The sequence below is a fragment of the Methylophaga marina genome, from assembly GCF_030296755.1.
GTDB lineage: Bacteria > Pseudomonadota > Gammaproteobacteria > Nitrosococcales > Methylophagaceae > Methylophaga > Methylophaga marina.
On sequence record NZ_AP027741.1, the window covers coordinates 1,857,672 to 1,914,546 of the forward strand.

A 56,875-nucleotide genomic window follows, 5' to 3' on the forward strand; every position below is an offset into this window, starting at 1 on the left:
TGATGATGATGAGAAAGCCTTTATTTCCCGTTATGCCCTGGGGCGTGATTATCATAAATTGATGCGAAAACGCCTGGCCAAACTTGCCCAGCACATTCAAAAAGAAGTCGGCGAGTTTGGTTATCGTGTTTTTACAGATAGTGCACCGGTGATGGAAAAAGCAATCGCGGAAAAAGCGGGACTTGGGTGGATAGGCAAACACAGCAATGTGCTAAATCGTGATCATGGCTCATACTTTTTCCTGGGTGAAATTTATACCGACCTACCATTGCCACCAACACCGTCAGTAACCGCTCACTGCGGTAGCTGTACCGCCTGTATCGATATTTGCCCAACACAAGCCATTGTAGCGCCCTATGAAGTCGATGCACGTCGATGTATTTCTTACTTAACCATTGAATTGCGCGGTTCGATTCCGGAAGAGTTCAGACCCTTAATGGGGAACCGGATTTATGGCTGTGATGATTGCCAGTTGGTCTGTCCATGGAACAAGTATGCTCAGGCGACCACGGAGTCAGACTATTCACCCCGAGAGGGCTTAGATGCGCCGCAACTCGTTGATTTGTTTATGTGGTCTGAGCAAACCTTTTTGTCACGCCTGGAAGGAAGTCCTATCCGGCGAATTGGCTATGACTGCTGGTTGCGGAATATTGCTGTTGCTCTGGGTAATGCCCAAACCAGTCCGTCAGTCATTGAGGCATTAATGGCTCGTTCAAATCAGGTGTCAGATATGGTCCAAGAGCATATTGATTGGGCGCTACAACGTCATCAGCTGTCATAAACCTGTCATTGATACACTTTACACTCAGCGTGTTTTTGACTGCTGAGAAGTTAAGTGAAGTTATCGTTTGTATCCCGCCTGATTAGTTTTGTTATTGTTTTTGCACTCATGTTATCCGCTGTCGTTGCTGTCTGGGGTTGGTATCAACTCGATAAGCCTTATCAAATCACTCAGGAATTTAAGCAATATCGAAATGTGTTTGATATTGATACACGTATTTTGCTGGAACGTTATTTAGCCTCGGGGCAGGCCAATTTACTTCAGGATGCAGAAAATCAGCTCGATGCAATGAAAACAAAAACGTTTGACTGGCTGAGTGAGTCAGATAATACAGCCATACAGAGTGGTATCGATGCATTGCAGTCAGAAGTTCAACAAGTGCGCTCTGCAGGCAAACTTTCAGCTAATCCTCAAACCTTGTTAATGAATAACGAGCGGGAACGTAACGGTGACTTACTGAGCTTGAATCGTTACGCAGAAAAAGCACAATCTACCCCAGCATGGCAGATTGCGGATTTTCTGCAGAAGCTGGTGGAGCTTGAGCATAGCCTGAATCAAATCTCTTTATATCGACAGCGATATCTTGAGACCCAGGATAAAGCGATTGAGAAAACCTTATTGGACGAAAATCAGTATTTCGCAGAGTTGGTTAAGCAACTGGAAGCCATGCCGCGATTTGGTATCTACACAGAGGTAGATGAAGAGGCATTAATCCCACAAGAGCCCGATGAGATCGGCGATCTCAGTATTGCTTCTTTACATAGCCTGACTCAGCGTTACGAAAAAGAACTCCGCAATACCCAGACTATGCAGCAACAAGTCACGGCAAGTAGGGAAGCTTTGAATCAAGAAATGCTGGCTTTTCAAGCGATGCTGGCTGAATATGAGAGCAAAATTAGCCAGATTAAGGCGGATATTACGCAACGCTTGCAGTGGCTAGTATTGCTGGCTCTTGTCTTTATTATCCCCGCGCTTTCTCTACAGTTTGTGATGCAAAACCGTTTGATGCGCTTTTTGCTCAAACTTGATGGCTTTTTTAAAGCCATGCTTGCTGGTCATTATCAGCAGAGTTTGACTTCTGAACTGGCTTTTAGTGAGACCAACTCCGTCGTCGAGGCAGCACTTCACTTGCAGCAGTATCTCGGCGATTTGATTGATAAATTAGACCATCAGGCGCAAACGTTGATTAACGCCAGTCGAACCTTGCAAGAGGAGTCCGAAGCTACTTCGACACTGACACAACAGCAACAACATACGACTGATCAGGTGGCTACTGCTGTTATGCAGTTGTCATATTCATTTAAGGAGGTCGCGAATAACGCGACAGATGCATCAGAGTTTGCTGGGCAAGCAAACGAAGCCACATATTCTGCTCGGCATAAGCTCAGCCTGGCATCAACGGCAACACAACAACTTGCTATGGATTTACTTGATGCAGAAACGGTTATTCATCGCCTTGAGCAAAATAGTCAAAATATTCAGTCTGTACTGGAAGTCATTCAGGGTGTGGCAGAACAAACCAATTTATTAGCATTAAATGCGGCTATTGAGGCCGCCAGAGCCGGTGAACATGGCAGAGGTTTCGCCGTTGTGGCAGACGAAGTTCGATTGCTGGCATCGAGAACCACTGAATCAACGGAAGAAATTAAAGCGATTATTGAGCAACTCGCTACTTCCGGCGCGGAGGCGACCAGTATTGTTGGTCGCCAAAGTGCTGCCGCAAAACGTTGCGCAGCGCAGACCGATGACGCGAATCTCGCCATGGCACCCGTTGTTTCGGCAATGGATAATATTACGCAAATGAATTCATCGATTGCTACGGCTACCCAACAGCAAACGGCGACCGTTGATGAAATTGCCCGTGCGGCAGAGCAGATTAAATCAAGTTCAATTGATGTGAATCAACATATTGTGGGTATTGGTCAGTCTGGAAGAGGCTTAACGACTATCAGTGAAGAGCTGAAACTATTAGTGCTGGCCTTAAAGCAGTGATCAGGATACAGGCTGAGCAGCCAATGGCAGTTCAAACCAAAAGGTTGAACCAAGCTGTTCTTTACTTTGATAACCAATTCGTCCACCCATTGCTTCAATGAGTTTTTTGGTGATAACCAGGCCTACACCACTGCCTTCTGTTGTCGAATTTTCTTGCCCTAATCGAGAAAAACTAGAAAACAATAATTGCTGATTTTCATGAGAAATACCTGACCCGGTATCGATCACCAGCACACGAAGTGAATCTGTCTGCTTTTTATACTCCAGCATTAAACTGCCTTCCGGTCGGTTATATTTGATGGCATTACTCAACAAATTAATCAGGATTTGTTTTAAGCGCATAGGATCAGCATTGACATAAACCTTGGGATCGTCGGCGATAAAGAGTTTGATTTGTTTCTGCCTGGCTAAGCTATCTACCAGCGACAGGCAATCTGTGACGGTGTTGCCCATATGGGTGGGCTTTAATTTTAAATCCAGATGACCACTTTCCACTTTTGCCAGATCAAGCACCTGATTAACTAATGTTAGTAGGTGCTTACTTGCTTTCATTATGTGGTCAAGGCTCTCGGCCTGTTGCGAATGTGGGGGCGATTTTGGGTCAGTTCTGAGTAATTGTGTAAAACCCAATATGGCATTGAGAGGGGTTCTTAACTCATGGCTCATACTGGATAAAAACTCTGTCTTGGCTCGATTGGCCGTTTCAGCGAGTTCTTTTGCTTGTTGAAGCGCAGAGGTCTGTTGTTGAAGTATTTTGGTTAAATAGAGTGACTGCCAATACTCTGCGTTAGCACGAGATGCTTGTATCAGCAAAAAAATCATATACGAAATCAGTCCAAATAAGATGCTCACTGTACTCAGGTTCCATTTGAGCATGGTCGATACGATGATGGGCAGAAAAATCATGCATAAATACATTCGAGCCAGCTTTTTCCATATAAACAGGCTAGTCAATGCACCTGCACCGATACCAATGGTAAACATCAGTACGACCATATTAGTAAATAAGGTTTGATACAGGTAGAGGCAAACCGCGACGTAAATACCCCAAGTCAGAGCTGAGAAAAAGAACACCACAAAAAGCTGTTTTAGTTTCATGTCTACAGCATGTGGTGTGTTCAGGATGGAGAAGACAACGTACAGACGGCATAAAAAGAGGAGGCCCATCAACCCAAATAAAAAATAGGTAAAAAAGGGGGCATCATTCATGATCGGTGAATAATAGGCGGAAATAAGCAGAGCTAAAAACACGATCAGGCCGCCGGATATAGTGCGTTTGGCCAGATCTTTTGCCGCTTGTTGCTTAACTTGGTTTGAGGCATCTGAGTCCAGCTCTGGCAGAGCGGGATCTACATAACCGTGTGATTCGCCATAGAACATCAGCGAATCATATGTCAATTTCGACGAATTTCAAATACTTAAAATGCATCTCCGCTATCTACTTCAATGAGTCGAATGCCGAGATCGCCTCTTGTCTGGCTTTTTTGTAATCTATGATTGGTTCAGGGTAATCACATTCTTTTCGTTGTGCCGAGCTTGGTGCATGTATCTGTTTTGCAGAAAGAGACTTTAACTCTGGTACAAAGCGTCGAATAAATTCACCGTCAGGATCAAACTTTTCAGATTGCCGCTGAGGATTAAATACTCTGAAATACGGGGCAGCATCACAACCTGTGGAGGCACTCCATTGCCAGCCACCATTATTTGCCGCAAACTCACCATCAATCAGAGTTTGCATGAAATATTTTTCCCCTTTACGCCAGTCGATAAACAAAAGTTTGGTTAAAAAACTGGCCGCAACCATGCGTAAGCGGTTATGCATCCAGCCGGTTTGATTTAATTGGCGCATGGCGGCATCCACAATCGGAAAGCCCGTTTTTCCTTCACACCAGGCCTCAAATGCCGATTCGTTGTCATTCCAGACCAGATTTTCCGTTTCTGGTTTGAAGGGCTTTTCTTTATTAAGATTGGGGAAATGCGTGAGTAATTGTCGGTAAAAGTCACGCCAAGCTAATTCTCTTAGCCAGTCATTATCCTGCCAGTGCAGATTCTGCTCCGCGCAATAATATTGAATAGTATGTAGAAGGCGTCTCGGACCCAAACGACCCATCGCTAGATACGGCGACAGTGTGCTGGTCGCCGGTGTGGCTGGCATGTCTCGTTTATCTGGGTAAGCTTTGAGTTTTTTCTGACAAAACTGCTGTAGCTTTTTCAGGATGTCTGATTCTTCAGCCAGCCAGAGATCTTCGCGATAGTCGCCCGCCCAGTCAGGCTTTATATCGTTGACTTTTATCGCTTTACCTTGCTTTTCTGGTTCATCAAATGGAGGGCGTGCCCGGTCTTCAAGAATCGTACGCCAACGACGATAGTAGGGAGTAAATACCTTATAAGGTTCGTCCTGTTGAGTCAGTACTGGAATCGGTACAAGCAGATCAGACTCAAGGGCATGACATTCAATATGGTTGCCTAATAAAGTCTGTCCAACCTGTTCATCACGTCTGCACTCATCCAAGGCGGTTTCTTGCTGAAACCAGACAGACTCAATCTTATTTTCTTCACAAAACTGACTTAAAGCAGTGGGAACATCAACAAAATAATCCACCTCTAACAGCGTGAATTGAATGCCTTTCTTGGCGAGGCTTTTATTTAAATCATTCAGTGAAGCTGCTTTCAAACCAAGTTTGGCGTCAGATTCATTATGTTGCAGCCATTGTTTGGGTGTCGCAATAAACAAAACCTGAATATCGCCACGCTGCTGTGCTAAAGCGAAGGCAGGATTATCATCTAAACGTAGATCATTTCTTAACCAGACTAAATGTGATGCTGACATTAGGTGTCCTTATGCTTTTTGTCGATATGCTGAAATAACCATGTGGCTCGTTCACGGATGACGTGTTGTTCTGTGTGTGATTTTTTTCCCAGTTTTTTGCTTGCATCGCCAGACGTGGGTTGTGACTAATGAGGTCATTATGCTGATCGATAAAATACCAATACAAGGTAGTAAAAGGGCAAGCTTTATCACCAGAAGCCTGTTTTGGGTCGAATGGACAATGCTGACAGTAGTTTGACATGCGGTTGATATAAGCACCGCTGGCAATATACGGTTTACTGCCGACAATACCGCCATCAGCGTATTGACTCATACCTAGCGTATTCGGCACTTCTACCCAACTGACGGCATCAACGTACATGCCCAGATACCATTGATGAATGTGTTTGGGGTCGACTTGCCACAACAGAGCAAATAAGCCCGTTACCATAAGCCGCTGAATGTGATGCCCGTAACCATAATCAATGACTTGTTTTAAGGCTTGATGCAAACAATGCATATCTGTATCTGCTGTCCAGTAAAACGCAGGTAAATCACGTTTGGCGTTCAGCGCATTAAACTGAAGCCAATCTTTTCGATATGCCCAATATAAGCCCCTGACATATTCTCGCCAGCCCAATATTTGTCGAATAAAACCCTCTACAGCATTGAGAGGTGCTTTGTTTTTTTGATAAGCCTCTTCTGCAGCAGCAATCACTTCCAGCGGATCTAACAGTTTAAGGTTTAAGCTTGACGATAAGCGCGCGTGATATAAAAAAGGCTGGTCCGTCCACATGGCATCTTGGTAATCGCCGAATGAAGGCAGATAGTGGTCGATAAAGTGGCGTAATTGAATCAACGCCTGGCGACGCGTAACTGGCCAGTTAAACGTATCGAGCTTGCCTGGCAGTTGTGAGAAGTGTTTCTCTACGATGTCGATAACATCCTGTGTGATGTCATCGACAGAATAGTTTGGATTCTCTTTGATTGGGTCTGGACCATGTTTCGAAAAGCTTTGCCGATTCGATTTATCAAAATTCCATTGGCCGCCAGCGGGTTTGTCCTGTTCCATCAGAATGTGGCGTGACTCACGTAAATGGCGATACCAGTATTCCATGGTGGGTTTTTTACGTTGTTTTAACCACTGACCGAACTCGCCACGTTTGGCGATGAAATGTTTGTCTTCTAACCAGTCTATCTTTAAACGATGTTGTTTTACGACGTGTTCAATTTCCTGCATAACCAGATAATCGCCAGGTAATACGCAACGTATTTCCGTAATGTCGTGCTGATGAAATGTATGAGTTAAAACCTCGGAAAACGAGTTGAAGCCATCCGTGATGCGATAATAGATGACATCAAACGCTTTTTTCTATCTCTTTAGCAAAGTGCCGCATGGCAGAGAGGAAGATAACGGTTCTGTTTTTATTTGATGCTGGCTGCAGAGAGGCTTGAGCGACTTCTGCCATCCAGAAAATATCAGTGGCTTTATCAACATCCTGCCAGAGAAGGCTATTCCAATTGAGTTGATCGCCTAGAATGATATTCAGCCTCACCCGTGTTACCCCCAACTATTCATGGAAACACTGGCTGAATTTTCCAGAGGATGAATCCTGAGATAGGGAAAGTGACTCAGTTTCGTAGGGGCCAGGAAACGTAATAAAATTTTATAGGTATCAATATCAAAGAAGATCGAATCCTGCGGCTGCTTCAACAACCGGGTGTTTGGCGTGGTATGGCCGTCTACCTGGCCCAGATAACACCATTGATCGATAAGATGAAAATGACTATCGCCGCCGTTGTTCGTTGGAGATTGTTCTTCCACAATAATTGGCGTTGACCATGGCCATTGCTGATTTTTGATGTGGGTCAAGGCCATATCGACACGCAGATTATAAAGCTTTGCTTGCTCTTTACCACAACAGGCACCGAGACATTTTTTTAGCTGATAACTAAAACAAGGGCCGGATGCTTTCTTTTCTATGTGGCAGAGACGTTGGCATAGTTTGTATTGAGAGATGAGGTCTAATAACTTGGTTTGTGCTTGTTTTTTGCTGCGAAACAGCCCGTATTTGCTAGTAATATCAGAAGCATCCGTCATATCAGCCACCATAATATCTAATTCAGCATAACCGTCTTTATTAAGCGTTTTGTTGATTTGATAGAGTTTTTTTATTTTGGTTTGGCGACGGTTGTAACGTGGCGAAGTTTGTTTGATGTAACTGTTTTCCAATAACTGAGCGCCAAAATCAGAGGGTGTTTCAATCCAATCGATATGATGTAACTGCTGGCTGATATCAAGTTCTTTGTGATGCCGGTGATCTGCTGAAAAATGGCTGAGTACACGCTCCTTAATATTGACAGATTTACCGATGTAGAGCAGTGTGCCGCCTTCATCATAGAACTGATAAATACCCGGCTTTTCGGGTAATTTCTGTATAAGCGTATTATCAAGATGGCTCGGTAGGCTGGGTCGTTTTAATATATCGGCAATTGTCTGCTGGATGACTGCTGCATCGATTTGTTGTTGGATGAGAGTGAAATACGTCAGAATAACTTCCGTATCAGCCATTGCTCGATGCCGATCTTTCACGGCAATCTGATGGCGCTGGATGATTTTATCCAGGCTATGCCCTTGATGTTGAGGGAAAAGTCGTCGGCTGAGTTTTACCGAGCACAGTGTTTTGGCTGAATAATCATAGCCTGCGCGTTTAAATTCCTGCTTGAGGAAACTGTAGTCAAAACGGGCATTGTGAGCAACCAGAATAACGTTTTGCAGACGTTGATATAAGGATTCAGCTATATCCTCAAAGGCGGGAGCATCAGCCACCATCTCATCATTAATGCCTGTGATTTTGTGAATCCATGGTGGGATGGGGCGCCCAGGATTAATTAAGCTTTGCCAGCGCGACTGAACTTCACCGTCTTTAATCTCAATCAGTCCTATTTCAGTAATGCGATCCCGACTGGCCCGACCACCGGTGGTTTCACAGTCCAATAAAATCATGTGTTCTGGGAAACAAGTCAGCTTAATCATGATGCGAGACGGATGAACGAGTATGTCGACGACAGCGCTGTGAACAATAGACGACATTATCCCAATCTCGCTGCCATTTTTTACGCCATGTAAACGGCCTTTGACAGATAGGACAAATTTTGACGGGGAGTGTGGCTTTGGAGTGTGTCACAACTATTCACTAAATAATTTCACAGATAGCTTGTCGTGCTATCTGTGAAATCAATGTGAACAGCTTATTCTGCTTCAGGAAGCTTAATAAAGAGCTCGCGGTAATGCTCTAATTCGCGAATAGAGTCTTTGATGTCATCCATAGCAAGATGTGATGAACGTTTTTTAAAACTTTTTTCGACCTTAGGAGCCCAGCGTCGAGCCAGTTCTTTAAGGCTGCTGACATCAAGATTGCGGTAATGAAAATAGGCTTCTAGATCAGGCATGCATCGAGCCAGGAAACGACGATCCTGACAGATGCTGTTTCCGCACATTGGCGAGACACCAGCAGGAACGTATTTTTTCAGAAATTCAATGGTCTGTTGTTCAGCCTCCGCTTCATTAAGTGTGCTGTTACGAACACGCTCAACCAAACCGGATTTGCCATGCTGGCGGGTATTCCACTCATCCATGCCATCAAGAATAGCATCGTCTTGATGAATGGCTAATATCGGGCCTTCTGCTAACACATTGAGATGTGCATCTGTCACAATGGTGGCTATTTCAATGATATAGTCATTATTAGTATCAAGACCGGTCATTTCCAGATCGATCCAGATGAGATTGTTTTTACTTTTGGCCATGGGCTCCGTCTTTTTTTGAGTTGGACTTAGACTGGTTGAACTTACTTGCCTGTGATTGTATCAAAGGCTACTCTGCATGACATTTTATAAAGATTCAAATTGGATAGATATTTATGAACGAATTTAGCTGGATATTTTTAGCGGCTTTGTTTTTGATGACAGCAACTGAACTCTGGTTATCAATGCGTCAAGGCAAACATGTTCAGGCGCATCGTAATAAAGTGCCAAAAGCATTTGAAGAACAGATTAGTCTTAGCGCTCACCAAAAAGCGGCAGATTATACTGTGGCAAAAGGTCGCTTTGGCCGCAAAGAAAATGTCTATGGCGTGATTATCCTGCTGGCATGGACATTTGGCGGTGGTCTGTCCTTACTCTCGACAGCTTGGGATGGACTGGGTCTATCGCCCATGCTGACCGGTATATTATTTCTATTGAGCTTTATTGTCATTGGTTCATTATTAGACTTACCATTTTCTTATTACAGAACATTTGTTTTAGAGGATAAGTTTGGTTTCAACCGTAATACCCCGGCTCTGTTCTTCTCTGACTTTATTAAACAAACATTGTTGACCCTTATCATGGGTGCCTTATTGATTTGGGTCGCCTTGTGGATGATGCAAAGCACAGGTGAATTCTGGTGGCTCTACCTTTGGGCGGCTTGGATTGGCTTTGCCTTGTTTATGATGTGGGCTTATCCTGCCTTTATTGCCCCTTTGTTCAATAAATTTTCGCCACTGGAGGATGCCAATTTACAGCAACGTGTGGAAAATTTATTAGCCCGGTGTGGTTTCAAAAGCCAAGGTATTTTTGTGATGGATGGTTCACGTCGCAGCGGTCATGGCAACGCTTACTTCACAGGACTGGGAAGTAATAAACGCATTGTTTTCTTCGATACTTTACTCAACACCTTAAATGAAGACCAAATTGAAGCTGTATTAGCGCACGAGTTGGGCCATTTCCGTCGCAAGCATGTGGTCAAAAATATGGTGGTGATGGCTGTGATTAGTTTGATTGGTCTGGCATTGCTGGGCTGGGCATCAAATCAGACCTGGTTCTATGAAGGCTTGGGGGTTAGCCAGCAGTCGAATGCTATGGCACTTGCCTTGTTCATGTTAGTCATCCCCGTATTTATGTTCTTTTTACATCCACTGATGACATCCTTGTCTCGTAAATATGAGTATGAAGCGGATGCCTATGCTGCCTCGGTATCCAGTGCTGATGATCTGATCGCGGCATTGGTGGCGTTGTATAAAGAAAATGCCAGTACCTTAACTCCGGATCCACTGGTGTCTGCTGTTTATGATTCGCATCCTCCGGCGGCTATGCGGATTGCTCACTTACAAACGAACTCTGCCTGATATGTTGCAAAAAACAGTGACCTTTTTTGGCGGACTGGTGTTATGCGCTATCGTGCATGCCAATGGTAAACAGTTGCATGATGCTGCTTGCTTGCAGTGTCATGCATCACTGAGCGGTGGTGATGCATACCAGTTATACAGCGGAGATGAGAAAAATATTAAAAGTTTAGCCGCGCTTGAGAAGCGTGTTTCGTATTGTGCTAAAGCAGCTGATGTTAGCTGGAATGAGCAACAAAAACGCGCGGTGGTTGATTATTTAAATTCGACTTTTTATCACCTTAAATAAAATTCACTTGATTACGGCCGTCTGCTTTTGAACGATAAAGCGCCTGATCAGCACGTTCAATCAAACTAATCGGTGTATCGTTGTTTTGATAAGTGCTGATGCCTGCAGACACTGTCACTTGTCCAATAGACTCATGGCTGCCTTTTTTCTTCAGGCGGCTTGCCGCAAATTTCTCACGAATCTTTTCCGTGATCATAAAGGTCTCTTCGAGACGGCAATGAACAAATAGCATAGCCAATTCTTCACCGCCAAAACGAGCCGCAATATGAATGTCATTAGAGTGACTTTTTAATAGTGAGGCAAAAAACTGCAGGACTTTATCACCCAGTAAATGTCCAAAACTGTCATTCAGTCGTTTGAACTTATCGATATCGAATAAAACAAGACTAAACGCATGACCTTTGCTACATAGCTTTTGAAGCTCATTATCAAAAGCTCCCCGATTAAGCAGCCCCGTTAGACTATCTGTTCTTGCCATTTCTTTAACAGCTTCCAACTCTTGTCTGAGTTTCATTATCTCTTCTGTTGAGCGCGTCAATTCAGTCTTTAGCTCACCACTGCTATTGGTAATTTGTTGGGTATTGGTCAAGATCTGGCTGACCAGCGTTTTTAGTTCATCAATATCATTACAGCTTTCTAGTTTTACCTGGCTTTGAGTGAGGCCTTCATTACATTCTGAGGCTGCAGCTTCAACTCTACTGATATTTTCCAGCGTATTATCAACAACCAGCTTCAGCCCATTATTTGTATTACTGAGACGTTCAGGCATGCCCATCAGCACATATTTCTCATAAAGATATTGTGTCACTTCCGGGGTGATGGGGTCATTTTTCTTTAAACGGGTATCAATGCTGTTCACCAAATCCTGATTGTCACCTGACACATATTCGTACCAGACGGCATAGTTCACGGGGGTGACCGGCGTCTGGTAACGATTAGCCAGTAATAAGCTCTGACGAAGATTTTCTGAGGCTTGTAGAAACGCGTGTTGATAAACAGGGGGAACGATAAAGTTTTGCTCACTTGCTATATTCCATGTTGGCAACTCTTTAGAAGAATTCACTAATTTGTTAATTAAATCAAGTATCTCGTGGTCGTTTACTGCACCACCAGACAAGGCACGCCAGTAGAACGGTGATGAAGGGTAAAACAGTTAAGATCGTTTTGCTGGATAACATTAGCTGAGCTGCGATAAACGTCACAATCAGACAAGCTATCATCACGAGATTTTGGATCCAGTTATTACCTGCCAATACAGTGCCGAGTATTCGCTCAGGAGAATGTGACTGTATAAGCGCATTGAGCGGAATAATAAATAGGCCACCAAATAAACCAAAGCAGAAAATTGAGACTGCAAATGCCGAGACGGAACTCAGTGTAGGGATAATAAAAAGAATAATACTCATACCTATCGCACCCAAAGGTATGAGAGAGGTTTTTATCAGGCCATGCTTGCCTGTACCTGCCAATAACGAACCGACGACAATGCCAATGCCTGAGCAAGCCAATAAGCCTTGAATTATCATCGTATTATTTTCAGCCAATACCATTTTTGCAAAGGCAGGAAATACGGCGAGAAATGTTTGCGAAATTCCCCAAAAGAATGACAGCCCCAATACGGAGTACCAAATAACCGGATTGGTATATAAGTTTTTCACATTTGTTTTTAGCAAATAACCTTTGATGTAATCTTTCCAGGGAAACCGTGTGAAATCAGTCGACTTCTTTGTATCAGTCAATCGGCAAGCGAGGCGCCACTCTACAATAGATAGAATCACCAACAACCAACCTGCCGGGGCGATATGACGCAGTAACGAAACCTCATCATGATATGGCTGGTCTATCAACAACCATTCAAACAACACGGTAAAAACAATAATTCCACCCAAGATGGCAACAATCGTCGTCGCTTGAATAAAGCCATTGGCTGCGGATAAATGCTTGTCACCACCAAGTTGCCGTATATAACCATACTTGGCGGGAGAATAGAGCGCACTTTGAATGGCCAGTATTAACGTCATGAAAAAGGCAAATAAAAACCAGCCCTGATAGTAAGCTAGCGTAATCAACAAGGTAATGATGATGGCTGAGAAAGCCGATGCTTTCATGATGAAAGGTTTGGAAAAACGATCAGAAAGATAGCCGGCCGGGCTGAATAAGAAAATAAAGGGTAAGAGAATGAGTCCATTCACAATCGCCGTCAACGCCACCTGCGTTTGATCATCATATATCTTAAAAATCGTGTTCTGAATGATGATTTTATGGCCCAAATCCACCATGGCATTAATAAAAGCGACGGCAATAAAGCTCATAAAGCCCGGTAATTTTACCGTGCTTAATAAGGAAGAATGTTTCAAATGGTTAGTCGTCCTTTAACCTGACGGCAAGGACATCACAATGAGCATGATGTAATACGGCATTAGCTGTTGACCCCAAGAGACGCTTAAAACCATGTCTGCCATGTGAGCCAACAATAATCAGATCAACATTATTCTCATCAGCCACACGGACAATATCATGTCCCGGTGTTCCCAATTCAACCCACTGTTGTGAAGCCGGAATGGATAATTTTTCAGCCAATGTCGCCAGTTGTTTTTTCCTGACTCTAACAAAGCATCACGCATATCAATATCAACACTGATCATCGGTTCATAAGCAAAATCAGTTAAAGGGAAATCTTCGATAATGTGGCAAATACTCAGCTTTGCCTGATGTTGTTCAGCAAGTTCTTGTGCTTTTGCGCTAATCAGATCTTTTTGTTTTGAAAAGTCAGTTGCAATCAAAATATGCTGATATTTCATGTCTATTCCCTCATGAAAAAGGGGCTGGTCAGCCCCCTCATCGTATTATTTAATCATTATCCAAAAAACGTTCGGCATCTAATGCCGCCATACATCCAGCTCCCGCCGAAGTAATCGCTTGACGGTAAATAGGATCGGATACATCACCTGCTGCAAACACGCCTGGCACGCTGGTTTGTGTTCCTTTTTTAAGGATGATGTAGTCATGTTCCATTTCTAACTGGCCTTTGAATATACCGGTGTTAGGCTGATGACCAATCGCAATAAAGACACCAAGTACAGGAACCTCCTGTGTTGAGCCATCTTCCGTGCTTTTCACACGAATACCGGTGACACCAGACTCATTACCAATGACTTCGTCCAACGTGTGATTCCACAAGATTTCTACATTACCTTCTTCTGCTTTTTTCAGCAGTTTATTGGACAAAATCTTTTCAGAACGGAACGAGTCACGGCGGTGAATGACGGTGACTTTCGAAGCAATATTGGACAGGTATAAAGCTTCTTCAACAGCGGTATTACCACCACCGACAACAGCGACGTGTTGACCTTTATAAAAGAAACCATCACAGGTTGCACAGGCAGACACACCACGACCTTTAAAGGCCTCTTCCGATTCCATACCTAAATATTTGGCTGAGGCACCTGTCGCAATAATCAAGGCATCTGCCGTATATTCACCTGCATCACCGATCAAACGGAAAGGACGCTGAGTTAAATCGGTGGTGTGGATATGATCAAAGATAATATCTGTACCAAAACGTTCCGCATGGCGCTGCATACGTTGCATCAATTCTGGGCCCTGTACACCTTCATCATCACCTGGCCAATTGTCGACATCGGTAGTGGTGGTTAGCTGTCCACCTTGTTCGATACCGGTAATTAATACAGGCTCTAATGCTGCTCTAGCAGCATAAACCGCGGCAGTATATCCCGCTGGACCTGAGCCTAAAATCAGTAAACGACAGTGTTTGCTGTCTGCCATAAGTGGAGCCTCCAAGAGAGTTATCAGATATGTATAGTTAGAGTAACCATTGCGATGATTTTGGACAAGCATCTAACTTCAAAAGCTGTGTTAAAATCAAGCGTTAATTTATTGGCAGGGTTGGAAATATCACAGTGGCACAGTCGACACGTGTAAATGACAAGCAGAAACAAGAACTCAACTCTGGCGCAGTCGGCTTCCGTCTGCGTGAGGCAGCACTGATTTTGTCAGTCGCATTAGCGGCATACTTACTCTTGTCTTTATGGTCATATCAGCCTACCGATCCTGGTTGGTCAACGACCGGAACCGATGACATCATTGCCAATAGCGGTGGCATAGTCGGCGCTTGGTTAGCTGATGCTTTGCTCTATGGCTTTGGTTTTCCCGCCTATCTATCACCATTAATGATTGGTTTCAGTGGCTGGTTATTGTTTAGCTGGGGAAAACGCGCTGATACAGAAGATGCTCTGCATTTCTGGGTATTAAAAATGGTCGGCTTATTGATGGCTCTGGCTGCAGCCAGTGGTCTGTCTACTCTTAGTCTGAGCGACTATGCCTCGCTATTGCCTCTCGGCGCTGGTGGTGTGTTAGGCGAAGTGGTAGGGCATGGTTTTGAGTCGGTATTTGGCGCCTCTGGCACTAGTTTGCTATTGCTGGCGGTCCTACTCACTGGGGTCACGCTTTTCACCGGACTATCCTGGTTGATGGTGATTGATAAGTTAGGAGCGATGGCCATGATCGTCGCCATTCATGTGGCCCGCTGGGTGCGTGAAATCAAGGAAGAGTTGGAAGCCAAGCGTACTCGTCAAAAACGGGAAGAGACTTTTCATCAGGAAAAAGAAAAGTTACAGCACAAGGCAAAAGTGCGCATTGAGCCAGTCTTAGAGAAAAAAGAGCCAAGCAAGCGCGAAGAAAAAGAAAAACAAGTGCCATTGTTTGAAACACCAGATGCGCCAGGTATGCCAGCCTTAGCTTTATTAGATATGGCTCAGCCGAGTAAGCAGGCCTATAGCGAAGAAGTCTTGCAAGCCATGTCTCGACAAGTCGAGCTGAAACTAAAAGACTTTGGCGTAGATGTTCAGGTTGTAGAAGTTCAGCCGGGTCCTGTAGTCACGCGGTTTGAATTGCAACCGGCTCCTGGGATTAAAGTCAGTCGTATCAGTGGCCTTGCTAAAGACTTAGCAAGAGCGCTATCCATCAGCAGTGTTCGTATCGTTGAAGTCATTCCGGGTAAACCTGTTGTGGGTCTAGAAATCCCTAATGAGAGTCGTGAAATTGTTCGTCTTCGTGAAATTCTGGCCTGTGATGAATACGAGAATAGCAAATCATTGCTAATGATGGCGCTGGGTAAAGATATTGCTGGCCGTCCAGTGGTCGCTAACTTAGAAAAAATGCCTCACTTACTGGTGGCAGGGACGACTGGCTCAGGTAAATCGGTGGCTGTAAATGCGATGATTCTGAGTTTGCTGTACAAGGCAACACCAGAAGATGTGCGTATGATCATGGTCGATCCAAAAATGCTGGAGCTGTCGGTTTATGAAGATATTCCACATTTATTAGCGCCAGTTGTAACGGATATGAAAGAAGCCGCTAATGCTCTGCGTTGGTGTGTTGCTGAGATGGAGCGTCGTTATCCATTAATGGCTGCTTTAGGCGTGCGTAATATCGCTGGTTATAACAAAAAAGTCAGAGAGGCGATTGAACGCGGTGAGCCAATTAAAGATCCAACAATTGAGGTGGAGCCGGGTGAAGTTGGGCCCACTTTAGAGCCACTCCCTTTTATCGTTGTGATTATCGATGAGCTTGCTGACATGATGATGGTGGTCGGTAAACAAGTTGAAGAGCTGATTGCACGTTTGGCGCAAAAAGCACGGGCATCAGGGATTCATCTTATCTTGGCGACACAACGACCTTCTGTTGACGTTATCACCGGGTTAATTAAAGCCAATATTCCGACACGTATGGCTTTCCAAGTGTCTTCGCGAATTGATTCTCGAACCATTCTTGATCAAATGGGGGCTGAGCAGCTGCTAGGGCAGGGCGATATGCTCTATTTACCTCCGGGGAGTGGACTGCCTGAACGTGTCCATGGTGCATTTGTGGATGACCATGAAGTCCATAATGTTGTTGAGCATTTAAAGAAAAATTCACAGCCTAACTATCTTGAAGAAATTACCCAAGATCAGAGCAGTGATGACGGCGATGGTGGTATCGGTGACCCAAGTGATGCAGAGTCAGATCCGCTCTATGATCAGGCTGTGCAAATCGTCGTCGAAAGTCGCCGGGCATCGGTTTCAGGTATCCAGCGCAGACTGAAAATCGGTTATAACCGGGCTGCACGTATCGTAGAGGCTATGGAAGCAGCTGGCGTTGTTTCTGCCATGCAGGGTAATGGTAGCCGTGAAGTTCTGGCACCACCGCCACGCGATTAAATCAGGAACCAGGCTGGTAAACCGGAGTCAGTAGAACATGCAATTTATCTTTCGGAGTCATTGAATGACCATAAAAAAATTAGCACAAGGCTTTTTGCTATTGTTGCTTCCTATTGTTGCCATGGCAGATATGAGCGGCACGGAAAAGCTCAATCATTTTGTTAAACAGGTAAATACATTCCAGGCCCACTTTGAACAAACCGTTCTGGATCCTGATGGCAATTTAGTTGAACAGGCCCAAGGTCAGTTTCAATTGGCAAGACCTGGCAAGTTTCGTTGGGATTACAACGACCCATACCCTCAGCATATCGTGGCTGATGGTATGAATGTTTGGTTTTATGATGTGGACTTAGAACAAGTTACCGTGAAGGCGCAAAACGAAGCGTTAGAAGATACGCCTGCAACTTTATTATCGGGACAGGCTTTACCTGAAGATAGCTACAATGTTCGTAACTTAACATCTAGTGATGGTTTAACCTGGGTAGAGTTAACACCCAAACAGAGCGGCAGTAACTTTCAGTCTGTGATGCTAGCCTTTAATAAAGATGAATTACAGCAAATGATCATGCGTGATAGCTTTGATCAAAGAACTCGCTTAATGTTCAGCCAGATCAAAATTAACCCGACATTTAAAAAAGATACGTTTAAATTTAGTGCGCCTGAAGGCATAGATATCGTAGGTGAACCGCAGCAGTGAGTTTGTTTGATCAAGTTGATGACCTGGCTGGACGTCCTTTAGCGGATCGTATGCGTCCAAAGACGCTTGACCAGTATATCGGGCAGACACATTTGTTGGGAGCGGGTAAGCCGCTGCGACAAGCTATTGCCTCAGGTCATCCTCATTCCATGATTTTCTGGGGCCCACCCGGAACAGGGAAAACCACTTTAGCCAAACTTATTGCCGGTTACTGCGATGCTGAATTTATTACCATTTCAGCTGTATTAGCCGGGGTGAAAGAAGTAAGAGCTGCTGTTGCACGAGCTCAACAGTTACTGCAGGAACGTGGTCGCAGAACCATGCTGTTTGTGGATGAAGTGCACCGTTTTAATAAATCTCAGCAAGATGCATTTTTACCTTATGTTGAAGATGGTACTTTTACCTTTATTGGCGCTACTACAGAAAATCCTTCCTTTGAATTAAATAATGCCTTGCTCTCACGAGCCAGGGTCTATGTGCTCAAATCCTTAGAGGCTGAAGATTTACGCCAAATCATTGATAGAGCCATGTCAGATGAGGAGTTAGGGTTGGCCGACAGAGGCATTGAGGTGGGCGAGACTTTGCGAGATCAATTAGCACAAACTGCTGATGGTGATGGCCGCAGAGTGTTAAATCTGCTTGAAATAGCCGTCGATTTGGCCGATAGCAAAGGTCAGAAAGCCGTCGACGAGCATGATCTTGCTGAAGTGTTATCCGGTACGATTCGACGCTTTGATAAAGGCGGTGAAGCTTTCTACGATCAAATTTCAGCACTACATAAATCCGTGCGAGGTTCAGCGCCTGATGCTGCACTCTATTGGCTGTGTCGAATGCTGGATGGCGGTTGCGATCCTGTTTACCTGATGCGAAGAGTGGTGAGAATGGCGGCTGAAGATATCGGTAATGCTGATCCCAGAGGTTTACGTATCGCTCTCGATGCTTGGGAAAGCTTTGACAAACTCGGTAGTCCGGAAGGCGAACTGGCGATAGCTCAAGCAGTTGTTTATCTAGCCTGTGCCCCCAAAAGTAATGCGGTGTATACCGCCTTTAAAGCGGCCATGAATGATGCCAAAGCACATGGTTCGGCTGAAGTACCGGTACATCTAAGAAATGCGCCCACCAAATTGATGAAAGAATTAGGGTATGGCAGAGAATACCGTTATGCTCATGATGAACCCGATGCTTATGCCGTGGGTGAAACCTACTTCCCAGAATCAATGCGCGAACGTGAATACTATCAACCAGTAAATCGTGGTCTTGAAATAAAAATAGCTGAAAAACTAGACAGGTTAAGAGCCATGGATAAGCAGGCCCGTCAAAAATAATCTAGCTGTTAACGTAAAGGTCATAGCGAGTATTTTTACTCTGAATACTGGCACTTGGCTTCTGATTACCAACAAACTCAGCACCTTTGGGACGTTTCACTACGACTCGTCGTAGAGCTACGTGTCTGGCCACAGTGAGTAATTCTGCACTATGTGTATCCGGTCCAATTAGTTGGTGTAGTGCCTGCATCTCTTTTTTAACTAATGCCGATTTATCCCGACTGGGATACATAGGATCCATATAAATGACATCCGGCTGCTCCTGCACTGACGATAAAAAATCAATAGCATTGGCATAATGAATGGTCATTCGTTGTGTAATAACTTTTACTTCGGGATCCATTTCCTGCTGTTGTAAGGCATCTTCGATGAGCAAACTTATCACCTGGCTTTGCTCAAGCATAGTGACCGTGCTGCCTAGGGAAGCTAGGACAAAAGCATCTCTGGCAAAGCCTGCGGTAGCATCAATAATGCTTGGGATATGGCCTTGTTTCATGCCAACAGCTTTGGCTAGTGGCTGACCTTTACCACCACCAAATTTACGCCGGTGATCATACTTGCCTGACGTGAAATCGATAAAAACAGGATTACCGATATTAGGCATCTGAAGACTCAAACGGTGCTCTTCAACTAATAATTGTACTAGTGACTTATCAAGAGTCTTGATTGGAACGGAGAGTCTTTTTTCGAGGGACTGTGCTCGTGGCAGTGACTGTGAGTTTACTGCCACGAGACTATCTAATGCGTTATTCAACGGTCGTAATAAATTGTCCAAAGGAGCGAGGGCCTTTGCCTGTTTTGATTGAATTGATAACTTTTTCTGTTTTAGTGTCAATGACAGAAACGGTGTTATCACCCCAGTTGACAGCATAAAGCTGTGAACCATCGGCACTAATATCAATGCCTTCAGGTGTGTCTTCAATGTCGATTGTGTTGCTGACGTCAAAAGAGGTCGTGTCAACGACAGAGATGGTGGCCTCATCTTGGTTAATAACGTAGAGTTTTTTATTATCTTTGCTGACAACAGCGCAGTATGGCCAGTCACCGACTTGAATTGTCTCAATAACTTTTGCTGTGTTGGTATCGATGGCTGTGACATTGCTACTTTTGACATTCACACTATAAACGCGTGAGCCATCTGGTGAAATCGCCAGCCCGAATGGTGATTCTCCAACCTCAATTGTATGCGTCACTTGATCATTGCTCAGGTCAATAAATGACACTGTGTTATCGTCACGATTGGAAACGTAAAGACGCTGGTTTTCTTCATCAATAACCAGGCCGGCAGGGGATTTGCCTACTGCAATCGTATCTATCAACTCGCCAGAATCAGGATTAATGATACGAATATTATTTTCATACCAGTCTGCTACATAAACGCGTGTACCACTTTTAGAGGCGGTTACACCGACTGGCCCAGGTCCGACTTTGATTTGACGTATTTCCGTTAATGACTTTAGGTCAAGCACTGAAATCGTTTGTCCATCGGGATTGGTAACAAAAGCCATATCATGGTGCGGGCTCACACTGATGCCGGCAGGGTGCTCACCTACTGCAATCGTTTTGATAACGGTCTGAGTACTTAAATCTATGACGCTGACATTACTGGAGAGCTGATTAGTGATGAGAGCATATTCAGCCTTATCATCAGCACAGGCAGATAAAGTGAAAACGGCTGTAAGAAAAAAGGCGACTCTAAGAGCCGCCTTTTGAATATTTTTGAAACACATGATGGAATTATTTTTCCAGCATTGTTTTCAGGTTGTTCAGACCAGATGTGTAAACACCTTTAATAGCGTTAACCGCATCTTCATCACTTTGGCCTTCTGGAACAGGTGGGTTATCCATGAAAGAACGGTAAAACTTACCTTTCCATGTGACTTCTGAACCACCATCTTTTGCTTTAACTGATAACCAAGATTTGTAGTTGTTTACTGGTAGTGTGTAGTAAGGTGTATCTTTACTATTGTATGTAATTGTTTTGATAACGCTCATATCTTCGATCTTGTAGATCATCATCATTTTTTCGTTATCAAGTTTTTGCAACTCTTCAGTGATGGTTGGGTGACCTTCACCTTTTAAAGTCAGCTTACGTTGCTTATCACTTAACATTTCAACGCTCGCAACAGCTGGATGCCACTTGTCAATTGCTGTGAAATCACCCAGAACAGCCCAAACTTTTTCAGGAGAGGCATTAATAAGTACCGTTTCTTTAACTGACTGTCGTGTTGGACCATGAGCGCTGGCTACCATTGGTAACAGTGCAACTGCTATGGCAAAAAACTGCAATAATTTTTTCATTATTTCTATCTCCGTTTTTTAATAAATCCGACAGTGACGTTAACAAAGCCATCCTGAACACAGTCTGAACAAATGTCATCGAACACATATCACCATAAGTTGGACTGCACACTCTAGCGGAAGTATCTAATATTTTCCACATGGATATTTGACTTAGTCATACATATTAATGAAAATTAACCCCCTTTATGTCTAACTCAACAAGCGGAGAAGCCTGTGCCACTGATAAAAATCAGGGACTTGCACTTTTATCGTGGTGATCGAACCATCTTTGATGGCGTGAATATCGATATCGAACGCGGTAAAGTGACTGCGATTATGGGCCCGAGTGGTACCGGCAAGACAACGTTACTTAAGCTGATTGGTGGCCAACTTCGACCAGATAAAGGCACGATAGAAGTCGATGGTCAGAATGTTCACAAGTTGTCACATTCTGAACTCTACGAACTCCGAAAACGAATGGGAATGCTGTTTCAAAGCGGTGCGCTACTAACAGATATCAATGTATTTGATAATGTCGCTTTCCCACTCCGTGAGCACACCAACCTGCCAGAGTCCATGATTCGCGATCTTGTTCTGATGAAGTTGCAAGCTGTAGGGCTTCGTAATGCACGTCATCTTTCGCCTAATGAATTATCAGGCGGTATGGCAAGACGCGTTGCCCTTGCTCGTGCAATCGCTCTCGAGCCGATGATGATTATGTATGACGAACCTTTTACCGGTCAGGACCCTATCTCAATGGGGACGCTGGTGAATTTGATTCATCGTATGAATGACGCTATGAAGTTGACGAGTATTGTCGTCTCTCACGATGTAGCCGAAACGGCTGAAATTGCTGATTACATCTATCTTATGTCGGCAGGCAAAATTATCGAACATGGTTCACCGGCACAACTGGAACACTCAGGTTCAGAATGGGTTAAGCAGTTTATGCAGGGCTTACCAGATGGGCCCGTACCCTTCCATTACGGCGGCCCGGACTTTGCTGAGGACTTACTCAACCCTGAGGACAATGCATGATAAATTATATTCGAGGCCTTGGTCGTTGGGGACTGGGTCTGTTCGAGCGGCTGGGACGTGCCCACATTTTATTGGCTTCAATGATCGCTGGCATTCCTGGTTTGTTCTTGCGGTTTTCCCTTGTTATCCAGCAACTGTTTTCGATTGGCGTACTCTCTGTCATGCTCATCGTCATTTCTGGCTTGTTTGTTGGTATGGTTTTGGGGCTGCAAGGGTATAATACGCTTGTTGATTTCGGTGCCGAAGAGTCACTCGGTGTCATGGTTTCTCTGTCTCTAGTGCGTGAACTCGGTCCTGTGGTGACAGCATTACTTTTTGCCGGACGTGCAGGCTCAGCCTTGACTGCAGAAATAGGCTTAATGAAAAGTACAGAACAGTTATCAGGCATGGAAATGATGGCTGTTGATCCTGTGAAACGAATTATTGCTCCCCGTTTTTTTGCCGGGGTCATTTCAATGCCTTTACTGGCTGCCATCTTCAGTGCCGTCGGTGTACTAGGTGGTTTTCTGGTTGGGCATGGTCTGTTAGGCGTTGATGACGGCGCTTTTTGGTCACAGATGCAGGCAAAAACAGATTTATACGAAGATATTTTTAATGGCGTTATCAAAAGTATTGTTTTTGGTTTCGTTGTGACATGGATTGCCTTATTTGAAGGGTATGATGCTATGCCCACATCAGAAGGTGTGGGGAGAGCGACAACTCGTACAGTAGTACATTCAGCCTTTGCCATTTTGGGGCTGGACTTTGTACTGACTGCGTTGATGTTTGGAGATTAGAGAGAATGATGCAGAGTAAAAGTACTGAAATTACTGTTGGAATGTTTGTCGCGGCGGGTATTGCAGCATTGTTTATGTTGGCAATGAAAGTCAGCAATTTGGGAGATTTAACAGAAGAAAGTGGGTATGAACTCATCGCTGAGTTTGAAAATATTGGTGGTTTGAAAGTGCGTTCCCCTGTCACTATGGCGGGAGTCAGAGTGGGGCGTGTGACCAACATTACGCTTGACCCACAAACGTTTGATGCCAAAGTGACGCTCAATATGTATCCACAGTTTGATAATATTCCACTTGATACCTCTGCCAGTATCTATACGTCTGGACTATTAGGTGAGCAGTATATTGGTCTCGTTGCTGGTGCTGAAGATGAATCTTTAAAAAATGGTGATGTCATAACCCTGACTCAACCGGCACTTGTGTTAGAACAGGTTATCGGCCAATTTTTGTACAGTAAAGCTGAAGGCGAATAAATGAACATTTACAGAATCATGAGCAAATCACTGTTATCTCTGATCACGTGTTTTTTCTTGGCGACAAGTTTGCTTGTTTCAGCGGAGAATATGTCTGAACCTCAAACGCTAGTAAAAAATGCATCTGATAAAATGCTCAAAGCGTTAGAAGATAACCAAGCTGAGCTTGAGAAAAGTCCTGAGAAAATCTATTCATTGGTTGAGGATATTCTCATGCCATATTTTGACTTTGAAAAAATGTCTAAATTAGCTCTAGGAAAAAACTGGCGTCAACTGGATAAAGAACAACGCGTTCAATTTGTTGAAGAGTTTCGCCTGCTATTGATTAGAACTTACTCGACAGCCATGCTTGAATATACAAACGAAGAGATTCGTTTATTACCTTTCCGTGATGATGTATCCAGGAAACGTGTTACTGTTCCTATGGAAGTCATTCAGCCTGCCGGTCCATCCATTCCAATGGCGCTATCACTTTTTCAAAATGATAGTAGTGAGTGGAAAGTTTACGATGTGAAGATTGATGGCATCAGTTTAGTGACCAATTATCGTTCGAGCTTTGCTACAGAGATTCGTAACAAAGGCGTTGACAGCCTTATCAGCGATTTAGCTGAACGTAATGCAAAATTGAAATCATGAGTAAACCGTTCGCTATCAAATATGATGATGCCAGCAAGGCTTTCATGGTCTCTGGTCCAGTCACACTGGACTCAGCAAAAGAAGCCTTAATAAAAACAAAAGGTGTTTTTGATTCGGTGTCAGATATCGAAGTTGACTTGCAGGGAGTCACCGAGTCAGACAGTGCAGGATTGGCCCTTCTTCTTGATTGGATGAGAGCCGCGAAAAATGCCAACAAGCCCATCACATTTAAGCACTTGCCTGAACAGATGGACGCGATTGCCAAGGCCTCAGGCCTGGATGAATTGTTGCCCCTAAAATAAAGTTGAAAGTTATAACTCATGAAAGCATCTGATATTAAAGAAATGATTGAAGCGGGTTTACCTGATGCTGATGTACAGGTATTCGGTGACGATGGACAGCATTTTGATGCGCGCGTTGTGTGCCCGTCATTTGCTGGAAAGACCTTAGTACAACAGCACAAAATGGTGAAAGAAACACTGGGTGATAAATTTACCAGTGGTGAAATTCACGCCTTATCACTAAAAACTTCTGCAGCCTAGCAGTAGACAACACAAAGACTGTTATGGACAAATTGATTATTAGTGGCGGTGTAGCGCTTGATGGTGAAATACGAATATCAGGTGCAAAAAATGCTGCGCTTCCAATTCTAATGGGCGCGTTACTGGCCGATTCTCCGGTACGTATCGGGAATGTGCCACATCTGCATGATATCACCACCACCCTAGAGTTATTAGGTCGCATGGGGGTCACACTTACTGTCGATGAACGCTCAGGTGTCGTGATTGATCCCACGACACTAACCGATACCGAAGCCGCTTATGATCTTGTGAAAACTATGCGTGCTTCCATCCTTGTTTTAGGTCCTTTATTAGCAAAATACGGTAAAGCGGATGTATCACTCCCTGGCGGTTGTGCGATTGGTTCACGTCCGGTTGATTTACATTTGCGTGGCTTACAGCAAATGGGTGCAGATATACGCGTAGAAAATGGTTATATCCGTGCTACCAGTGGTAAGGGGTTGAAGGGCGCTCATATTTTCATGGATCAGGTGACCGTTACCGGTACAGAGAACCTGATGATGGCGGCTACCTTGGCACAAGGTACGACCACGATTGAGAATGCTGCCAGAGAGCCTGAAGTTGTTGATCTAGCAAATTATCTCAATCAGATGGGAGCGAAAATATCTGGTATTGGCACCGCTACACTGGTGATTGAAGGTGTTAAATCGCTTTCAGGTACTAAGTATCAGATATTGCCTGACCGTATTGAAACTGGCACTTATCTCGTGGCTGCGGCCATCACGCGCGGACGTGTCAAATTAAAAGATACAGACGCCAACCAACTGGAATCTGTTCTGTTGAAGCTTGAAGAGGCGGGTGCTTCTGTCAGTGTCGGTGATGATTGGATTTCTCTGGATATGCATGGCAATAGACCTAAAGCAGTCAATATCAGAACTGCTCCATATCCTGCTTTCCCAACAGATATGCAAGCACAATTTACTGCGCTAAACAGTATTGCTGAAGGGCAGGCTACTATCGTTGAAACCGTTTTTGAAAATCGCTTTATGCATGTTCAGGAAATGCAACGGATGGGTGCCAACCTTCAGATCGAGGGTAATACGGTGGTGTGTAAAGGTCGTGATTATCTAACAGCTGCTCCCGTCATGGCGACGGATTTACGTGCTTCAGCCTGTTTAGTCTTGGCAGCTTTAGTGGCTGAAGGCGAAACAGTCGTTGAACGTATCTATCATATTGATCGTGGTTATGAATGTATTGAAGAAAAACTGCAACAATTAGGTGCGAAAATTCGTCGAATTCCGAGCTCAGCGAGGTCTGCTGATGTCTGATACCTTAACGCTAGCTTTGTCCAAGGGGCGTATTTTCAAGGAAACCTTACCTTTGCTCGCCGCTGCCGGAATCGTTCCCGTGGATGATCCGGAAACCAGTCGTAAACTTATCCTGGATACTAACCTGCCAGATGTAAAATTGATTATTGTCAGAGCTTCTGATGTCCCAACCTATGTGGAATATGGTGGTGCTGATATTGGTGTCGCGGGTAAGGATGTATTGATGGAGCACCCTCATGCAGAGTTATATGAACCTGTTGACCTAAACATAGCTTGTTGTAAATTGATGACCGCTGGTAAGCCTGATGATGAAATACGTTCCGGCAGATTACGAGTTGCTACAAAATTTGTTGAGAGTACCCGTCGCTTTTATGCTGAAAAGGGTGAGCAGGTCGAAATCATCAAGCTTTATGGCTCTATGGAGTTAGCTCCATTGGTTGGGCTGGCAGATCGCATCGTTGATGTAGTCGATACCGGTAACACCTTACGTGCGAATGGGCTGATTCCGATGGAACATATTGCGGATATAAGCTCAAGATTAGTGGTCAATAAAGCATCAATGAAAATGAAACATAAACGAATGCAATCTTTTATTGAACACATTAGAGACGCAGTTAGAGAACAAAATAATGATTGAAATAAAACAGCTCAGTGCCTCACAAGCTGATTTTTGGACCGCTTTGGAAGATATCCTCGCCTGGGAAGGTGTGTCAGATGACAAAGTGACGGACATTGTCAAAGAAATTCTTGCTGAAGTGAAGTCTCGTGGTGATGAGGCAGTGCTTGAGTATAGTCGCCGTTTTGACCGCGTCACTGCTGAAACGATGTCTGATCTTGAGATTAGTTTGGATCGTGCTAAAGCCGCATTAGAAAATATTCCGTCAGAACAAAGACAAGCCCTTGAAGCCGCTGCTCAGCGCGTACGTCAGTATCACGATCATCAAAAACAGAGCTCATGGAGCTATACCGAAGAAGATGGCACCTTACTTGGTCAACAAGTGACGCCTTTAGATCGGGCAGGACTCTATGTACCTGGTGGTAAAGCGGCTTATCCATCATCCGTATTGATGAATGCGATTCCAGCAAAAGTGGCTGGCGTCCAAGAGTTGATTATGGTGGTCCCGACGCCTAATGGCGAAGTGAATGAGTTAGTACTTGCCGCGGCGGCAGTTGCCGGCGTTGACCGTATTTTTGCTGTAGGTGGTGCCCAGGCTGTAGCTGCGCTGGCCTATGGTACAGAAACGATTCCACAAGTCGATAAGATAGTCGGCCCAGGTAATATCTTTGTCGCCACAGCAAAAGGCATGGTTTTCGGTACCGTGGGTATTGATATGATTGCTGGACCTTCTGAGATTTTAGTTATTTGTGATGGTAAAACCGATCCAGACTGGATTGCTATGGACCTGTTTTCGCAAGCCGAGCACGATGAAGATGCACAATCGATACTTATCTCACCTGATGCAGATTTCCTGGAAAAAGTGAACGCCTCCATTGCTAAGCTTTTGCCGACAATGGAACGCAAAGATATCATCACGACATCATTGCAGAACCGTGCTGCGATGATTCATGTTGAAGATATGGATACCGCTATCGAAGTCGCCAACTTTATTGCTGCTGAGCATTTAGAGTTGTCTGTTGATGATCCGATGGAGATGGCTAAAAAAATCCGCCATGCTGGTGCTATCTTCTTGGGTCGTTATACGCCTGAAGCTTTGGGAGACTATTGTGCCGGGCCGAACCATGTTCTTCCTACATCAAGAACAGCAAGATTCAGTTCACCATTGGGTGTTTATGACTTTCAGAAACGTTCTAGTCTGATTCAGGTATCGGAGCAGGGTGCACAGAGCTTAGGTAAGGTGGCATCGGTATTAGCTCGCGGTGAAAGTCTCACAGCACATGCTAGATCAGCAGAATATCGTCTTAAGGATTAATCATGAGTCGCTTTTGGAGCGGTTTTGTTAAAGAGTTAGACCCTTATGTGCCAGGTGAACAACCCAAGCTGGCCAATTTAACGAAGCTCAATACCAATGAAAATCCGTACGGCCCATCACCAAAAGTGATTGAGGCCATTCGTATGGCGGCAAGTGATCGCTTGCGTTTATACCCGGACCCGACATCAGCCGAGCTACGGCAAGCAATCGCTGATTTTTATCAGATTGATAGTGCGTATGTGTTTGTCGGAAATGGCTCTGACGAAGTTCTTGGACATGTGTTTAATGCGCTGTTCAGGCATGAAGCGCCTATCTTATTTCCAGACATCAGCTATAGCTTTTATCCGGTCTATTGTCAGCTTTATCAGATAAGCTTTGACAAAGTACCGTTAAATGATGCATTTGAGATTGATGTGGATAACTATAGCAATACCAACGGTGGGATTATTTTTCCTAATCCCAACGCGCCTACAGGCTGTTTATTAGCGCTTTCTGACATCGAAAAATTACTACGAAAGAATACCGATTCAGTTGTAGTGATTGATGAAGCATATATTGATTTTGGTGGTGAGTCTGCCGTCAGTCTGGTCAAAGATTATCCTAATCTTTTGGTTGTACAGACAATGTCAAAGTCGCGGTCCCTAGCTGGTCTCAGGATAGGTTATGCGATTGGTCAACCTGAACTGATTGAAGCATTGGTTCGGGTTAAAGACAGTTTTAATTCTTATCCCGTTGACAGTTTGGCCTCTGCTGCTGGGATTGCAGCGATGAAAGATAAAGCCTATTTCAAAGACACCTGTCAGGCAGTCATTGATGAACGAAATAAAGTGGTAACAGGGCTTCAAGAGTTAGGGTTTGATGTGCTGCCTTCAGCTGCCAATTTTGTTTTTGCTTCGCATAAGCAGGCCAAGGCCGCTGATATTGCGGCTGGACTTAGAAAAGAAGGCATTATCGTTAGACACTTTAACAAACCGCGAATTGAACAGTTTTTACGGATTTCTATTGGCACTGCAACTGAAAACCAGCAATTATTATCGGTTATGGATACGTTAGTTTAACTATTGTTTGTTAGGTTTAAACAGGTATTTCAATCGTTTGAGATCATGATCATATTTACTTTCTAACTGTGTGATCTCGGCTTTCAGATCATTAATAGCTTGCTGTCTTACTTGAATTTCTTCTTTTGCTGCATCTAAGCGTTTTTGCATATTAGCAGTGATTTTGGCGCCACTTAGCTCACGTTGAGCAGCTTCATTTTGTAGTTGATAGAGATACTGTTTGAGATCAGGTAGCTTTTGTTGATGCATCTCAATCTGTTCTTGTCGATAAGCTATATCACTATCACGTGCGCGAATAAGATCAGCTTCCGAGCGGTACGTAATCAGTAATGTTTTATCATAAGCCTGTTGTGCCTGACGGGCTTCCTCTGCCTGTTTGGCTTGTGCTTCGGCTTGCAGACGCGCTTCTTCTTCGACTTTTTGCTGTGCAGCCTGCTCGAGCAATTCTTGCTCTGTTAGGGCCGCTGGTACACGCTCAATAAGACGCATGGTTTCAGCATCAATGATGTCGTAGCCTTTCTGTGCTGCAGCAGATGGCAGCGAGGTACTTAATGTCATCACACCATTCTCGTCAGGGAAGCGGTATAGCTGACCTGCTGAGACGGAAAGGCTGAATAAGCAGAGGAATAAGAACAGGAATAATTTACGTATCATGATAATGTCTGTGTGATTGGAGTCATCTTTGAGTTTTCTCGATCAATTTATCTTGTTTTTGGTTTCATTGGTAGCCAATACTTTTTCTGCCTTCTCAGGTGGTGGTGCCGGGCTTATCCAATTTCCCGTATTAATCTTTCTCGGATTAAGTTTTTCTATTGCATTAGCGACTCATAAAGTCGCGAGTGTGGCTCTAGGAATTGGCGCTGTTTTGCGCTATTTGAAAACAAGCCGATTAGAACGCCAATTTGTTTTATTAATGTTACTAACAGGACTGCCGGGAGTCGTACTGGGTGGAAATATTATTTTGCTGGTCCCTGATCGTTGGGCAGAAATAGCATTGGGCATGTTAACCGGTGGATTGGGTATTTACTCCATTCTCAAACCACAGTTAGGTCAACATTACGTGCCTGTACACAGAGATTGGAGCGGCTGCATCATGGGGGGATTGGTTTTATTTCTGATAGGCTTCTTAAATGGCTCTCTGACCTCAGGTACCGGGCTTTTTGTGACATTATGGCTGGTAGGTTGGTTTGGTATGGATTATCAGCGTGCAGTCGCTTACACGCTGATAATGGTCGGGTTGTTTTGGAATGGTACAGGTGCTATCACTCTGGGGCTGCTAGGTGATATTCGTTGGGATTGGTTGCCAGCATTGCTACTTGGCTCATTACTGGGCGGTTATCTGGGATCTCATCTGGCAATAAAACATGGTAATCGTTGGATTAAACGTGCATTTGAAATCGTGACTTTGTGTATATCTGTGAAATTAATCTACGGCTAATGTTTAAGCCACACCAAATTGTTCTCGATAAGCCGCCACGGCTGGCAAAAACTCACCAAAATCAGGATTGTCTTTCAAATAACCCAGAAGATCGTTGAGAGAAATGATATTCAATACAGGAATATTATGTTCGGCTTGAACTTCTTGTATGGCTGATAATTCACCCTGACCGCGTTCCTGTCTATCTAAAGCGATAATCACGCCGGCGGGTTCTGCACCTGCGGCACGGATGATCTCAACAGACTCTCTTACGGAGGTTCCGGCAGAAATGACATCATCGATGATAAGTACTTTGCCTTTGAGTTCTGCACCAACCAATTGACCACCTTCACCGTGATCTTTGATTTCTTTTCGGTTAAACACATATGGCATATCTTGATTATGCTGATCGGCCAGCGCAACAACGGTGGTAGAGGCGAGAGGTATGCCTTTATAGGCGGGGCCGAATAACACATCAAATTTCAGTTCATAATCAGCAATAGTTTGAGCGTAGAATCGGCCGAGTTTAGCCAGGCTGGCACCACTGTTAAATAAGCCGCTATTGAAAAAATAGGGACTTTGACGGCCTGATTTGAGCGTAAATGAGCCAAATCGTAAAACACCTGTGGCTAAGGCAAACTCGATAAATTCTTTTTGATACTGTTTAATCATGTTGTTTTTGAACTCGGTAAATCGCGACCTGACCAAATAAGTTAGGCAGACAACGTATTCCTAGACTATCTTTATTGTTGTGATTAACAATGCTTCTGTTAAGCACGTTAAGGTGATAGTCATCACAAAGATTTTCAAAATCTTTAATCGTACATAAATGGATATTCGGTGTTTCAAACCAGGCATTCGGCAGTGTCTTTGAGACCGGCATTTTGCCACCCAGCGCTAATTGCATTCGACATTGCCAGTGTCCAAAGTTTGGGAAACCAATAATGCCATTCTTGCCAACACGGACGATTTCCTGCAGTAAGAAGTCTGGGCGTTGAATCGCTTGTAAGGTTTGCGACAAGATAACAAAGTCAAAACTCTGATCGGCAAATTGCGCTAAACCTTGATCCAAGTCTGCCTGGATAACGTTGATGCCGGCCTGAATACATTCTGCAAACTTACTGTTATCGATTTCCAGACCGTAGCCAGTGATATCTCGTTGTTGCAAATGCTTGAGCAGGCTGCCATTACCACACCCTAAGTCCAGAACTTTGGCACCATTAGGAATCCAGTCACTGATAATTTGCTGGTCAACACGTAAGGCCATCACTTCGCCCCCTCAGCAGCAATTTGTTGCATATAGGTACCAAAGATTTCTAAGTAACGAGGTATTGGCATCAAAAACGCATCATGACCCTGGTGAGCCTCGATTTCGGCATAACAGACGGATTTACCGGCAGCCAGCATCGCATTAACAATTTCTTTTGAGCGCTCTGGTGAAAAGCGCCAATCACTTGTGAACGAGATAATGAGCGATTTCGCCTGAATCATATCGACAGTCGCGACAAGATCATCGTTAAAGTCCTGTGCCGGGTCAAAATAATCCAGTGCTTTGGTCATTAATAAATAGGTGTTGGCATCAAAGCGTTCAACGAAACTGGTACTTTGATAACGTAGGTAACTTTCAATTTGAAACTCGACGTCGTAGCCATATTGAATGGCACCATTACGTAATTCGCGACCAAACTTTTCACCCATGGCCTCATCTGACAGATAGGTAATATGGCCTAACATACGTGCCAATCCCAAGCCATGGCGTGGCAGGGTGTTATGTTTGATGTAATAACCATCATGGAAATCAGGATCAGATTTTATCGCCGTTCTAGCCACTTCATTAAACGCAATATTTTGTGCTGAAAGTTTAGGTGCAGCCGCGATGACGATAGCATGACGAACACGTTCTGGCAGGCTGATTGACCACTGCAAAGCCTGCATGCCACCTAAACTGCCACCAATGACAGCTGCCCATTGCTGAATGCCTAAACGATCAGCCAGCATTGCTTGACTGCGAACCCAATCAGGCACGGTCAGAATAGGAAAGTCAGGGCCGAAGAGTTCACCTGTTTCCGGGTTGATGGTGTTGGGGCCTGTGGAACCTTTACAGCCACCCAAATTATTCAGACACACAACATAAAAATGGTTGGTATCGATCGCCTTACCCGGACCAATAGCCGTATCCCACCAACCGGGTTTGCGGTCTTCCATCGTATGGTAACCGGCGGCATGATGATCACCCGAAAGAGCGTGACAAATCAGTACAGCATTGCTGCCATCTTCATTTAATGAGCCATAGGTTTCATAGACTAAGTCATAACTTGACAACGTCTTACCACAGTCCAATTGAAGTGGTATATCGATATGAATTGTCGATGGTTTCACCAGACCAACAGAGTCAGCTGGTATAGATTCCGGCATATATGGTTGATTCCCGTAAAAAGCGTTAAGTCTAATCAGACTGCCGTTGTAGCGCAATCTGGATCATATATAGCGACCTGCTAATAATGGCATGACTAACATTGATAAAACTTGTAACCCCAGTAATACAAACAGCGGAGATAAGTCTACTCCTGCAATAGGAGGGATGGTCCTTCTGACAGGTCTAAGTAATGGAGCATTCATCTTACTGACTAATGGCGCGACAGGGTTGTACGTGCCTGCCGGGGTTACCCAGCTTAAAATCACTTCGATGATGATACTGACAGTAAAAATATTGATGAATAGTTGAAATAATTCTGCCAGGAGAATGGTGAGCCATAAAAGACCTTGAGGCATTATGCCAGCGAGTAAACCCACAGCGATCATTTTTATTAATGTCACACTGATGAGTAATACCAGCGTGGCTGTATCCCAGCGACCTGCAGCAGGGATAAAGCGGCGAAGAAACTTCACCGGTACCTGAGTGAGTTTGATAATAAACTGCACCATCGGGTTGTGATATTCCCAATGTGCCCATTGCATTATCAAACGCAGAGCAACCACCACCATGTATAGATAGATGAGTGTATCAATCAGGAAAATCAGAGGGTTGCTTATATAACCACTAGTCATAGTCTTGTCCTAATTGTTCAGCGAGTTCATCAGCGCGTTGAGCTGCTGCTGTGAGTGCTTTGCTAAATAATCCGCGTAGATCGCCTTCTTCAAACACATCGAGCGCTCGCTCTGTTGTGCCGCCGGGCGATGTCACACGTTGACGAAGTACGCAGGCTGACTCATCACTTTCCAATGCCATTTTGGCTGCACCAAAGCTGGTTTCCAGCGCGAGTAAACGTGCCGTTTCTTCAGGTAGACCTAATTCCATACCTGCTGTTTGCAGCGCTTCCAGTACCAGGAAAAAATAAGCAGGGCCACTGCCAGATAGAGCTGTTACGGCATCCATCTGTTTCTCATCACTAATCCACAAAGCAAGGCCAACCGCTCTTAACATGGATTCCGCTAATTCATGTTGAGCGGATGTCACATAATTATTGGCACAGAGAGCGGTAGCGCCCGCCTGAACCAAAGAGGGTGTATTTGGCATGGCTCTGACAATCGCAGCCTGTTCAAAGTCTAACCAGCGAGTAATATCATCCAATCGAATACCTGCCGCAATAGAAATGAGTAATTTATCTTGTTGCCAAGCCGGTGAGATTTGGCGAATGACGGATTGCAACTGCTGCGGTTTTACCGCCAGAATCACTACATCAGCATCAGCAATCGCAGCCAGATTGTCAGTGAATGTTTTGACACTGTAGCGTGAGGTTAAATTATCCAGTGCTTCAGTGTTTGCATCAGAAACATGAATGTAATCAGCGGCAAAGTCATTACTAATCAGCCCGCCTATCAGGCTGCGCGCCATATTGCCGCCACCAATAAATGCGATTGTGCATTGCTTCATTTGTTCACCTTTGTATCTGTATTCGTTGGAATTTGATGCATTAAATGCTTAACGTTTATCACGCTGTCCAAATAATGCTGTCCCGATGCGTACCATTGTACTGCCACAAGCGATGGCTGTAGACATATCTGCACTCATTCCCATAGATAGAGTATCAACCTGCGGGTATGTCTGACGTAATTGCTGAAACAATTCATAAGCACGTGAGAAGCTGTCTTTTTCTTCGTCGGTGGATTGTTTGGGAGAGGGAATAACCATCAATCCTCTTAGGCAAAGCTTATCGAGAGTGGCGATATAGTCAGCTAATGTCTGTAGCTTTTCCGGACTGGTGCCTGATTTGGTGTCTTCTTCATCAATATTGATTTGTATGCAGACATTGAGAGGCGCAAGTGAATCCGGTCTGTGCTCATCTAAACGGCGGGCAATTTTTTCTCTATCAACGCTCTGAACCCAATCAAAATGCCCGGCGATATCACGGGTTTTATTCGATTGGATAGGACCAATGAAATGCCATTCCAGATCAAGATCAGCCAAAGCATCAATCTTATCCAAGGCTTCCTGCAAATAGTTTTCACCAAACTGGCGCTGACCGAGTAACGCCACTTCACGCAATGCCTCTGCAGGCCATGTTTTGCTGACGGCCAATAATTGTATGCTTTTCGGATCACGTTGTGCGGAAGATGCCGATGTCGATATTTCGTGATGAATTTGTTGGAAACGTTTTTTTACATCTGTCATGTTGCAAGCCTCATAAGGGCGCGATACCTTTATACACATTGCTTAAATTTTCAATTAACTAGACTACACCAAACCGCATAGGAATCGTTGATGGATATTACTGAATTGCTTGCGTTCAGCGCAAAAAACAATGCCTCGGATTTACATGTTTCATCAGGTGAGCCGCCAATGATCCGTGTCGATGGTGATATCAAGCGCATTAACCTGCCAGCGATGGAACATAAAGATGTTCACGCGATGATTTATGACATTATGAATGACAAACAGCGCAAGGACTTTGAAGAGTTCCTGGAAGCTGATTTCTCATTTGAGGTGCCGGGCTTGGCACGTTTTCGTGTCAATGCTTTCAATCAGAACCGCGGTGCGGCGGCTGTTTTTAGAACGATTCCATCCAAAGTATTGAGTCTTGAAGATCTTGGCGCTCCCGATATTTTTAAAACCATAGCGGATAATCATCGCGGAATTGTATTGGTGACTGGGCCAACCGGTTCGGGTAAATCCACGACGCTGGCAGGCATGATTAATTATCGAAATGAAAAAGATAATGAACATATTTTAACCATTGAAGACCCGATCGAATTCGTACATCAAAGTAAAAAATGTTTGATCAATCAGCGTGAAGTGCATCGTGATACTCATGGTTTTAGTGAAGCGCTTAGAAGTGCTTTGCGTGAAGATCCAGATATCATTCTGGTAGGTGAGTTACGTGATCTGGAGACAATTAGATTGGCGTTGACAGCCGCTGAAACCGGGCATTTAGTCTTTGGTACCTTACATACCTCGTCTGCAGCAAAAACCATTGACCGCATCATTGACGTGTTCCCTGCTGCGGAAAAAGATATGGTGCGTTCCATGTTATCTGAATCATTGCGCGCGGTTATTTCGCAAACATTAATGAAAAAAGTCGGCGGTGGTCGAATTGCTGCGCATGAAATCATGATTGGCACGCCTGCCATCAGAAATCTAATACGCGAAGATAAAGTACCGCAGATGTACTCTGCTATTCAGACGGGCGGCGCTATTGGTATGCAAACGTTAGATCAGTGTTTACAAGATTTGGTCAGAAGACAAAAAGTGACAAAACAGGAAGCATTACCACGTGCTGTTAATAAAGACTTATTCCGTTAAAGAGGTGTGATATGGAAATTGTCACAATTTTAAAAGCCGCTGTGAAACATGATGCTTCAGATGTGTTCATCACCGCTGGTCGGCCCGTCACCTTAAAGGTCAATGGACGTATGGCGACACTCTCACAAGATGCACTGCAGGATGATGAGGCCAGAGATTTAGTATTAAGCACGATGTCTGATTCTCAGAAAAAAACATTTGAGCGTGAAAAAGAGTGTAACTACGCACTGGAGACTAAGGGCGCAGGTCGTTTTCGTATTAGTGCTCTTTATCAACGCAATAAAATTGCCATGGTGATGCGTCGAATTAAAGACGAGATTCCTACTATTGAAGACATCCATGTGCCTCAAGTCATCAAAGAATTATCGATGACAAAACGTGGTTTAGTCATTTTTGTCGGTGCAACAGGCAGTGGTAAGTCAACGACATTGGCTGCCATGATCGGTTACCGTAATCAGAATAGTACGGGTCACATTTTGACGATTGAAGATCCTATTGAGTTTGACCATAAACACGCTGGCTGTGTTGTTACACAACGAGAAGTTGGAATAGACACTGACTCGTATGAAATCGCGCTTCGTAACTCTTTGCGGCAGGCGCCGGATGTGATCATGATTGGTGAGATACGTACCCGTGAGACGATGGATTACGGTGTCGCATTTGCCGAAACCGGTCATCTTTGTTTATCCACCTTACATGCAAATAACGCGAACCAGGCTATGGACAGGATTATCAACTTTTTTCCTGAAGAGCGTCATCAACAGTTATTTTTAGATCTTTCCTTAAATCTGAAAGCCGTTATCGCTCAGCGACTAATCCCTAAAAAAGATGGCTCGGGCAGGGCTGTTGCGGTTGAGGTGCTTCTGAATACGCCGCTGATTGCTGATTTGATCGAGAAGGGCAAGGTTTATGAAATTAAAGAAGTGATGAAACGCTCTAAAGAGCTGGGTATGCAGACATTTGATCAGGCCGTCTATGACTTGTACAAAGCCGGTGAAATCAGCTACGAGGAAGCCTTACGTAACGCTGATTCAGCTAATGAAGTACGGCTAATGATTAAATTGGGTATGGAGTCGGGGGAACTGGCTAAAGACAGTGCTGTTTCCAGTTTATCCTTACAAGCTGAACCTGAGGATGTAATAGGGCGTATATAGCTGTTGTTTTTTTGACACAGCATTCACGCAATCACTAATAAGATCTATTAGACGTCAAGCAAATACTGGTTTAATATGTAGCGAAAGTACCACACTCGGTATTGAGCAAATCAAAATTTAAGACGTGTTCATTTATTTTTCTACGGAAAAGGAAGGCAATATGAAATTATCAAAACTCCTGTCAGCAGCGTTTGCAATAGCTTTGCTGGCTGGTTGTGCGGGTAATCCGAAAACAACTAACCAAAACATTATGTGTGCAGTAGGTGGTGCTCTAGTTGGTGGTGCCGCAGGCGCTGCCGCAGGTGATTCTGATGCTGCAGCTGGAAGTGCTGTAGTAGGTTCAATGCTCGCACTATTACTTTGCCCTAACGGTGAAGAAGAACAAGAAGCAGCAGTAGAAAAACCAGTATGTGCTGTAGAGCCACCTCCAGGTGCCTTAGTTGATCAAAATGGTTGTGCATATGACACAGATAAAGATGGTGTGTACGACGGTATCGACATGTGCCAACAAACACCTCCTGGTGTGACTGTTGACCGCGTAGGTTGTGCGCTTGACTCTGATGGTGATGCAGTGCCTGACTACAAAGATCTGTGCCCTAACACACCTAAAGGCGTCATTGTTGACCAAGATGGTTGCCCATTAGCAGGTGAAAAAGTGCTGTCTTTAGAAGGCGTTAATTTCGCATTTGATAAAGCGACGTTGACTGACGATGCGAAACAAATTCTTGAAGAAGCTGTTTCTGTTCTGAAAGATACTGATAGCGTTGTTGAAGTACGTGTTGAAGGTCACACTGATAGCATCGGTAGTGAAGCATACAACCAAAAACTGTCACAAGAACGTGCGCAGTCTGTTGTTGACTACCTGACTTCTCGTGGTATCAATGGTAGCTACCTGATCCCAGTAGGTATGGGTGAAAAATTCCCAGTTGCTACAAATGATACAGACGCTGGAAGAGCGAAAAACCGTCGTGTTGATTTCGTTGTTAACGAATAAAACAAGACAACATCACAAGTGATGATAAAAGGCCCTGCTTGCAGGGCCTTTTTTTATCCTTATCCAGGAGAATGATTAAATCGTTATAGTAGCCATCAGCCACTGCAGAGTAGTTAAGCACTCATGCAGACTTGGTTTGCAATGGGTATGGAGAACACTAGGCGAGTTATATCTGTTTGCTTTGAGCTGTAAGCCCTCTCTCAGTGGTCGATTCTTGACTACAAGTACTCCTCTAAGGTTTGAGTGGAACAATTCTATTATCTAAGAGGAGAGAAAAAACTGACTTGAGCTGAGAGATAAAAGGAGTTTTTCCTATATTAGAATAAGCCGTGTTTATCTATTATTAAATTCAGCTTTACGGCTTTCATTGGTTTTCCCTTCGCCCTCTCAGTTTTCTGATGAGGGCTTTTTTTTGCCTGTAGAAAATCCATTTAAAAAGATTGAGGATTAATAAGGTCACCTCAACGTGCAAGCTGTTTTCTTTGGAAGCAGAGAAAATAAATTGATCCCCGATAAAAAAAGACTCCGATGATATGTCTATCACCGGAGTCTTATGCACTGTGTCAATCTATAGTATTAGAATGATCTTATAGGCTGAACACGCTCAGAACGCCACCTAAAGAAGTCCAGCTTGATAACGATTTGTAGGCACCAACAGCACCTAAGCCATCGGTGTCATTTTCCAGGTTGTTGGTCATGCCGATACCAGCCCAGCCACCAATGCCTGACAAGATAGCAATATATTGTTTGCCATCGTGTTTATAGGTGTTCACATTGCCCACGATGCCTGATGGGGTTTTGAAACGCCATAGCTCACGTCCAGTTTGAGCATCAACTGCTTTTAAATATCCTTCTAAAGTACCGTAGAAGACGACATCACCGGCTGTCGCTAAAGCACCTGACCATACTGAGAATCTTTCTTTATCAGACCAGACGATTTTACCTTCACGTGCATCCCAGGCAATAAAGTTGCCCATATTGTCTTTTTCAGCAGCAAACATATTGACTGAGGCGCCTACATAAGGTTGACCCGCTAAATATTCCACCTCAAATGGTTCCAGGTCCATACAAATATGATTTGTTGGCACATAGAACAGGCCCGTTTTTGGTGAGTATGCAGCAGGTTGTTGATCCTTAGCACCATGTGCTGCCGGGCAGATTCCAGTCGTGTTTGTATCTTCACCATTATGTTCAGGAGAGAACTGTTTATTACGGTCGGGTAAGCCTGTTTTCAGATTAACGCTATTCGCCCAGTTAACCGAAGGATCAAACTTGTTGGCGACTAATAATTCACCTGATGCACGATCCATGGTGTAGCCAAAACCATTACGGTCAAAATGGACTGCTGTTTTGCGCATTTTGCCTTTGACTTTTTGATCGGCAAGAATGACTTCGTTGACACCGTCGTAATCCCATTCATCATGTGGCGTCATTTGATAAATCCATTTCGCCATGCCTGTATCTAAATCACGGGCAAACAATGACATAGTCCATTTGTTATCACCAGGACGTTGCAGTGGATTCCATGTCGATGGGTTACCCGTACCATAGTAAAACAGGTTCAGATCCGGATCGTATGAATACCATCCCCAAGTCGTACCACCACCAATTTTCCATTGATCACCTTTCCAGGTGTTTAATGATGAATTTTCACCAACAGGTTTCAGCATCGATGTTGTTTTTTCAGGATCTACCAACATCTCTGCATCAGGACCTGTGCTGTAGGCTTTATATAAAGACTTACCATTTAAATCGTAAGTCTGAACATAACCACGAACACCAAATTCACCACCAGAGATACCAACGACGATTTTATCTTTAAATACATGAGCAACCCCCGTGTTAGTTGCACCGACTCTGGGATCATCGCGTTTATCAGACCAAACCATTTTGCCGGTTTCCGCGTCTAAAGCTACCAATGTAGTATCGGCCTGGTTTAGGAAGATTTTGCCATCACCATAAGCTAAACCACGATTGATGACGTCACAGCACATAACAGGTACGGTGTCATCATAGTTTTGTTTGGGTTCATATTTCCATTTGATGGCACCGTCATTGTTTAGGTCTAATGCATACACAATGTTTGGAAATGGCGTATGAATGTATAAGGTATCGCCAATAACAAGTGAATTACCTTCATGACCCTTTAATACACCTGTTGAAAATGACCAGGCCATATTCAGATCTTTAACGTTCTCTTTATTGATATCCGTTAATTCACTATAGCGATGATTTTCATAGTTACCTGCTGACATCACCCACTCATTCGGGTCTTTTTGCATAGAAAGCAATTCATCTGCATAACTTGTCATGGGTAGAGCAACTGACATTAAAGCCAGAGATATTGTTGTTTTTTTCATCATTTTTCCCTTCAAACTTAAGATATAGAAGTAAGCGGAAGCTGAAGTCGCCACTTCTTTACCAAACGCTGACGTATAAAAAAACAGAAGGCTTTTCTATAAGTCATCATTTACCAAACACAAAATCATGTTTGATAATCCCCAAGGGGTAGGGAAAGACTAACAGTCAAAAAAAGGAACTAATTGCACTAGTTTCCAAAAATAATGGCCGATTGGAATCTCAGACAAGTAACGATGGTAGGGGGAGTATCTTAGAGCAAACTATTTATAAAGAGAGCGTATGGGGAGTTGCTCCCAGTTAACAATCATTGGACTTGTGGATGTAAAAGGTTGAGTGGCATTGCTTGGGGGCGTAACTAAATAAGCGTCCATTATTTCTATTGTGGATGAGATAAAGACTGCGAGCTGATATTGCTCAGATGTGAATGAAGATAAAGTACAGTTAGGAGACTGGCTCAACCTCCCAGTATCAATAGTATGGAAAGGTGTTTTGAATTGTGTTGATCTCGGCAGAGATTTATAAAACGCTTCTTTTATGCACCAGCATTGGTAAAAATAATCTTGAGATGTGTTTGAGGAGTAAAGTTCATATTCTCTCTCAGACATAAAACTTTTGGCCATGCCAATCATATTGTTACGTGGTTTCTTAATTTCTATATCAACACCACATGGTAAGTCTGCAAACACAATAGCTACCCAGTCATGGCTATGGGACAGGCTACAAAAGAAGGGGCTGGTTAATTGGGGGAGTTTGGGGCAGGTATCCGTGTTGTCATCAATAACCACATCCTCAAAGTGAATACCAAACAGATGATTAACGGCGTATTTAATTAACCATCGGCTTAATAAAAATTGTTGTCGCTTTTTGGGGGAGGATAGTCGGTGATATCTTTGAGTACTCGATTCGTCTAAAAAATCTGAATTAAGAGAATCTGAACTGCCCTCAAGGTTGGCTAACCAGAGTTGAGGGCAGTGTAGGTGTTTATTCAGCAAGTTTAACGACATCACCCTTCAAAGCGACGCCAGCGATAATAGCGCCTGCATGGCACTCATACTCGCTTGTGCTGATAAAAGCGTTCTTTTTGTAATAGCTCTCTATATTTATAACGGCATTACCACCTTCAGATCGGACTCTATCTTGGAATGAGAGTAGTGCACTGAGGAGAACCCATTCACACGCCTCTTTGTCGGTTTTATTAAAGGCGTTCGTTTTTTTATTGCTTACGAAGTTACCTTTGTCTTCAAGGACTTTTGTATCTGCTGGTTGACCAAAAATAAAGCGAATGGTGGGGTCCAGCTTTTCTTTGAAGTCAGCCGATTCCATTGCCTCTTTGATTGAAAAAAGGTGTTTTGTATCTCGAGCAAATGCTTGGCTAGATAACACCATAGTGGCAAGAATCAATATCGAAAAGACTTTTTTCATGAGATAACGTCCATGTGTAAAAAGCGGGCAGTATAGTTCATCGGCTGTTTTACTACAATTTCCATGTTTTTTCTTGCATATATCAATGATGAAAGTAGAATTCTTCCAATACTTGATTACTTTATGACAAACGTTAGACACAAACGCTAACCGAACGGACTCGCATGACATCACAGAGGTTGACTCATTGATTAAGCTGAAGTTGGAGTCATGGTCCGCCTTGGCACCTGGCATGGAAGATACAGACGCATGGATGAAGTGGTTTGATGATATTGATAGCAAACCATCCGAAAATACACCTATCCAGATAAAACAAGTACCGGCTTTGTTGCGTCGTCGTTTTACGACGCTGGGTAAAATTGCTGCGAAAGCCACGTTTAACCTGATGGAGAGTAAACAGGGGATTTCTACGATCTTCGCTTCCCGTCATGGTGATACGCCGCTGACATTATCATTATTAAAAGATATTGGTAACAGTGAGCCTTTATCACCAACCAGTTTCAGTCTGGCTGTGCATAATGCGGTAGGCGGATTGTTGTCGATCGCTCGTCAGGATGTTGCTCCTATTACAGCGATAGCCAGTACTGAAAATTTAGTACTGAGCACATTGCATGAGGCTGCTGCACAGCTAGAAGTCTATGGCAAGGTGTTATGTGTTATCTATGACGTACCATTACCCGATATTTATCAACGGTTTTCTCAAAGTTTACCTTTTCCTGTGGCCGTTGCCTTGATTGTCAGTCATGATGAAACCCTTGATTCAGCCATAGAGTTTGCACGTGAACCCAGATTTGATTCTTCATTCAGTTCTGAGCAAGGACTGTTTGATTTTATTTCGCTGTTAATGAGCTATCAGCAAGAGATTAAGCTCACCACATCAGCAAGTTGTTGGCGTGTTAGAAGGTGAGAACGGTGAGAAATGTGCAGCGACTTTGGCGATTATTAGCAACAGCTGTTAGTTTCTTACTCTTTGGCTTGGGCGGAATTATCATTCCGTTGGTCGTCATTCCTGTTATTTATCTGTTGCCTGGAGATGTACAGCGCAGAGAAAGACGAGGCAAAGCCTTTATTCATCATAGCTTTCGGGTTTATATTCGATTAATGAAAAGCATGGGCATCCTTTCATATGAGCTTGAAGATATTGATCGATTAAAGGAAGCCAAGCTTGTTTTAGCCAATCACCCAACTTTGATAGATGTCGTTTTTCTGATCTCTCTGATCCCACAAGCAAACTGCGTGGTAAAAAGTGCGTTGATGCGTAATCCGTTCACGCGAGGCCCACTGAAAGCCGCTGGCTACATTGTTAATGATGATAGCGTGGACGATGTGATAGCGGCGGCTGAAGCTGCGTTTAAACATGGTGATGTGCTGATTATTTTTCCTGAGGGGACACGTTCAATTCCTGGAAAAGTATTAACCTTAAAGCGTGGTGCAGCCAATGTTGCAGTTAGGACTCAAGTTGACGTCACCCCGGTTTTAATTGATTGTCAGCCTGTCACGTTGACCAAAGGACAACCTTGGTACCAAATCCCTGATAGCAAGCCACATTTCAAGATTACAGTGGCAGAGCCGATAGCTATTACCGATTTTATAAAACAGGATAAACCTTCTGTTGCCGCAAGAAACTTAACCTCTGCGTTAAGTCAGTATTTTAATGAGGAGATAGGATTGCGTGAACGCACTGCATAATGAAATAAAATTAATGATTATCAACAGCCTCGATCTGGAAGATATCGATGTTGAGGATATCGACAGTGACGACCCCTTATTTGTAGATGGACTTGGACTCGACTCGATTGATGCACTGGAGATTGGTTTAGCGCTACAAAAGCAATATGGCATTAAACTTAAGTCAGACTCGGAAGAGACAAGGCAACATTTTGCCAGTGTGAGTGCTTTAGCTGCTCTGGTTGAAGAACATAGAACAAAATAGAACAACATCATGAAAAGTCAGCAAGAAATATATGAAAAAGTAGTGGCGGTTTTTGAAGAGCTGTTTGAAATCGATCCAGCAGATATCAGCCCTGAATCGAATTTATATGAAGACTTGGATATCGATAGTATTGATGCGGTTGATCTTGTTATCGAGTTAAGAAAAATGACCAAGAAAAAATTCAGCCAGACGATTTTAAAATGGTTCGTACCGTTCAGGATATTGTTGAGCAAGTAGATAAGTTATTGAATAACGAGCAATGATGACTGCTATCAGGCTGTTTTCTGTCCTGTTATCTATCGCCTATCCGTTTATTGTCTTTTGGGGCTTACACAGTAATCACTATCAAACATTAATTGTTTTTTTGGGGCTCTTATTAGTGAGTCGGTTCTGGCTCGCCACTTTGTGGCAGGAGCGACTCATGCTTACGCTGATGGTGGCTTTGCTAGTGAGTCTTGTCTTATTCAGTGAAACGAGTACCGCATTAAAACTATATCCGGTCATGATCAACCTGAGCTTATTTACCGTATTTGTGATGAGCTTATATGCCAAGGAGTCAGTGGTTGAAAAACTGGCGAAACTCAGAGAACCTGATTTACCGGCAGAAGGGATAGCCTATACTCGGAAGGTCACTATCGCCTGGAGTGTCTTTTTCTTTTAAATGCGACAATCGCTTTTATCACCGTCTTTTTTATGTCATCGCAAGCCTGGATGTTATATAACGGCGTGATTGCCTATGTGCTTATCGCTGTCATGTTCAGTCTTGAATGGCTTATTCGACAAAGAGTAAGGCGACAATGACGATTCCTTATAGTTTGTTTAGCTGGTGGCAAGGTAATGATGATGTCGTGATCGCTATCGATGGTGACAGAATGCGGGATCGTGCAGATTTAAATCGACGTGTTACCGCCTGGATAGCAAGTATTAAAGAACATGAAGGACAATACTGGGCCGTCTATCATTCAGATGCGTTTGAGTGCCTGGCTATCATGCTAGCGCTATGGCAATTAGAACGGACGGTATGCCTTTCTGCTGACAAGCTTCCTGCAACGGTTGCCAGACTTCAACATCATGTCGATGGCTTTGTTGGGGAGTTTGAGCAAAATACGTTTCCCCAGCCAAGCGATGAGGAGCAGGAGGTATGGCAGTGGCAGAAAGCCAGTACTGACTTGATTGCCTTACAGGTATTTACTTCTGGTTCGCAGGGGCATCCGAAACGTATTGATAAGTCTCTACAGGCGCTGGATAGAGAAATAGCCGCATTGGATTGTCTTTCATGTGAAGACGTTGAAGTGGTGCTTGCTACAGTCACACATCAGCATATGTATGGAGTGATATTTCGTTTATTAAGACCTTTTTGCTATCAGCAGGCATTTAGCGCGAAGTTACATGAGTATCCTGAGGAATTGATCCGTTCTGCTTCGTTGTACGGACGATTCTGTTTGATTTCCAGCCCGGCGCATCTAGCAAGAATGAATGCCGAGCAGGACTGGAATTTAGTAAAAAATAATTGTGTTGAGGTTTATTCATCAGCCGCACCATTAACCCGAACCGAGAGTATGAATGTGTCTGTTTATCTCGATGTGCGAGTTAAGGAGATATATGGCAGTACTGAAACCGGGGCCATCGCTTGGCGCTGTCAACAAGATACTGAGCACGATGCTTTGTGGCATAAACTGTCTCATGTTCAGTTAAAGACAGTGGAGACGGGTGGGCTTGAAGTAAGATTTGTTCAGGGTGGAAATTCATATGTATTAGCTGATCATATTGAATTTGATCCTCAGGGTGATTTTGCTTTGCTAGGCAGGCATGACCCTATCGTGAAAGTCGAGGGAAAACGCCTCTCATTGACTGAATTAGCCAATGCAGTAATAGAGCACCCATGGATTGCTGAAGCAAGAGCCATACTCTTGAGCAGAAAGCGTACAGAAACAGCCGTGGTGGCCGTGTTATCTGAGAGCGGTCAGCAGCAGCTCATCACTCAGGGAAGAAAAGCACTTATAAAAAGCATGAAACACTCATTAGCCGATCAGTTTGAGCCTGTTTTATTGCCGAGACGCTGGCGTTTTATTGAGGCGATGCCAGTGAATACACAAGGAAAATTAACCATGAATGCGCTCACAGCATTGTTTGATAAGCCCGATACAGTTTGGCCTATCATTGAAGCTGAAACTGTGAGTGAACAGGCGGCGGATTTCAGCTGTCGCATACCTGAAGAGCTTCTGTATTTTGATGGGCACTTTCAACAGCAGGCTATTTTACCTGGCGTTGTGCAATTGCACTGGGCAGCCAAGCTCGGACAAAAATATCTTAATATTTCTGGTCATTTCCATCGACTGGAAGCGATTAAGTTTCAACAACTGATCCTGCCCGGAAGTGTAGTCAGCTTATCGTTAAGTTATGACCACTGCAAGCAGAAATTGAGTTTCAGTTTTTCCTCTGAGAAGGGCGTTCACTCAAGCGGAAAGGTTTGTTATGCCTGAAAATATCTTTAATCCTGCCATTGTGATCCCAGTGTATAACCATGAACATGCGATTGGGACGATTGTGGCCCAAGTCATGGCCTCTGGATTGCCTATTCTATTGGTGGATGATGGCAGTGATATACCCTGTCAGCAAACATTGATTGCTCTTGCTGAACAGTTTCCGCATCAGTTAAGTTTGCTTCGCCTAGAAGTGAACGGCGGTAAAGGCGCCGCGGTGAAGGCGGGTCTGCGATGGTTGTTGGATAATGGCTATTCACATGGATTGCAAATCGATGCGGATGGTCAACACGATGTGGCAGATATTACCCGCTTTATTCAAGCAGCAGAAAGTGAGCCAGACTCGCTTATCACTGGCTACCCTCAGTATGATGAATCAGTGCCTAAAATACGTTTATACAGTCGTTATCTGACTCATATATGGATCTGGATTAATACCTTATCCTTTAGCATTAAAGATAGTATGTGTGGGTTTCGGGTTTATCCGCTGCAACAGACTGTAACGCTGCTTTCTCACTGTGGTAACCGTATGGACTTTGATCCGGAAGTCATCGTCAGATGGCTATGGCGTTATCAGAAAGTCACTAATTTACCGACGAAAGTGCATTATCCGCTGGATGGTGTTTCTCACTTTCTTTTATGGAAGGATAATGGTTTGATTACGCTCATGCATACACGGCTGTTTTTTGGCATGTTGTGGCGTATGCCGTGTTTATTATGGCGTAAACGTGATGGTCAATAATTCGCATTGGTCGCGTGTGGCCGAGTCCGGGACGGTCATCGGCATGCAGATTCTATTATTTTGTTATCGGGTCTTTGGTCGATGGGCTTTTCGTCTCTGCTTATTTCCGGTGATGACTTACTATTATTTAACCCGTCGAGAAGCTAGAAAAGCTTCACAACATTATTTATCACGACTAACCGAGACCTATCCTGACTTAGGTAGGTTATCGTCATTTAAACACTTTCTTATGTTTGCTGACATTCTGCTGGATAAATTACTGGCATGGATGGGACGTATTCAACTCAAAGATGTACGCTTTCATAGTGACGGTCAGTTTGATGCGGCTATTGAACAAAAGCAGGGCGGTATTATTGTGGTATCCCATCTGGGTAATACCGAAGTCTGTAATGCATTGGCACATCAACAGCCGAATTTGAAATTGACCTTGCTGGTCTACACCCAACATGCTGAAAAATTTAATGCCTTAATGAAAAAGGTAGGCAATACGACACAGGTTAAGATGTATCAAGTGACTGATATGAGCCCGGCCTTTGCCATGATGATGGCTGAACGTGTTGAAGCTGGAGAGTTTCTTGTTATTGCTGGTGATAGAACACCGGTCACTGGGCAGCAACGAGTCTCTGAAGTCACCTTTTTAGGTGAACAAGCGGCTTTGCCTCAAGGCGCCTTTCTATTAGCGAGTTTATTAAAGTGTCCGGTCTATCTGATGTTTTGCCTTAAGCAAGACAAGATGTATCACATCTACACAGAGTTATTTTCTGAAAAGTTATCTTTCACTCGACAGCAACGGCAGGCTTTATTAACAAATACTGTCCAACAATATGCTGATAGATTGGCTCATTATTGCCATATTGCCCCTCTGCAATGGTTTAATTTTTATCCGTTTTGGCAAAAAATGACACCACAAACTCAGCAAACTGAGGAGAAACAGTGATTCAGGTAGAAACGATTATTGAAGTCCCTTTTCACGATGTTGATGTGATGCGCGTTGCCTGGCACGGTCATTATGTGAAATATTTTGAAATTGCTCGCTGTGCCTTATTGGATAAAATTGAATATAACTATCCGGAAATGGAACAGTCAGGGTATGCCTGGCCTGTGATTGATTTACGTATTCGTTATGCACACCCACTAAAGTTTCAACAAAAAGTGAAGGTGATAGCAACGCTGGTGGAGTGGGAGAATCGTCTGAAAATAAACTATCAGATTGATGACTTGGTTACAGGGCAAAGACTGACCAAAGGCTATACCGTACAAGTCGCCGTGGATATGTCAAATAATGAAATGTTATTTGTCTCACCCGCTATTTTATTTGAAAAAATTGGGGTGACAGCATGATCAGACTCTCTATGCTCATGATGCTGTTCATTAGTTTTTCCGCACAGGCAGAATTATCTTACGACTTACTTGCCAAACTCACAGATTCTCCAGCCTCTCTTCAGGGGCGGTTCGAGCAACAGAAGCAGATTGTCGAGTTTGATACTACCTTAACGTCCCAAGGGAGATTTGAATACCAACGTCATCAGTTCATCCATTGGATGACTGAAACACCGATAGAAAATGAACTGACAATGACACCTGATGATATTGTCAGCCGTCAGGGAAATAATGAAATTTTGCATATCAAAACGGATAAAAATCCCTCAGTTCAGATCCTGAGTAACATCTTTTTTGCTGTGTTAACCGCGCAATGGCACGACTTAGCCGAGTTTTTCTATGCCAATGGTGAACAGCATGGTGAGCAGTGGCATGTCACCTTAACGCCCAAGAAACAGACCTTAAAACAAGTTGTCAGCAGTGTGGAGTTATCAGGAGATAAATGGCTTAGAGAAGTCACATTGAACGAACATAATGGTGATAAAACACATATTACATTTAGTGAATTATCGCAGTCGCACTGATGAACAATTTCTTTAAACTCTTGGCATGGGTTTGGCTACTTGTTGTCCTACTGCTAATAGGTATTACAGCCGTTAATCGGCCAGTATTAGATACCAGTATGATGAGTCTGTTGCCACAATCTGAGCAGCAGCCTCTCGTTAAAGCCGCTTCTGAGCAGATGGGACGGCAGTTTTCTCAGCGACTACTTATTCTGGTGACAGCATCGGATAAAGAAATCAGACAAGCGTCTTCGACAGCTCTGGCGGATTCTCTTCGTGCATTGCCACAAGTCAGTTCTGTGCTGTCACAATTTGAAGCTTCCACGCTCACACAGTATCAACAGACGCTTTACCCTTATCGTTATGGTTTGCTGACAGATGAGTTAGTCACACTTATTGATACTGACAAAAGCGATATCGTTAAACAACGAGCATTGTCACGCATTTTGAATCCCGTGAGTCTTGGTGGACATTCGCTGGTTGATGACCCTTTTGGTCTGATGTCATCGTGGTTAGAGCAGTTGGAATCACCCATTAATGTCACTTCAGAAGATGATTATCTAAAGCTCAGAGGAAAAAATGATACCTATCTCGTGATAGTGAATTTAGCGGATGATGCTTTTTCAATGGCAACGCAGAAAGCGGTTTTAGGTGTTTATCAGCAGCAAAAAGACAAGCTGGAAGATAAAGGTGTCTCGCTGCAGCTCTCTGGCTTATTGGTTCATGCCGATGCTGGTGCCAAGCAAGCACAAAAAGAAATGTCGACGATAGGTATCGGTTCGCTGCTCGGCATTGTGCTGCTGATGTGGTGGGTTTTTAAACGATTTTATAGTGTCACTTTATTATTACTCCCTGTCTTTATTGGCTTAATCGTGGCCTCATCTGTAGCGTTTTTGATGTTTGAACGCGTACATATCGTGACGTTTGCCTTTGGAGCTGGCTTAATCGGTGTGGCGATTGATTATGCCCTGCATTTTTTATGTGAACGACAACAACGGCGAGATGTTATATCGCATATCTTGCCAGGGTTAGCATTAGGTCTACTTTCAAGTGTTTTGGCGTATGCTGCTCAAGCGATTACCCCTTTCCCAGGGCTGCGACAGATGGCACTTTTTTCTATTGTCGGACTAATTTCAGCCTGGTTAACAGTCGTATTATGGTTGCCATTAATGACAAGACGCTTGCCGATCACGACGCCACGATTAAGTGATAGGATTTATCGTTGGCAACAACAGCTACCAAGTGTTGGGCAGAGTCTCTCTGTCCGTATTCTCTTAATTTTCCTTACTATTGCCGCTGCAATCAGTGTGTTTTATGGCGAAACAGAAGATGATATCCGGCTATTACAAACATCTCCCCCTGAGTTGCTAGCTCAAGAGCAATATGTCCAACACGCTTTAGGTCTTAACAGTAGTACACAGTTTTTGTTAAACCCCTGCGAGCAAATAGAACTCTGTCTACAACAAGAAGAGCAACTCAAACCCGTATTAGAAAGGCTACAGCAACAAGGTCAAATTTCTCATTACCGCATGCTTTCGGAATCGGTGCCATCGAAGAAAACACAGACTAATAATAGTCAACGAGTGGCACGCTTATACCAGCAAGAATTGAGTTCGCTATATAAATTGCTGAACGCTTCCGAGCAGATGAGTGGGCAAGCTTGGCATAAACTTGATAATGACAAACTGAACCGCTTAACACCTGACAGAAAAGATGAGCAGGGGGATTACTGTCCTCACCGATTATTGAGTCAGAACAAGCCGGTTTAGCGACAGTTATCAGTCTCGCCTCCTCGAACTCATTATCAGCACAGGCATTAGTGCAGTTACAAGCGACGGTGCCAAAACTGATTTTAGTGGATCAGGTCGATGCCATTTCAAACTTGATGCAGGATTATCGACAACAAATTATGTTGTGGATGTGTTTGGCCTATATTGGTGTTTTTGCCATTTTATTTTGGCGCTATAAAAACGCCACTTGGCGAATTATTTTGCCGCCCATGTTAGCCTCCTTCTTTACGTTAGCGATATTAATGGCTGTGCTACCTGGCGTGAATTTGTTTCATTTTATGGCCTTAATTCTGGTGTTAGGTATTGGCATTGATATGGGAATCTTTTTGACAGAAACCTCAGGGGCGACTCAAACCTGGTTAGCGGTCACATTGTCGGTGCTGACAAGTTTAATGGCTTTTGGTCTATTAGCGTTGAGTCAGACACCAGTATTGATGCATTTTGGTTTGACAGTATTGTTGGGATTGTCATGGGTGTGGATTTTAGCGACCTTTTTTCGTCGTATAACTCAAGGAGAGAGTGTTGAAGGCAACACAAAGTCAGTATGACATTATCGTCATTGGCGCTGGGCCAGCAGGTGCAGTTGTTTCTGCGTTATTAAATCAGCGTGGTTACCGAGTATTAGTATTGGAGAAGACGTATTTCCCGCGATTCTCCATTGGTGAAAGTTTGCTGCCGCAGAGTATGCGTTTTCTTGAGCAGGCCAATATGTTGGATGCCGTTCATGCGGCCGGTTTCCAATTTAAAAATGGCGCCGCCTTCAGCTGTGCAGAACGTTATGAATCATTTGATTTTAACGAGAAGTTCACTGAGGGGTGGGGGACGACATATCAGGTACAACGCGATAAGTTTGACAAAATTCTGGCTGATACTGCTGAGCAGCAAGGTGTTGAGATTTGTTATGGGCAGACCGTCACTGCATTTGAATATCACCAGAAAACGGCGTATGTCACCGTAGCGGATGAAGATGGCGATGTCTATAAACTGAGAAGTCAGTTTGTGTTGGATGCTAGCGGTTATGGGCGTGTATTACCTCGCTTATTAGGCTTGGATAAACCGTCAAACTTTCCATCAAGGACATCGTTGTTTACACACATTGAAGACCGGATACAGGATGAAAACTATGATCGCAATAAAATTCTGATCACGGTACACCCCCAGTTTCAGGATGTCTGGTATTGGCTAATACCTTTCAGTAATGGTCGCTCATCAGTTGGTGTCGTTGCTACGCAGGAGTTTATTCAGCAACTTGATGGTGAGACTGATGACAAGCTCAAACAACTCATTAACGAATCCGGCTGGATGGCGACCTTACTGCAGCAGGCAAACTTTGATACTCGGGTTGGTGAGCTTACCGGTTATGCCTGTGATGTTTCACAGCTTTATGGGGATGGCTACGCCTTATTGGGCAATGCGGGTGAATTTCTGGATCCTGTATTTTCTTCTGGGGTAACGATAGCACTCAAGTCCTCCAGTTTGGCTGCTTCCGTACTTGATAAGCAGTTACAGGGGGAAGAGGTGGACTGGCATAACGCCTTTGTTTTGCCGCTACAGCAGGGGATTCATACTTTTAAAGAGTTTGTTGAAGCCTGGTACGACGGCAGGCTACAGGATGTTATTTTTACCCGAAATAAAAATGCACCTATAAAACGGATGATTAGTTCTATTTTGGCCGGATACGCTTGGGACACGCACAACCCATACGTGAAAGATGTGAAGCGGTTAAGTTCTCTGGCAGAGTTATGCAGAAACAGGTAATGCCGCGCATCCTATTCTTAGGCCTTTTATTTTTTACGCTGACAGCGTGTAGTCTGTTTCGGCCATTACTGATGCCAGAAAATACGCTGTTATTGTTACCACCGTCTGAGGGACCAAAGGCGGGACTGATGAAACAAAAAGTCACCGTGATTCAAGATAAGCAGCCACAGTCGTTTATTGCCTTGAGTCGGTTTACAACGTTGGATTTTCGTGTGGCTGTGATAACACCAACTGGCCAGATTCTGCTGAAAATGAACTATGACGGTAACCATTTTCAAGCGACTAATCTGACGGATATGACATTACCTCTCGAAGAAGTGATGTCTGTTATGCAATTTGCGTTGTGGCCAGAAAAAACGGTGCACAAGTATTATAATGAACGGTTGAATTGGCAAGTTGAACTTACTCCGAATTATCGCCGTTTATATAAAGGTAATACACTTATCCTTGACGTAAGGATGTCTGATGATAACGTTGATATTCACCATAAACAGCATCATTACCGTGTGATGATTTCGCCCTTACAGAGTTGATAACAGTGTGACTGATAAAAAAAATGTTTACCTGAATCAGGTAGGGGTACTGTGTGCTGCCGGACACAATATACTGGAACTTAAGTGTGGACTTGAGGCTGAACCAAACGATCTCATGACCCTGTCTGGTGCCTATGGTACAGAGCCTGTGCCTGTCGCTATGTGTCAACAAGTATTACCTGATATTCCAATGGAAGAGGCATGCTGGCAAAGTCGAAATAACCAACTGGCTTTGGCGGTATATCATCAGATTCAGGAAAGGGTTGATGAGGCCATAAAAAACTATGGTGCTGAGCGAGTCGGTGTGGTGATTGGAACCAGTACATCGGGTATTTCTGATGCTGAGAACGCTATCCAGTCTTATGTCGAAGGAAATGGCTTACCTGAAAACTATCATTACAGGATTCAGGAAATGGCCAATACGGCCGAGTTCATTGCAACACTATCTGGCGCTTTAGGTCCGGTCTATGCTGTTTCTACAGCCTGTTCATCAGGTGCCAAAGCCTTGGCTTCAGCCAAGAGGCTTATTACTGCCGGGCTTTGTGATGTGGTTATTGCGGGTGGTGTCGACACACTGTGTAAGCTCACTCTACAAGGCTTTTCAGCATTGGAAGCGGTCAGCAAATCGATTTGTAACCCATTTAGTCAGAATAGAAATGGCATCAATATTGGGGAGGCTGGTGCGTTGTTTATTGTCTCTGCTAATCCTGAAGGTGTTAAGTTATCAGGCGTTGGTGAAAGTAGTGATGCCCACCATATTTCTGCCCCAGAACCAGAAGGAACTGGAGCCGAACGAGCCATGAGAATGGCATTGGCTGACGCTGGTCTGAAAGCTGATGACATTGATTATGTGAATCTACATGGCACAGCGACGCCGTTGAATGATCAAATGGAGTCGCGAGCTGTTAGTCGTGTTTTTCCTGCATCGGTTTTATGTAGCTCTACCAAGCCCATGACAGGACATACACTAGGTGCTGCGGGTGCAGTAGAAGCGGCTATTTGCTGGCTAACCTTAATGGACAATGCTGTGTTGCCAGTTCATCACTGGGATGGCAATGCTGATCCTGAATTGCCAGAACTGAATTTTGTGACGCGTCAGCACACATCAACACCAGTACGACGCGTATTAAGCAATTCCTTTGCTTTTGGCGGTAATAATGTGGCCTTAGTGATGGAACGAGCAGAATGAGTATTGAGTATTCTGTAGACGACCTTGTACCCCATTCAGGCACCATGTCATTGTTAAGTCGTGTGACAGCCTATGGCGATGACTGGTTGGAAGCGGAGGTCGATATCTCCTCAGCCACGTTATTTGCAGAGGAACAGGGCGTGCCGGCATGGGTTGGTTTGGAATACCTTGCCCAAGCCATCGCGGCTTTTTCAGGTGTGCAGGAAAGAAAACAAAATCAGCCACCCAAGCTTGGGTTTCTACTCGGCACACGGCGTTATGAATCGAACGTGCCATGGTTTGCTACTGGACTGACGTTAACAGTGAGAGTCGAGCGAGACATGGTGGCTGAAAATGGATTACATGTATTTAAAGGCATGTTGACGGCATTCAATGTGGAAGCCACAGCGAATTTAAATGTATTTCAACCAGACGATGCCAGTCAGTTTATTAAGGAAGCAAAACAATGAGCGAAACCATATTAGTAACAGGCTCAAGCCGAGGTATCGGCCGCGCTGTTGCGATTAAGCTAGCGAATGATGGCTATGACATCGTGCTGCATTGCCGTAGCAAGTGGACTGAAGCTGAGGCCGTGGCTGAAGAGGTTAAAGCCCTTGGTCGGCAGGTTCGCATATTACAGTTTGATATAGCTGATAGAGAGCAATGCCAGGCAGTGCTTGAAGCGGATGTTGAAGAATATGGTGCTTATTATGGTGTGGTTTGTAATGCTGGCCTTGCACGAGACAATGCTTTTCCTGCTATGCCTGGTGAAGAATGGGATCTGGTATTAAGAACGAACCTTGATGGTTTTTATAATGTATTACAGCCACTCACCATGCCGATGGTGAGAAGACGTAAACCAGGTCGGATTGTCACTATGTCATCCGTTTCTGGCGTGGCTGGTAATCGTGGACAGGTTAATTATAGTGCTGCCAAAGCCGGTATTATCGGTGCGACCAAAGCCCTCGCTATTGAATTAGCTAAACGTAAAATCACTGTGAACTGTGTCGCGCCGGGGTTAATTGATACAGAGATGACAGAAGATGTTTTCATGGATGAAGCGATGAAACTAATACCGATGCAACGTGTTGGTAAAGTCGAAGAAGTCGCAGCGACTGTGAGTTTTTTAATGTCAGAAGGTGCTGCCTATATTACGCGCCAAGTCATTTCAGTGAATGGTGGAATGGTCTGATGAAACGCGTAGTTGTAACAGGCGTAGCGGGTTTTTCGCCTATAGGAAATGATTGGGCCACTATTCGCCATCACCTGGAAACGATGACAACGGGGATTTGCCGCATTGATGAGTGGGATAAATATGCTGAGCTAAATACGCGTCTTGGTGCACCCGTTCGGGACTTTCAAATGCCGGCGCATTATAAGCGTAAGGATTTACGGAGCATGGGACGGGTTGCTCAGTTAGCCGTGTTGAGTACCGAGTTGGCTTTAGATAAAGCTGGTTTACTCAATGATCCCATTCTTAATAGTGGCGATGTTGGTGTGGCATATGGCTCTTCGGCTGGTGATACCGGTGCTGTCGCTGATTTTGGCAATATGCTATTGAATCACTCATGCGAAGGATTGAATGCAAACTCCTATATTAAAATGATGGCGCATACCTCTCCCGTGAATATCGGTATCTATTTTGGTTTGCGAGGTCGTGTATTAACCACATCAAGTGCCTGTACTTCTGGCAGTCAGGCCATTGGTTATGCTTATGAAGCCATCAAAGCCGGTCAACAAACAATTATGATTGCGGGTGGCTGTGAGGCCTTATGTGCGACTGAAGCCGCAGTGTTCGATACCTTATATGCCACCAGTATTAAGAATGACACACCACATTTATCTCCCAGACCCTTTGATAAAGACAGAGACGGATTGGTTATAGGTGAAGGAGCCTGCACCTTGATCTTGGAAGAGCTGGAACATGCACAAGCCAGAGGTGCAACTATTTATGCTGAGCTGATTGGTTTTGGCACAAATTCGGATGGCAGTCATGTGACTCAACCTTCAGCCGCTACCATGCAAAAGGCCATAGAATTAGCGCTACAAGATGCCGCTATTGAGCCTGAAAATATTGGCTATATCAGTGCTCATGGAACGGCTACCGATCGTGGAGACATTGCTGAAACCACGGCAACCGAAGCCGTGTTTGGTTCCAGTACGCCGATAAGCTCATTTAA

General features: G+C 44.1%; 64 protein-coding genes (2 of these 64 only partly in view). 39 read left to right on the forward strand and 25 right to left on the reverse strand.

The window, feature by feature from the left end; all coding sequences use genetic code 11:
- A protein-coding gene (gene queG, locus QUE24_RS09540; RefSeq protein WP_286303602.1) for a tRNA epoxyqueuosine(34) reductase QueG crosses the window boundary here: on the forward strand, window positions 1-781 show its 3' portion. It extends 290 nt beyond the left edge of the window; 781 of the gene's 1,071 nt are visible here — the last part of the coding sequence; its start codon lies beyond the left edge, outside the window; its stop codon occupies window positions 779-781.
- A gap of 54 nt (window positions 782-835) precedes the next feature.
- Entirely contained in the window at window positions 836-2,773 is a 1,938-nt protein-coding gene (locus tag QUE24_RS09545; protein WP_286303603.1) for a methyl-accepting chemotaxis protein, read from the forward strand.
- Here QUE24_RS09545 and QUE24_RS09550 read toward each other — a convergent pair whose 3' ends face one another.
- From QUE24_RS09550 to orn, 7 genes are all read right to left on the reverse strand, one after another.
- Window positions 2,774-4,153: a sensor histidine kinase gene (locus QUE24_RS09550; RefSeq protein WP_286303604.1), complete on the reverse strand. Its 1,380-nt coding sequence runs from the start codon at window positions 4,151-4,153 to the stop codon at window positions 2,774-2,776.
- Between the two features lie 58 nt (window positions 4,154-4,211).
- Window positions 4,212-5,603 (reverse strand): deoxyribodipyrimidine photo-lyase, encoded by a 1,392-nt coding sequence (gene phrB / locus QUE24_RS09555; RefSeq protein WP_286303605.1) that lies wholly within the window; start codon window positions 5,601-5,603, stop codon window positions 4,212-4,214.
- On the reverse strand, window positions 5,569-6,936 hold the full coding sequence (locus QUE24_RS09560) for a cryptochrome/photolyase family protein (RefSeq protein ID WP_350226613.1): 1,368 nt from the start codon (window positions 6,934-6,936) through the stop codon (window positions 5,569-5,571). The genes phrB and QUE24_RS09560 overlap by 35 nt, the downstream gene beginning before the upstream one ends.
- Before the next feature lie 4 nt (window positions 6,937-6,940).
- Complete coding sequence (locus QUE24_RS09565; RefSeq protein WP_286303606.1) at window positions 6,941-7,138, reverse strand: cryptochrome/photolyase family protein; 198 nt, start codon at window positions 7,136-7,138, stop codon at window positions 6,941-6,943.
- 5 nt (window positions 7,139-7,143) lie between these two features.
- Window positions 7,144-8,676, reverse strand: coding sequence for an exonuclease domain-containing protein (locus tag QUE24_RS09570; RefSeq protein WP_286303607.1), 1,533 nt, complete (start codon window positions 8,674-8,676; stop codon window positions 7,144-7,146).
- Window positions 8,612-8,770 carry a DUF2256 domain-containing protein gene (locus QUE24_RS09575; protein WP_286303608.1) on the reverse strand — a complete coding sequence of 53 codons (159 nt, stop codon included), beginning with the start codon at window positions 8,768-8,770 and terminating at the stop codon, window positions 8,612-8,614. Before QUE24_RS09575 ends, QUE24_RS09570 begins: the two co-directional genes overlap by 65 nt.
- A gap of 64 nt (window positions 8,771-8,834) precedes the next feature.
- Entirely contained in the window at window positions 8,835-9,392 is a 558-nt protein-coding gene (gene orn / locus QUE24_RS09580; RefSeq protein WP_286303609.1) for an oligoribonuclease, read from the reverse strand.
- Window positions 9,393-9,505: 113 nt separating this feature from the next.
- Between orn and QUE24_RS09585 the strand changes: the two genes are divergently transcribed.
- Window positions 9,506-10,750 (forward strand): M48 family metallopeptidase, encoded by a 1,245-nt coding sequence (locus QUE24_RS09585; protein ID WP_286303610.1) that lies wholly within the window; start codon window positions 9,506-9,508, stop codon window positions 10,748-10,750.
- 1 nt (window position 10,751) lies between these two features.
- On the forward strand, window positions 10,752-11,036 hold the full coding sequence (locus QUE24_RS09590; protein ID WP_286303611.1) for a hypothetical protein: 285 nt from the start codon (window positions 10,752-10,754) through the stop codon (window positions 11,034-11,036).
- Here QUE24_RS09590 and QUE24_RS09595 read toward each other — a convergent pair.
- The 5 genes from QUE24_RS09595 to trxB are packed head-to-tail and all read right to left on the reverse strand — an operon-like array spanning window position 11,029 to window position 14,822.
- Window positions 11,029-12,153 (reverse strand): GGDEF domain-containing protein, encoded by a 1,125-nt coding sequence (locus tag QUE24_RS09595; RefSeq protein ID WP_286303612.1) that lies wholly within the window; start codon window positions 12,151-12,153, stop codon window positions 11,029-11,031. The genes QUE24_RS09590 and QUE24_RS09595 overlap by 8 nt on opposite strands.
- Window positions 12,116-13,393 carry an MFS transporter gene (locus tag QUE24_RS09600; RefSeq protein ID WP_286303614.1) on the reverse strand — a complete coding sequence of 426 codons (1,278 nt, stop codon included), beginning with the start codon at window positions 13,391-13,393 and terminating at the stop codon, window positions 12,116-12,118. The genes QUE24_RS09595 and QUE24_RS09600 overlap by 38 nt, the downstream gene beginning before the upstream one ends.
- Window positions 13,394-13,397: 4 nt before the next feature.
- Entirely contained in the window at window positions 13,398-13,616 is a 219-nt protein-coding gene (locus tag QUE24_RS09605; protein WP_350226578.1) for a universal stress protein, read from the reverse strand.
- A complete protein-coding gene (locus QUE24_RS09610; protein WP_286303616.1) occupies window positions 13,514-13,837 on the reverse strand; it encodes a universal stress protein in 324 nt (107 codons plus the stop codon). Before QUE24_RS09610 ends, QUE24_RS09605 begins: the two co-directional genes overlap by 103 nt.
- A 49-nt stretch (window positions 13,838-13,886) precedes the next feature.
- Window positions 13,887-14,822: a thioredoxin-disulfide reductase gene (gene trxB / locus QUE24_RS09615; protein ID WP_286303617.1), complete on the reverse strand. Its 936-nt coding sequence runs from the start codon at window positions 14,820-14,822 to the stop codon at window positions 13,887-13,889.
- A gap of 134 nt (window positions 14,823-14,956) precedes the next feature.
- On the opposite strand from trxB, the gene QUE24_RS09620 reads away from it, so the two are divergent.
- The 3 genes from QUE24_RS09620 (at window position 14,957) to QUE24_RS09630 (ending at window position 19,276) form a co-directional block, all read left to right on the forward strand.
- Complete coding sequence (locus tag QUE24_RS09620) at window positions 14,957-17,254, forward strand: DNA translocase FtsK (protein WP_286303618.1); 2,298 nt, start codon at window positions 14,957-14,959, stop codon at window positions 17,252-17,254.
- 64 nt (window positions 17,255-17,318) lie between these two features.
- A complete protein-coding gene (gene lolA, locus QUE24_RS09625; RefSeq protein ID WP_286303619.1) occupies window positions 17,319-17,951 on the forward strand; it encodes an outer membrane lipoprotein periplasmic chaperone LolA in 633 nt (210 codons plus the stop codon).
- Window positions 17,948-19,276 carry a replication-associated recombination protein A gene (locus QUE24_RS09630; RefSeq protein WP_286303620.1) on the forward strand — a complete coding sequence of 443 codons (1,329 nt, stop codon included), beginning with the start codon at window positions 17,948-17,950 and terminating at the stop codon, window positions 19,274-19,276. The genes lolA and QUE24_RS09630 overlap by 4 nt, the downstream gene beginning before the upstream one ends.
- 1 nt (window position 19,277) lies before the next feature.
- On the opposite strand, the gene QUE24_RS09635 is transcribed toward QUE24_RS09630, so the two are convergent.
- From QUE24_RS09635 to QUE24_RS09645, 3 genes are read right to left on the reverse strand one after another with little or no spacing between them, the layout of a single operon-like run.
- Entirely contained in the window at window positions 19,278-20,006 is a 729-nt protein-coding gene (locus QUE24_RS09635) for a class I SAM-dependent methyltransferase (protein ID WP_286306103.1), read from the reverse strand.
- Between the two features lie 16 nt (window positions 20,007-20,022).
- Window positions 20,023-21,006: a beta-propeller fold lactonase family protein gene (locus QUE24_RS09640; protein WP_286303621.1), complete on the reverse strand. Its 984-nt coding sequence runs from the start codon at window positions 21,004-21,006 to the stop codon at window positions 20,023-20,025.
- Between the two features lie 7 nt (window positions 21,007-21,013).
- Window positions 21,014-21,577, reverse strand: a complete 564-nt coding sequence (locus QUE24_RS09645; RefSeq protein ID WP_286303622.1) for an SRPBCC family protein — start codon at window positions 21,575-21,577, stop codon at window positions 21,014-21,016.
- Window positions 21,578-21,793: 216 nt separating this feature from the next.
- Here QUE24_RS09645 and QUE24_RS09650 point away from each other — a divergent pair, with 216 nt between their 5' ends.
- From QUE24_RS09650 to hisC, 10 genes are read left to right on the forward strand one after another with little or no spacing between them, the layout of a single operon-like run.
- Window positions 21,794-22,597 (forward strand): ABC transporter ATP-binding protein, encoded by an 804-nt coding sequence (locus tag QUE24_RS09650; protein WP_286303623.1) that lies wholly within the window; start codon window positions 21,794-21,796, stop codon window positions 22,595-22,597.
- On the forward strand, window positions 22,594-23,373 hold the full coding sequence (gene mlaE, locus QUE24_RS09655; protein WP_286303624.1) for a lipid asymmetry maintenance ABC transporter permease subunit MlaE: 780 nt from the start codon (window positions 22,594-22,596) through the stop codon (window positions 23,371-23,373). The genes QUE24_RS09650 and mlaE overlap by 4 nt, the downstream gene beginning before the upstream one ends.
- 5 nt (window positions 23,374-23,378) lie before the next feature.
- The gene (gene mlaD, locus QUE24_RS09660; protein WP_286303625.1) at window positions 23,379-23,843 is read left to right on the forward strand and encodes an outer membrane lipid asymmetry maintenance protein MlaD; all 465 of its coding nucleotides are present in this window, start codon (window positions 23,379-23,381) and stop codon (window positions 23,841-23,843) included.
- Window positions 23,844-24,479 carry an MlaC/ttg2D family ABC transporter substrate-binding protein gene (locus tag QUE24_RS09665; protein ID WP_286303626.1) on the forward strand — a complete coding sequence of 212 codons (636 nt, stop codon included), beginning with the start codon at window positions 23,844-23,846 and terminating at the stop codon, window positions 24,477-24,479.
- Window positions 24,476-24,781, forward strand: a complete 306-nt coding sequence (locus tag QUE24_RS09670; protein WP_286303627.1) for an STAS domain-containing protein — start codon at window positions 24,476-24,478, stop codon at window positions 24,779-24,781. Before QUE24_RS09665 ends, QUE24_RS09670 begins: the two co-directional genes overlap by 4 nt.
- Window positions 24,782-24,799: 18 nt before the next feature.
- The gene (locus QUE24_RS09675; protein ID WP_286303628.1) at window positions 24,800-25,021 is read left to right on the forward strand and encodes a BolA family protein; all 222 of its coding nucleotides are present in this window, start codon (window positions 24,800-24,802) and stop codon (window positions 25,019-25,021) included.
- Between the two features lie 23 nt (window positions 25,022-25,044).
- Window positions 25,045-26,328: a UDP-N-acetylglucosamine 1-carboxyvinyltransferase gene (gene murA, locus QUE24_RS09680; RefSeq protein WP_286303629.1), complete on the forward strand. Its 1,284-nt coding sequence runs from the start codon at window positions 25,045-25,047 to the stop codon at window positions 26,326-26,328.
- The gene (hisG, locus tag QUE24_RS09685; RefSeq protein ID WP_286303630.1) at window positions 26,321-26,965 is read left to right on the forward strand and encodes an ATP phosphoribosyltransferase; all 645 of its coding nucleotides are present in this window, start codon (window positions 26,321-26,323) and stop codon (window positions 26,963-26,965) included. Before murA ends, hisG begins: the two co-directional genes overlap by 8 nt.
- Window positions 26,958-28,259 carry a histidinol dehydrogenase gene (gene hisD / locus QUE24_RS09690; protein WP_286303631.1) on the forward strand — a complete coding sequence of 434 codons (1,302 nt, stop codon included), beginning with the start codon at window positions 26,958-26,960 and terminating at the stop codon, window positions 28,257-28,259. The genes hisG and hisD overlap by 8 nt, the downstream gene beginning before the upstream one ends.
- A 2-nt stretch (window positions 28,260-28,261) precedes the next feature.
- Window positions 28,262-29,317 carry a histidinol-phosphate transaminase gene (hisC, locus tag QUE24_RS09695; RefSeq protein ID WP_286303632.1) on the forward strand — a complete coding sequence of 352 codons (1,056 nt, stop codon included), beginning with the start codon at window positions 28,262-28,264 and terminating at the stop codon, window positions 29,315-29,317.
- Here hisC and QUE24_RS09700 read toward each other — a convergent pair whose 3' ends face one another.
- Entirely contained in the window at window positions 29,318-29,971 is a 654-nt protein-coding gene (locus QUE24_RS09700) for a DUF4124 domain-containing protein (protein ID WP_286303633.1), read from the reverse strand.
- Window positions 29,972-29,999: 28 nt separating this feature from the next.
- On the opposite strand from QUE24_RS09700, the gene QUE24_RS09705 reads away from it, so the two are divergent.
- On the forward strand, window positions 30,000-30,755 hold the full coding sequence (locus tag QUE24_RS09705) for a sulfite exporter TauE/SafE family protein (protein ID WP_286303635.1): 756 nt from the start codon (window positions 30,000-30,002) through the stop codon (window positions 30,753-30,755).
- A gap of 3 nt (window positions 30,756-30,758) precedes the next feature.
- Here the strand turns inward: QUE24_RS09705 and pyrE are convergent, their stop codons facing one another.
- The 6 genes from pyrE to QUE24_RS09735 form a co-directional block, all read right to left on the reverse strand.
- A complete protein-coding gene (gene pyrE / locus QUE24_RS09710; RefSeq protein WP_425541693.1) occupies window positions 30,759-31,406 on the reverse strand; it encodes an orotate phosphoribosyltransferase in 648 nt (215 codons plus the stop codon).
- Window positions 31,399-32,001 (reverse strand): methionine biosynthesis protein MetW, encoded by a 603-nt coding sequence (gene metW, locus QUE24_RS09715; RefSeq protein WP_286303636.1) that lies wholly within the window; start codon window positions 31,999-32,001, stop codon window positions 31,399-31,401. Before metW ends, pyrE begins: the two co-directional genes overlap by 8 nt.
- Complete coding sequence (gene metX, locus QUE24_RS09720; protein ID WP_286303637.1) at window positions 32,001-33,149, reverse strand: homoserine O-succinyltransferase MetX; 1,149 nt, start codon at window positions 33,147-33,149, stop codon at window positions 32,001-32,003. Before metX ends, metW begins: the two co-directional genes overlap by 1 nt.
- 63 nt (window positions 33,150-33,212) lie before the next feature.
- Window positions 33,213-33,782: a YggT family protein gene (locus QUE24_RS09725; RefSeq protein WP_286303638.1), complete on the reverse strand. Its 570-nt coding sequence runs from the start codon at window positions 33,780-33,782 to the stop codon at window positions 33,213-33,215.
- Window positions 33,775-34,608, reverse strand: a complete 834-nt coding sequence (gene proC, locus QUE24_RS09730; RefSeq protein WP_286303639.1) for a pyrroline-5-carboxylate reductase — start codon at window positions 34,606-34,608, stop codon at window positions 33,775-33,777. The genes QUE24_RS09725 and proC overlap by 8 nt, the downstream gene beginning before the upstream one ends.
- Before the next feature lie 48 nt (window positions 34,609-34,656).
- Window positions 34,657-35,346, reverse strand: a complete 690-nt coding sequence (locus QUE24_RS09735; protein ID WP_286303640.1) for a YggS family pyridoxal phosphate-dependent enzyme — start codon at window positions 35,344-35,346, stop codon at window positions 34,657-34,659.
- Between the two features lie 90 nt (window positions 35,347-35,436).
- Here QUE24_RS09735 and QUE24_RS09740 point away from each other — a divergent pair, with 90 nt between their 5' ends.
- The 3 genes from QUE24_RS09740 (at window position 35,437) to QUE24_RS09750 (ending at window position 38,622) form a co-directional block, all read left to right on the forward strand.
- Window positions 35,437-36,474 (forward strand): type IV pilus twitching motility protein PilT, encoded by a 1,038-nt coding sequence (locus QUE24_RS09740; protein WP_286303641.1) that lies wholly within the window; start codon window positions 35,437-35,439, stop codon window positions 36,472-36,474.
- An 11-nt stretch (window positions 36,475-36,485) separates the two neighbouring features.
- The gene (locus QUE24_RS09745) at window positions 36,486-37,628 is read left to right on the forward strand and encodes a PilT/PilU family type 4a pilus ATPase (RefSeq protein WP_286303642.1); all 1,143 of its coding nucleotides are present in this window, start codon (window positions 36,486-36,488) and stop codon (window positions 37,626-37,628) included.
- A 160-nt stretch (window positions 37,629-37,788) separates the two neighbouring features.
- Window positions 37,789-38,622, forward strand: a complete 834-nt coding sequence (locus QUE24_RS09750) for an OmpA family protein (RefSeq protein WP_286303644.1) — start codon at window positions 37,789-37,791, stop codon at window positions 38,620-38,622.
- A 587-nt stretch (window positions 38,623-39,209) separates the two neighbouring features.
- Here QUE24_RS09750 and QUE24_RS09755 read toward each other — a convergent pair.
- The 3 genes from QUE24_RS09755 to QUE24_RS09765 form a co-directional block, all read right to left on the reverse strand.
- Window positions 39,210-40,982, reverse strand: coding sequence for a methanol/ethanol family PQQ-dependent dehydrogenase (locus QUE24_RS09755; protein ID WP_286306105.1), 1,773 nt, complete (start codon window positions 40,980-40,982; stop codon window positions 39,210-39,212).
- Window positions 40,983-41,243: 261 nt separating this feature from the next.
- Window positions 41,244-41,975, reverse strand: coding sequence for a 4'-phosphopantetheinyl transferase family protein (locus QUE24_RS09760; protein WP_286303645.1), 732 nt, complete (start codon window positions 41,973-41,975; stop codon window positions 41,244-41,246).
- Window positions 41,965-42,405 carry a hypothetical protein gene (locus QUE24_RS09765; RefSeq protein WP_286303646.1) on the reverse strand — a complete coding sequence of 147 codons (441 nt, stop codon included), beginning with the start codon at window positions 42,403-42,405 and terminating at the stop codon, window positions 41,965-41,967. Before QUE24_RS09765 ends, QUE24_RS09760 begins: the two co-directional genes overlap by 11 nt.
- Window positions 42,406-42,592: 187 nt before the next feature.
- Here QUE24_RS09765 and QUE24_RS09770 point away from each other — a divergent pair, with 187 nt between their 5' ends.
- The 18 genes from QUE24_RS09770 to QUE24_RS09855 all read left to right on the forward strand — a co-directional run.
- Entirely contained in the window at window positions 42,593-43,312 is a 720-nt protein-coding gene (locus QUE24_RS09770) for a beta-ketoacyl synthase chain length factor (protein ID WP_286303647.1), read from the forward strand.
- 5 nt (window positions 43,313-43,317) lie between these two features.
- The gene (locus QUE24_RS09775) at window positions 43,318-44,094 is read left to right on the forward strand and encodes a lysophospholipid acyltransferase family protein (RefSeq protein WP_286303648.1); all 777 of its coding nucleotides are present in this window, start codon (window positions 43,318-43,320) and stop codon (window positions 44,092-44,094) included.
- Entirely contained in the window at window positions 44,078-44,338 is a 261-nt protein-coding gene (locus QUE24_RS09780; protein WP_286303649.1) for a phosphopantetheine-binding protein, read from the forward strand. Before QUE24_RS09775 ends, QUE24_RS09780 begins: the two co-directional genes overlap by 17 nt.
- 9 nt (window positions 44,339-44,347) lie before the next feature.
- Window positions 44,348-44,575 carry an acyl carrier protein gene (locus QUE24_RS09785; protein WP_286303650.1) on the forward strand — a complete coding sequence of 76 codons (228 nt, stop codon included), beginning with the start codon at window positions 44,348-44,350 and terminating at the stop codon, window positions 44,573-44,575.
- A 184-nt stretch (window positions 44,576-44,759) separates the two neighbouring features.
- Window positions 44,760-44,999, forward strand: a complete 240-nt coding sequence (locus QUE24_RS09790; protein WP_286303651.1) for a COG4648 family protein — start codon at window positions 44,760-44,762, stop codon at window positions 44,997-44,999.
- 136 nt (window positions 45,000-45,135) lie between these two features.
- Window positions 45,136-46,821: an ApeI family dehydratase gene (locus QUE24_RS09795; RefSeq protein ID WP_286303652.1), complete on the forward strand. Its 1,686-nt coding sequence runs from the start codon at window positions 45,136-45,138 to the stop codon at window positions 46,819-46,821.
- Window positions 46,814-47,563, forward strand: a complete 750-nt coding sequence (locus QUE24_RS09800) for a glycosyltransferase family 2 protein (RefSeq protein WP_286303653.1) — start codon at window positions 46,814-46,816, stop codon at window positions 47,561-47,563. The genes QUE24_RS09795 and QUE24_RS09800 overlap by 8 nt, the downstream gene beginning before the upstream one ends.
- Entirely contained in the window at window positions 47,553-48,500 is a 948-nt protein-coding gene (locus tag QUE24_RS09805) for a lysophospholipid acyltransferase family protein (RefSeq protein ID WP_286303654.1), read from the forward strand. The genes QUE24_RS09800 and QUE24_RS09805 overlap by 11 nt, the downstream gene beginning before the upstream one ends.
- On the forward strand, window positions 48,497-48,904 hold the full coding sequence (locus QUE24_RS09810; RefSeq protein ID WP_286303655.1) for an acyl-CoA thioesterase: 408 nt from the start codon (window positions 48,497-48,499) through the stop codon (window positions 48,902-48,904). The genes QUE24_RS09805 and QUE24_RS09810 overlap by 4 nt, the downstream gene beginning before the upstream one ends.
- A complete protein-coding gene (locus QUE24_RS09815; RefSeq protein ID WP_286303656.1) occupies window positions 48,901-49,467 on the forward strand; it encodes an outer membrane lipoprotein carrier protein LolA in 567 nt (188 codons plus the stop codon). Before QUE24_RS09810 ends, QUE24_RS09815 begins: the two co-directional genes overlap by 4 nt.
- Window positions 49,467-51,215, forward strand: coding sequence for an MMPL family transporter (locus tag QUE24_RS09820; RefSeq protein ID WP_286303657.1), 1,749 nt, complete (start codon window positions 49,467-49,469; stop codon window positions 51,213-51,215). The genes QUE24_RS09815 and QUE24_RS09820 overlap by 1 nt, the downstream gene beginning before the upstream one ends.
- 50 nt (window positions 51,216-51,265) lie before the next feature.
- Window positions 51,266-51,784, forward strand: coding sequence for an MMPL family transporter (locus QUE24_RS09825; protein WP_286303658.1), 519 nt, complete (start codon window positions 51,266-51,268; stop codon window positions 51,782-51,784).
- On the forward strand, window positions 51,759-52,994 hold the full coding sequence (locus tag QUE24_RS09830; RefSeq protein ID WP_286303659.1) for an NAD(P)/FAD-dependent oxidoreductase: 1,236 nt from the start codon (window positions 51,759-51,761) through the stop codon (window positions 52,992-52,994). Before QUE24_RS09825 ends, QUE24_RS09830 begins: the two co-directional genes overlap by 26 nt.
- Entirely contained in the window at window positions 52,979-53,527 is a 549-nt protein-coding gene (locus QUE24_RS09835) for a DUF3261 domain-containing protein (protein ID WP_286303660.1), read from the forward strand. Before QUE24_RS09830 ends, QUE24_RS09835 begins: the two co-directional genes overlap by 16 nt.
- 7 nt (window positions 53,528-53,534) lie before the next feature.
- Window positions 53,535-54,716, forward strand: coding sequence for a beta-ketoacyl-[acyl-carrier-protein] synthase family protein (locus tag QUE24_RS09840; protein WP_286303661.1), 1,182 nt, complete (start codon window positions 53,535-53,537; stop codon window positions 54,714-54,716).
- Window positions 54,713-55,165 (forward strand): hotdog family protein, encoded by a 453-nt coding sequence (locus QUE24_RS09845; protein ID WP_286303662.1) that lies wholly within the window; start codon window positions 54,713-54,715, stop codon window positions 55,163-55,165. The genes QUE24_RS09840 and QUE24_RS09845 overlap by 4 nt, the downstream gene beginning before the upstream one ends.
- Window positions 55,162-55,887 (forward strand): 3-ketoacyl-ACP reductase FabG2, encoded by a 726-nt coding sequence (locus QUE24_RS09850; protein WP_286303663.1) that lies wholly within the window; start codon window positions 55,162-55,164, stop codon window positions 55,885-55,887. Before QUE24_RS09845 ends, QUE24_RS09850 begins: the two co-directional genes overlap by 4 nt.
- Window positions 55,887-56,875, forward strand: partial view of a beta-ketoacyl-ACP synthase gene (locus QUE24_RS09855; RefSeq protein WP_343749520.1) — the 5' portion only. It continues 238 nt past the right edge of the window; only the first 989 of its 1,227 coding nucleotides appear in the window; the start codon lies at window positions 55,887-55,889; the stop codon falls past the right edge of the window. The genes QUE24_RS09850 and QUE24_RS09855 overlap by 1 nt, the downstream gene beginning before the upstream one ends.

What these genes read in the sequence shown, in the direction of transcription:
- QUE24_RS09795 (WP_286303652.1), top strand. Translation starts at nt 45,136, where the DNA reads ATGACGATTCCTTATAGTTTGTTTAGCTGGTGGCAAGGTAATGATGAT.
- metX (WP_286303637.1), bottom strand. Translation starts at nt 33,149, where the DNA reads ATGCCGGAATCTATACCAGCTGACTCTGTTGGTCTGGTGAAACCATCG.
- QUE24_RS09755 (WP_286306105.1), bottom strand. Translation starts at nt 40,982, where the DNA reads ATGAAAAAAACAACAATATCTCTGGCTTTAATGTCAGTTGCTCTACCC.
- QUE24_RS09745 (WP_286303642.1), top strand. Translation starts at nt 36,486, where the DNA reads ATGGAAATTGTCACAATTTTAAAAGCCGCTGTGAAACATGATGCTTCA.
- phrB (WP_286303605.1), bottom strand. Translation starts at nt 5,603, where the DNA reads ATGTCAGCATCACATTTAGTCTGGTTAAGAAATGATCTACGTTTAGAT.
- QUE24_RS09805 (WP_286303654.1), top strand. Translation starts at nt 47,553, where the DNA reads ATGGTCAATAATTCGCATTGGTCGCGTGTGGCCGAGTCCGGGACGGTC.
- QUE24_RS09835 (WP_286303660.1), top strand. Translation starts at nt 52,979, where the DNA reads ATGCAGAAACAGGTAATGCCGCGCATCCTATTCTTAGGCCTTTTATTT.
- QUE24_RS09640 (WP_286303621.1), bottom strand. Translation starts at nt 21,006, where the DNA reads ATGTGTTTCAAAAATATTCAAAAGGCGGCTCTTAGAGTCGCCTTTTTT.
- QUE24_RS09850 (WP_286303663.1), top strand. Translation starts at nt 55,162, where the DNA reads ATGAGCGAAACCATATTAGTAACAGGCTCAAGCCGAGGTATCGGCCGC.
- hisG (WP_286303630.1), top strand. Translation starts at nt 26,321, where the DNA reads ATGTCTGATACCTTAACGCTAGCTTTGTCCAAGGGGCGTATTTTCAAG.
- QUE24_RS09670 (WP_286303627.1), top strand. Translation starts at nt 24,476, where the DNA reads ATGAGTAAACCGTTCGCTATCAAATATGATGATGCCAGCAAGGCTTTC.
- QUE24_RS09645 (WP_286303622.1), bottom strand. Translation starts at nt 21,577, where the DNA reads ATGAAAAAATTATTGCAGTTTTTTGCCATAGCAGTTGCACTGTTACCA.
- QUE24_RS09610 (WP_286303616.1), bottom strand. Translation starts at nt 13,837, where the DNA reads ATGAAATATCAGCATATTTTGATTGCAACTGACTTTTCAAAACAAAAA.
- QUE24_RS09820 (WP_286303657.1), top strand. Translation starts at nt 49,467, where the DNA reads ATGAACAATTTCTTTAAACTCTTGGCATGGGTTTGGCTACTTGTTGTC.
- QUE24_RS09785 (WP_286303650.1), top strand. Translation starts at nt 44,348, where the DNA reads ATGAAAAGTCAGCAAGAAATATATGAAAAAGTAGTGGCGGTTTTTGAA.
- QUE24_RS09750 (WP_286303644.1), top strand. Translation starts at nt 37,789, where the DNA reads ATGAAATTATCAAAACTCCTGTCAGCAGCGTTTGCAATAGCTTTGCTG.
- QUE24_RS09765 (WP_286303646.1), bottom strand. Translation starts at nt 42,405, where the DNA reads ATGAAAAAAGTCTTTTCGATATTGATTCTTGCCACTATGGTGTTATCT.
- QUE24_RS09675 (WP_286303628.1), top strand. Translation starts at nt 24,800, where the DNA reads ATGAAAGCATCTGATATTAAAGAAATGATTGAAGCGGGTTTACCTGAT.
- QUE24_RS09590 (WP_286303611.1), top strand. Translation starts at nt 10,752, where the DNA reads ATGTTGCAAAAAACAGTGACCTTTTTTGGCGGACTGGTGTTATGCGCT.
- mlaE (WP_286303624.1), top strand. Translation starts at nt 22,594, where the DNA reads ATGATAAATTATATTCGAGGCCTTGGTCGTTGGGGACTGGGTCTGTTC.
- orn (WP_286303609.1), bottom strand. Translation starts at nt 9,392, where the DNA reads ATGGCCAAAAGTAAAAACAATCTCATCTGGATCGATCTGGAAATGACC.
- QUE24_RS09735 (WP_286303640.1), bottom strand. Translation starts at nt 35,346, where the DNA reads ATGACAGATGTAAAAAAACGTTTCCAACAAATTCATCACGAAATATCG.
- QUE24_RS09570 (WP_286303607.1), bottom strand. Translation starts at nt 8,676, where the DNA reads ATGTCGTCTATTGTTCACAGCGCTGTCGTCGACATACTCGTTCATCCG.
- QUE24_RS09550 (WP_286303604.1), bottom strand. Translation starts at nt 4,153, where the DNA reads ATGTTCTATGGCGAATCACACGGTTATGTAGATCCCGCTCTGCCAGAG.
- hisC (WP_286303632.1), top strand. Translation starts at nt 28,262, where the DNA reads ATGAGTCGCTTTTGGAGCGGTTTTGTTAAAGAGTTAGACCCTTATGTG.
- proC (WP_286303639.1), bottom strand. Translation starts at nt 34,608, where the DNA reads ATGAAGCAATGCACAATCGCATTTATTGGTGGCGGCAATATGGCGCGC.
- trxB (WP_286303617.1), bottom strand. Translation starts at nt 14,822, where the DNA reads ATGGCAGACAGCAAACACTGTCGTTTACTGATTTTAGGCTCAGGTCCA.
- QUE24_RS09725 (WP_286303638.1), bottom strand. Translation starts at nt 33,782, where the DNA reads ATGACTAGTGGTTATATAAGCAACCCTCTGATTTTCCTGATTGATACA.
- mlaD (WP_286303625.1), top strand. Translation starts at nt 23,379, where the DNA reads ATGATGCAGAGTAAAAGTACTGAAATTACTGTTGGAATGTTTGTCGCG.
- QUE24_RS09800 (WP_286303653.1), top strand. Translation starts at nt 46,814, where the DNA reads ATGCCTGAAAATATCTTTAATCCTGCCATTGTGATCCCAGTGTATAAC.
- QUE24_RS09815 (WP_286303656.1), top strand. Translation starts at nt 48,901, where the DNA reads ATGATCAGACTCTCTATGCTCATGATGCTGTTCATTAGTTTTTCCGCA.
- murA (WP_286303629.1), top strand. Translation starts at nt 25,045, where the DNA reads ATGGACAAATTGATTATTAGTGGCGGTGTAGCGCTTGATGGTGAAATA.
- QUE24_RS09790 (WP_286303651.1), top strand. Translation starts at nt 44,760, where the DNA reads ATGCTTACGCTGATGGTGGCTTTGCTAGTGAGTCTTGTCTTATTCAGT.
- hisD (WP_286303631.1), top strand. Translation starts at nt 26,958, where the DNA reads ATGATTGAAATAAAACAGCTCAGTGCCTCACAAGCTGATTTTTGGACC.
- QUE24_RS09585 (WP_286303610.1), top strand. Translation starts at nt 9,506, where the DNA reads ATGAACGAATTTAGCTGGATATTTTTAGCGGCTTTGTTTTTGATGACA.
- metW (WP_286303636.1), bottom strand. Translation starts at nt 32,001, where the DNA reads ATGGCCTTACGTGTTGACCAGCAAATTATCAGTGACTGGATTCCTAAT.
- QUE24_RS09845 (WP_286303662.1), top strand. Translation starts at nt 54,713, where the DNA reads ATGAGTATTGAGTATTCTGTAGACGACCTTGTACCCCATTCAGGCACC.
- QUE24_RS09700 (WP_286303633.1), bottom strand. Translation starts at nt 29,971, where the DNA reads ATGATACGTAAATTATTCCTGTTCTTATTCCTCTGCTTATTCAGCCTT.
- pyrE (WP_425541693.1), bottom strand. Translation starts at nt 31,406, where the DNA reads ATGATTAAACAGTATCAAAAAGAATTTATCGAGTTTGCCTTAGCCACA.
- lolA (WP_286303619.1), top strand. Translation starts at nt 17,319, where the DNA reads ATGACCATAAAAAAATTAGCACAAGGCTTTTTGCTATTGTTGCTTCCT.
- QUE24_RS09740 (WP_286303641.1), top strand. Translation starts at nt 35,437, where the DNA reads ATGGATATTACTGAATTGCTTGCGTTCAGCGCAAAAAACAATGCCTCG.
- QUE24_RS09665 (WP_286303626.1), top strand. Translation starts at nt 23,844, where the DNA reads ATGAACATTTACAGAATCATGAGCAAATCACTGTTATCTCTGATCACG.